This is a genomic window from Pseudomonas sp. P4_C1 (assembly GCF_056402155.1).
On the sequence record NZ_JBFUHY010000006.1, the window covers coordinates 115,344 to 170,682 of the forward strand.

Genomic DNA, 55,339 nt, shown 5'->3' on the forward strand with positions numbered 1-55,339 from the left:
CTATCCTGGAGCACTCCCTGCGTGACTTCCGCCTGTCGGGTATCGACCTGCCGGAAGCCGAGCAGAAGCGTTACGCCGAAGTGCAGAGCAAGCTGTCCGAGCTGGGCAGCCGTTTCTCCAACCAGCTGCTCGACGCCACTCAGGCGTGGACCAAACACATCACCGATGAAGCCGCCCTCACCGGCCTGACGGATTCCGCCAAGGCACAAATGGCCGCCGCGGCCCAGGCGAAGGATCTGGATGGCTGGCTGATCACGCTGGAATTCCCGAGCTATTATGCGGTGATGACCTACGCCCAGGACCGCGCACTGCGTGAAGAAGTTTATGCGGCTTACTGCACCCGTGCGTCGGACCAGGGACCGAATGCCGGTCAGAACGACAACGGCCCGGTCATGGAAGAAATCCTCGACCTGCGTCAGGAACTGGCCAAGCTGTTGGGTTTCAGCAGTTTCTCCGAGCTGAGCCTGGCGACCAAAATGGCTGAATCCAGCGATCAGGTGCTGAGTTTCCTGCGTGATCTGGCCAAGCGCAGCAAGCCGTTCGCCTCCCAGGATCTGGAGCAGCTCAAGGCTTACGCCGCCGAACAAGGCTGCCCGGATCTGCAGAGTTGGGACAGCGGTTTCTACGGTGAAAAACTCCGTGAACAGCGTTACAGCGTGGCCCAGGAAGCCCTGCGCGCCTACTTCCCGATCGACAAGGTGTTGAGTGGTCTGTTTGCCATTGTTCAGCGACTGTACGGCATCGAAATCGCCGAGCTCAAAGGCTTCGACACCTGGCACCCGGATGTCCGCCTGTTCGAGATCAAGGAAAACGGCCAGCATGTCGGCCGCTTCTTCTTCGACCTGTATGCTCGTGCCAACAAGCGTGGCGGGGCCTGGATGGATGGCGCCCGGGACCGTCGTCGTACCGCTGGCGGCGTGCTGCAAAGCCCGGTGGCGAACCTGGTGTGCAACTTCACCCCGGCCGACAGCGGCAAGCCTGCGCTGCTGACCCACGATGAAGTCACCACCCTGTTCCATGAATTCGGTCACGGCCTGCATCACTTGCTGACCCGCGTCGAGCATGCTGGGGTGTCCGGCATCAATGGCGTGGCCTGGGATGCCGTCGAACTACCAAGTCAGTTCATGGAAAACTGGTGCTGGGAGCCGGAAGGCCTGGCGCTGATTTCCGGTCATTATGAAACCGGCGAACCGCTGCCTCAGGACCTGCTCGGGAAAATGCTCGCGGCGAAAAACTTCCAGTCCGGCCTGATGATGGTCCGCCAACTGGAGTTCTCTCTGTTCGACTTCGAATTGCACGCGACCCACGGCGACGGCCGCAGCGTGCTGCAAGTGCTCGAAGGCGTGCGTGACGAGGTCTCGGTGATGCGCCCGCCGGCCTACAACCGCTTCCCCAACAGCTTTGCGCATATCTTCGCCGGTGGTTATGCCGCGGGTTATTACAGCTACAAATGGGCTGAAGTGCTGTCGGCCGATGCGTTCTCGAAGTTTGAAGAAGAAGGCGTGCTCAACGCCGACACCGGTCGCGCCTTCCGTGAAGCGATCCTGGCACGCGGCGGTTCCCAGGAGCCTATGGTGCTGTTCGTCGACTTCCGTGGCCGTGAGCCATCGATTGACGCACTCTTGCGCCATAGCGGCCTGAGTGAGGACGCAGCAGCATGAGCGAGGGACCTGTGATTACGAAAAAACGCTTTATCGCCGGGGCGGTCTGCCCGGCATGCAGCGAGCCGGACAAGTTGATGATGTGGAACGAAGACCAGGTCCCGCACCGTGAGTGCGTGGCCTGCGGTTACTCCGACACACTCAATGAGCAAGGGCTGTCGGTGCCCAAGGAGCTGGGTACGCGGGTTAATACCAGCGCACTCAAACCAGCCGACACCAAGGTTCAGGCGGTTCAGTTCTTCCCGAACCCGAAACTGAAGAAAAAGCCGGACGAACAACACTGAGTGAAAAAAAGCCCCCGTTGCGCAATGCCGCGGGGGCTTTTTTTATTCGATATGAGCGGACTTGAACCAGCTCTTCATCGAGCACGCGGCGAACGGGCTGGTGCTGCAATCGCCATTGGCCAGCGCCGTGCGCAGTTTGTCCACGTCGGCCTGCATCATGTAGCGAATACCGTCCTTGAAATGGGTGCTGTCGCCAAAGCCACCCTGGGTCATTTCGTTCAGTGCCTCTTCCTTGCTCCAGCCCTGGATGACAACCCGGTACATGGCCGCCATCAGGCCGGTACGGTCGGAACCGTGTTTGCAGTGCATCAGCACCGGGCCTTTGGCTTCGGCCGACTTGATGGCGCGCAAGGCCTTGAGCACATCGGCGTCATCCACGTGGTTGGTGCGATAAGGCAGCTGTACTTGCGTGATGCCTGGCGTTGACAACCAACTGGAGTCCGCTTCAGGCAGGAAGTTGATCACCGTGCCCACCTTCAGCTTCTCCAGCAGCGGCACCGCGCCCTTGTCCGGCAAGGCGCTGCGAAAGAGCGTCGGCGACATCTGGAAGAGGTTGTATTGCTTCTCGACCGGTTGGGCCCAGTCCGCCGGACGCTGCGTCGCGCTGTCGTCAGCAAGTGCCAGTGTCAGGTTAGCGAGTGCAACCAACGACAGGCATATTGCAGATAAAATTCGTGATAGAGGCATGCTTGAGCGACCGTTCAGAAAGGGACGGGAAGATGCTGACAAGGGTCTGCCATGCACGGTCAAAGGTCTGTGAGCTGTTCGTCAAAGAATCGTGAAGCAGATAGCTTGGTGGTTGTTTTCACTAAACATGATGGATTCGTAAAATATCGATGAACTAATACTTGCAGTAAAAGTACTCCGGTCGAATGTTAAGTTCGACCAGGGCTGATTAGCTGTGTCTGAATTTTCTATAAGTACTGATCAAGGCCTGGCAATACTGACATAGGCTTTAGCCAGGGCCAGAAGTTTAGCCTTATCATCGGCGTCAATATCACCGTCACCATCGATATCATTGTTGATATTACCGAGGCTGAACGATTGGCCACCGTCATGGGACGATGCAATGAGGATGGTAGAGTCCAGTAAAGCTGTGGTCCCCACGTTATTTTCGGCGTCCCAATCTTCCTCTTTCAATGCGAACTGCATTGAGACAAGCACTTCGTTTGGGTCGACTGTTGTTGGGCCAAGCTTTTGCAGAAAAATACCGCGACGATTGAAAAATGACATCATTAAATCCTTTTTAAAAAATATCCATGTTTATGTTTGTTGCGCAAAAGACAATAGCGATATTTCTTATGAGATGACCAGCCACAATATGTATCTCTTAGTTGCCGTTCAACAACTTTGCGATATATGAGCGCTGAGAAAATGCCGAACGGCACTGGTCGGCTGATCGTTGTCGATATACTGTATGTGCATACAGCAGTCAGGATTCTCCCCCATGCACACGCCATTGCCCCCACGTGGCCGCGGCACCGCGACCAATCCGCACAACCGCTTCGCCCCGAACCGTTCGGTGGCTGAAGACGATGGTTGGTACCAGGAAGTGCCGATCACCCAAGGCACAGAGGTGCAGATCGAAAAGGCGAAAACCATCATTACCCGCAACACGTCGCCGGACTTGCCCTTCGATCGCTCGATCAATCCCTATCGCGGCTGCGAGCACGGTTGCATTTATTGCTATGCGCGCCCCAGTCACGCCTATTGGGACATGTCGCCGGGGCTGGATTTCGAGACAAAGCTGATCGCCAAGACCAACGCCGTGGATGTGCTGGAGGAGCAGTTGTCCAAACGTGGCTATCAATGTGCACCAATCAACCTCGGTTCCAACACCGACCCGTATCAACCGATCGAGCGTGAATACAAGATCACCCGGCAAACCCTCGAAGTGTTGCTGCGCTATCGGCATCCGGTGACCATCGTCACCAAGGGATCGCTGATTCTTCGCGACCTGGACCTGTTGACCGAGCTTGCCGGCCAAAGACTGGTTGCGGTAATGATCAGCCTGACCACCCTGGACGACGAACTCAAACGCATCCTCGAACCGCGCGCCGCGGCGCCCAAGGCCCGGTTGCGGGCGATCAGGGTCATGCGCGATGCAGGCATCCCGGTGGGCGTGCTGTGTTCACCGATGATTCCGATGATCAACGACAGCGAACTCGAAAGTCTGCTCGCCGAGGCCCACGGTGCCGGGGCACAGAGCGCCGCCTACATGATGCTGCGCTTACCGCTGGAAGTGGCGCCCCTGTTCGAGGAATGGCTGGCGGCCCACTACCCTCAACGGGCAGCGCATGTCCTGAGCCTGATTCGCCAGAGCCGTGGTGGCGAACTGTATGACAGCCGCTTTGGTGCGCGGATGCGCGGTGAAGGCCCGTTTGCGGACCTGCTGGCGCAGCGCTTTGCCAAAGCGATCAAACGGCTGGGACTCAATCACCGGGAGGGGTTCAATCTGGACTGCGAAGCCTTTTGTCCGCCGGGTCGCCAAATGTCGTTGATTTGAGGACAATTGGCCTATGGTTGAGTACTGAAGAGCACGCTTACGTATTAGTCTGGTCACGTTTTATGTGACCTGGAACACGCGTCCTAGAGCGTTTTATTCAGTTTCAATTAAGATTCGGCCGCTACCTTGTTCATCGAGTGACCGATGGGTCGAGATGATTGGCCTGGATGTTTTTTAACCAGCCACTGGCTTCACACCGGACCACACGGGATGACTCCCTGAGCCCGTCAATGAGGATGAATCATGAGTGACAAGGATAAACAGCCGTTGGCTGCGTCGGCCTCGCCCGAACCCGAGGCGGAAACCGCCGATGCAGCGTTGCAGCATATTGTTGACGGCTTTTTGCATTTTCATCATGAGATCTTTCCGCAACAGGAAGAGCTCTTCAAAAAACTTGCCACGGCCCAGCGGCCACGAGCGATGTTCATCGCCTGCGCCGATTCGCGCATCGTGCCCGAGTTGATTACCCAAAGCTCCCCCGGCGACCTGTTCGTAACCCGCAATGTCGGCAACGTTGTACCGCCTTACGGGCAAATGAACGGCGGTGTTTCCACGGCGATCGAGTACGCCGTACTGGCTCTGGGGGTGCATCACATCATTATTTGCGGGCATTCCGACTGCGGCGCCATGCGCGCGGTGCTCAACCCGGACAGCCTGGAAAAAATGCCCACGGTCAAAGCCTGGCTGCGGCACGCCGAAGTGGCAAAAACCATGGTGCAGGAGAACTGCAACTGCTCTAGCGAAAGCGAAAGCATGCACATCCTCACCGAAGAGAATGTGATCGCCCAGTTGCAGCATCTGCGCACCCATCCGTCGGTGGCTTCGCGCATGGCCAACGGTCAGTTATTTATTCACGGCTGGGTCTACAACATCGAAACCAGCGAAATCAAAGCCTACGACGCCGATCAAGGTTGTTTCCTGCCGCTAAATGGCAGCCTGCCGATTCCTGTGGCGACGCCAAAAGCGCGCTTCTAAATCTTCCTAAATCGATGTGTGGTTTAGCCGAGGCTGCCATTCAGGCAGCCTGGCTTTGCCATGCCTGAAGAAAACTTCGGGAGACTCACCATGCGTGCTGCTCAATTAAAAGCTGTTCTGCCACGGGAGCTGCTGGCTTCGGTGGTTGTGTTTCTGGTTGCCCTGCCCCTGTGCATGGGCATCGCGATTGCCTCGGGGCTGCCGCCGGCCAAAGGTCTGATTACTGGCATCATCGGTGGTCTGGTGGTCGGTTGGTTAGCCGGTTCGCCGCTGCAAGTCAGCGGCCCGGCGGCGGGCCTGGCCGTTCTGGTATTCGAACTGGTCCGCCAGCACGGTATCGCCATGCTCGGGCCGATTCTGTTGCTGGCGGGTTTGCTGCAACTGTTGGCCGGTCGATTGAAGCTGGGCTGCTGGTTTCGGGTGACGGCGCCTGCAGTGGTGTACGGCATGCTGGCCGGGATTGGAGTGTTGATTATCCTGTCTCAGGTGCATGTGATGCTGGATGCCGTGCCCAAACCCTCGGGCCTGGATAACCTGGCAACCTTCCCGGCGGCGCTGGCTCAGGCGTTGCCCACGTTTGGCTGGCAAGCCGGGTTGCTCGGTTTGTCGACGATTGCCGTCATGTGGCTGTGGGACAAACTCCGTCCGCAATCCCTGCGCTTCATTCCCGGCGCGCTACTGGGCGTCGGTCTGGCCACGCTTGCCAGTCTGGTGCTGGCATTGCAGGTCAAACGGGTTGAGGTGCCGGCAAACCTGACGGAGGCCATCGACTGGCTGAAGCCGGTGGATCTGCTCAACCTGGCTGATCCGACCTTGCTGATTGCCGCGTTTGCCGTGGCCTTCATCGCCAGCGCCGAAACCTTGCTCTCGGCCGCGGCGGTTGATCGCATGCACAGTGGCCAGCGCTCGGACTTCGACCGGGAATTGTCGGCGCAAGGTATCGGCAACATGCTGTGTGGCCTGCTAGGGGCGTTGCCGATGACGGGCGTTATCGTGCGCAGTTCGGCGAATGTTCAGGCCGGAGCAACTACACGGTTTTCGACCATTTTCCACGGCCTGTGGCTGCTGGCGTTCGTGCTGTTGCTGTCCAGCGTGCTGCAAAGCATTCCGGTGGCAAGCCTGGCGGGCGTGCTGGTGTACACCGGTTTCAAACTGGTGGACCTCAAAGTCTTTCGTGGTTTGGGCCGGTATGGTCGGGCGCCGATGTTCACTTACGCGGCAACCGCGCTCGCCATCGTATTCACGGACCTGCTGACCGGCGTGTTGATCGGCTTCGGCCTGACGCTGGTGAAGCTCGCGCTTAAAGCCTCGCGCTTGAAAATCAGCCTGATCGACCTGCCTCAGGAAGGGCAAATGGAATTGCGCCTGACAGGCGCTGCGACCTTCCTCAAAGTGCCGGCGCTGACCCAGGTGCTGGGTAGTATTCCAGCAGGCGCGACGGTGCATGTGCCGCTCAATAATCTGAGCTACATCGATCACTCGTGTCTGGAGTTGCTGGAGGAATGGGGTCGGGCGAATGCGGCCAAGGGTTCGAAGCTGTTGATTGAATCGCGGGGGTTGAAGCGCAGGCTCGAGGGGCGGGTGCGGACGAATACCGGCATAGGCGCGGCTGGTTGAGGTTCCTGTGTGGGAGCGAGCTTGCTCGCTCCCACAAGGGGATTGTGTTTAGCGATGGATCAAGCTGCCGGCTGATCCAGCTCCAGGCCCACGCCCAAACGGCGCGACATGCACGGCCAGCGCTTCCACGCGGCACCGGTGTCCGGGCTGCTGAGCTTGTCGCGGTAGGCTTCCACCGACTCTAGCGCAAAGCTCTCTTCGGTCAGCATTTGATCGAACGCGTGATGTACGACTTCGTCCAGTTGGTTGGCAAACTCCTCACCGATCAATTGGTGAGCAATCAGGTTGGCGACAGTCATGTCCAAGGGGATCAGTGGCTGGCCGAAATGCTTGATGTACAGGTCGTTGACCTCTTCGACAAACCGGTGCGCCAGGTAGGCTTCATCCAGCAGGCTGTCAAGCCCGACATGGCCGGCCATGATGGCTGGCGGCTGGAGGAAGTACTGCTCGGCGATATTCAGCACCGGTTTGATCTGTGACTCAATGCCCGCTTCCCTGGCGACTTCATTGGCTGCATCCAGCAGATCGGGCACTTCTTCGATGTAGGCGGCGACAAATCGCGTCAGTACGCCGTTGGTATCGGTCTCCGGCAATTGGATCGCCGGGTGTAGATGAGGCAGTTTGCTTTCCAGCTGACGCGTCAGCAGGCCGGTGTCGGCTTCATGTTGTTGGGCTTTTTGGATCTGCTCGCGCAATGCGGCGGTGTTCATGAAAACTCCAGGAAACAAGGCAATGAAATAGGGAAGACATAACTTAGCTGGCTTATGAAAAATGCTAAGACGCATTTGTCATAATTATTTCATCCTTGATGCATCTGCGTTATATCGATTTGCCACCATTCGTCTGCATCCTTCTCCAATCGTGCCCTTGAATGCAAGTCCCCGTTGTTTCAGATCATTTACGTCATCGCGTTGCGAGGTCGGAGTCGCTGTCTATACTCGCCATTGAATGGAGTTAGCTGATAACGCCCGACTGCATGTGCAGCAAGGCCCGGCGAATCAAGTTCGTAGTCTGATGCAGCCGCTCCCTTGCCGCAGGTGAAAGCCGGCGGGATAACAAGAACGATAAGGGGAACCCGCAATGATGCGACATCCACATGTCTGGATGGGCCTCCTGTTGTGGTCGATTTTCAGTCAGGCGCAAGCGGCCTGGACTGTGAATATGGCGCCTGGAGCGACTGAAATCAGTCACGCAGTATTCGACCTGCACATGACCATTTTCTGGATCTGTGTGGTGATCGGCATCATCGTTTTTGGTGCCATGTTCTGGTCGATGATTCTTCATCGCCGCTCGACCGGGCAGGTGGCCGCCAAATTTCATGAAAGCACCACCGTCGAAATCCTCTGGACCATCGTGCCCTTCCTGATCCTGGTGGCCATGGCGGTTCCCGCTACCGCAACCCTGATCAAGATGTACGACGCCAGCGAGCCGGAGATCGATATACAGATCACCGGCTACCAGTGGAAGTGGCATTACAAATACCTGGGCCAGGACGTCGAGTTCTTCAGCAACCTGACCACCCCCCAGGATCAAATCCACAACAAGGAAGCCAAGAGCGAGCACTACCTGCTCGAAGTCGACAAGCCATTGGTGCTGCCGGTCGGCACCAAGGTGCGCTTCCTGGTGACCTCCGCCGACGTGATCCACTCCTGGTGGGTGCCGGCTTTCGCCGTCAAGCGCGATGCGATTCCCGGGTTCGTCAATGAGGCCTGGACCCGCATCGACAAGCCCGGCATCTACCGTGGCCAGTGCGCCGAGTTGTGCGGCAAGGATCACGGTTTCATGCCGACAGTGGTCGAGGTCAAGGAAAAGGCCGATTACGAAAAATGGCTGGCCGATCGCAAGGTCGAGGCCGCGCAGCTCAAGGAGCTGACCAGCAAGGAATGGACCCTCGACGAGCTCAAGGAGCGCGGCGACAAGGTCTATCACACCACTTGCGTGGCCTGTCACCAGGCCGAAGGCCAGGGCCTGCCGCCGATGTTCCCGGCGCTCAAGGGCTCGAAAATCGCCACCGGACCGAAAGAAGCTCACCTGAGCATTGTCTTCCACGGCAAGCCCGGCACCGCAATGGCGGCGTTCGGCAAGCAACTATCGGAAGTCGATATCGCGGCGGTCGTGACCTATGAACGTAATGCCTGGGGCAACAACAAAGGCGACATGGTCACGCCTAAAGAAGTACTGGAGCTGAAACAGGCGGAAAGCAAATGACCCGGTCTATTGCGCACGTACGGAACCGGTCGGGGCTATGCACCCCGGCCTGCCCAGCCCATCTGTTTGCAGGAGACAGGACATGACTGCTGTAATCGATGAACATGTTCATACCGCCACCGACCACGCCCACGGCCCCGCCAAAGGCTTGATGCGCTGGGTGCTGACCACCAACCACAAGGACATTGGCACGCTGTACCTGTGGTTTGCATTCTCCATGTTCCTGCTTGGCGGCTCGTTCGCCATGGTGATCCGTGCCGAGCTGTTCCAGCCGGGGCTGCAAATCGTCCAGCCGGAGTTCTTCAACCAGATGACCACCATGCACGGTCTGGTGATGGTCTTCGGTGCAGTGATGCCGGCTTTCGTCGGCCTCGCCAACTGGATGATCCCGCTGATGATCGGCGCGCCGGACATGGCCCTGCCGCGGATGAACAACTTCAGCTTCTGGCTGTTGCCGGCGGCGTTCCTGCTGCTGGTATCGACCCTGTTCACCGCCGGCGGCGGGCCGAACTTCGGCTGGACCTTCTATGCACCGCTGTCGACGACCTACGCGCCGGAAAGCGTGACCTTCTTCATCTTCGCCATTCACTTGATGGGGATCAGTTCGATCATGGGGGCGATCAACGTGATCGCGACCATCCTCAACCTGCGCGCCCCCGGCATGACGTTGATGAAAATGCCGCTGTTCGTCTGGACCTGGCTGATCACCGCGTTCCTGTTGATTGCGGTGATGCCGGTACTGGCGGGCTGTGTGACCATGATGCTGATGGACATCCATTTCGGCACCAGCTTCTTCAGCGCCGCCGGTGGCGGTGACCCGGTGCTGTTCCAGCATGTGTTCTGGTTCTTCGGTCACCCCGAGGTGTACATCATGATCCTGCCGGCCTTCGGTGCCGTCAGCTCGATCATTCCGGCCTTTTCGCGCAAGCCGCTGTTCGGCTACACCTCGATGGTCTACGCCACGGCGAGTATCGCGTTCCTGTCGTTCATCGTCTGGGCGCACCACATGTTCGTGGTCGGCATTCCGCTGGTGGGCGAGCTGTTCTTCATGTACGCCACACTGCTGATTGCGGTGCCAACGGGCGTGAAGGTGTTCAACTGGGCCAGCACCATGTGGCAAGGCTCATTGACCTTCGAGACACCGATGCTGTTTGCCGTGGCGTTCGTCATCCTGTTCTCCATCGGCGGGTTCTCCGGGTTGATGCTGGCCATCGCCCCGGCGGACTTCCAGTATCAGGACACCTACTTCGTGGTTGCGCACTTCCACTACGTACTGGTGCCAGGGGCGATCTTCGGGATCTTCGCCTCAGCCTACTACTGGCTGCCGAAATGGACTGGCCACATGTACGACGAAACCCTCGGCAAGCTGCATTTCTGGCTGTCGTTCATCGGCATGAACATGGCCTTCTTCCCGATGCACTTCGTGGGGCTGGCGGGGATGCCGCGACGGATTCCGGACTACAACCTGCAATTCGCCGACTTCAACATGGTGTCGTCGATCGGTGCATTCATGTTCGGCGCTACGCAGATCTTCTTCCTGTTCATCGTGATCAAGACCATTCGCGGCGGCCCCCCAGCACCGGCCAAACCGTGGGACGGGGCTGAAGGTCTGGAGTGGAGCATCCCGTCACCGGCGCCGTATCACACCTTCACCACGCCGCCGGAAGTGAAATGAACGCGCGCCCTTCTGTGGGAGCGAGCTTGCTCGCGATAGGGCCAACCCGGTGTGTCAGACACACCGCTATCGCGAGCAAGCTCGCTCCCACAGGGTTTGGTGTGGAGGTCGAAAGTCATGGCTGACTCAATTTCGTTGAAGAAACTGGTCACGCGTTTGCTGACCGTGGTGGTGGCAATGTTTGTGTTCGGGTTTGCACTGGTGCCGATCTACGACGTGATGTGCAAGGCCTTCGGCATTAATGGCAAAACCGCCGGGCAGTACGAGGGCGAGCAGACGGTCGACACCTCGCGGCAGGTACGCGTGCAGTTTCTGTCGACCAACACTGCCGATATGCCCTGGGACTTCTATCCCAAGGGCGAGGAACTGGTGGCCCATCCGGGGGCGGTGAACGAGATGATCTTCATCGCTCACAACCCCACCGATAAGCCGATGAGCGCCCAGGCGGTGCCGAGCATTGCGCCGAGCACCGCGGCGGCGTACTTCCACAAGACCGAATGTTTCTGCTTTACCCAGCAGGTGCTGCAGCCCGGTCAACGGATCGAGATGCCGGTACGTTTCATCGTTGACCGTGACATGCCCAAGGATGTGAAGCACCTGACGCTGTCTTACACGCTGTTCGATATCACCGCCCGACATCCACCAGTAGCAGTAAACACTGGCGGCTGAGCGTGCCCGATAAGGAGAACAATAAATGGCAACTCATGAACATTATTACGTTCCCGCCCAGAGCAAATGGCCGATCATCGCCACGCTCGGCATGGTCACTACCGTGTACGGCCTGGCCACCTGGTTCAATGATCTGAAAGCGGCGCGCCCGGAGTCCCACGGGCCACTGATCTTTTTCGTCGGCGGGTTGCTGCTGGCCTACATGCTGTTCGGCTGGTTCGGTACGGTCATCAAGGAAAGTCGCGGTGGTTTGTACAGCGCGCAAATGGATCGTTCGTTCCGCTGGGGCATGAGCTGGTTCATTTTCTCGGAGGTGATGTTCTTCATCGCCTTTTTTGGCGCGCTGTTTTATGTCCGCCATATCTCTGGGCCGGCGCTCGGCGGTGAAGGCGCCAAAGGCATCGCGCACATGCTGTGGCCGAACTTCCAATTCGCCTGGCCGCTGCTGAGCAACCCCGACTCCAAACTGTTTCCGCCGCCCAAGGAAGTCATCAGCCCCTGGGGCCTGCCGCTGCTCAACACCGTGTTACTGGTGAGCTCCAGCGTAACCGTGACCATCGCCCACCACTCCTTGAAAAAGGGCCATCGCGGCGCACTGAAACTCTGGCTGTTGCTCACCGTATTGCTCGGCTGCGGGTTCCTCACCTTCCAGGCCGAAGAGTACATGCACGCCTATCACGAACTGGGTCTGACCCTGGGCTCGGGCATCTACGGCGCGACATTCTTCATGCTCACCGGGTTCCACGGCGCCCACGTGACCATCGGCACCATCATCCTGTTCGTGATGCTGATGCGGATCATGCGCGGGCACTTCGACAGCGAGCATCAGTTCGGCTTCGAAGCGGCGAGCTGGTACTGGCACTTCGTGGATGTGGTGTGGATCGGGCTGTTTGTTTTCGTCTATGTGCTCTAAGCCTTTTACCAAGGCACGTGAGAGACCAGTTGGCCGCTGAAAAAGCCCCAGGCGATCAGACCGAGGGTAAGGGCGGCCAGCGTCACTCGCACACTTAAGGCAATGACGAGGCGGCTTGAGCGGCTGTCGTCCTTGACCAGAAAAAACAGGCCGCTGAACAGGCTGACAACCGTGGCAATCAGCATCAGGACGATGGCTGCTTTGAGCATGGTGAGACTCCGGGGGGAGAAGCGATGCATATGAGTATAGCTATCGCGATGACCAATTTTCTGGCGACGCCATGAAGCGCTTTCGGCCAGGTGTCGTGCCAACGCTGGTGGTGGCGTTGTTGCTGCCGCTACTGGTGTCTTTGGGGTTCTGGCAATTGAGCCGGGGCGCGGAGAAAAGCGCGCTGCTGCAAACCTACGCCGAGCGCCGTGTCGCCGAGCCGATGGCCAGCACCGAACTGCAATACATCACTGACCCGGCCTTCCGCCGGGTTCGCCTGCATGGCCAGTTCGATGCCGAACACAGCCTGCTGCTGGACAACAGTCAACGCAACGGCAGGGTTGGTGTCGAGCTGTTGCAACCGTTTCACGATCAGGCCACCGGGCTTTGGCTGCTGGTCAATCGCGGCTGGCTGCCGTGGCCGGAGCGCCGCACACCACCCCAATTCAAGACACCCACCGAAGCGGTCAGCCTCGACGCGTGGGTCTACATCTCCCCCGGTGCGACGTTCCAATTGCACGCAGATCCCACAACGTTGACATGGCCGAAGCTGATTACGGCCGTTGAGCCAACCAGGCTCTGGACTGCGCTGAACCGCGAAGGCTTTGCCTTTGAGCTACGCGCCGAAACCGGCCCCGCCACTTATCAGGCCGATTGGCCGGTGGTGGTCATGGGGCCGGAAAAACACATTGCTTATGCCGTGCAGTGGTTCGCCATGACGATCGCCCTGTTCGGCCTTTATCTCTATCTCGGCTGGCACAACGCAAAGGAGAAGCACCATGGGAGCGGCCATGAATCCACCCAGCATGTCTGAGGCGAAACCGTCGGTGAACCGGCGCAAGGGCCGCTTGCAACTGCTGCTGATCCTGCTCGGGGTGATCGGTCCGATGATCCTCGCCACCGGCATGTACAAGCTGAATTTCTGGGTGCCCGAGGGCCGCAGTTATCACGGCGAACTGATCGGTAACGGCCAGACCCGTGCCGACATCGGCGTGCAGGCTCAGGAGGATCGCTGGCAGATACTGGTAACGGCGCCCAAGGATTGTGCGGTGGACTGCCAGCAACTGGTGTATCTGGCGCGGCAGATCCAGATCGGCCTCGGCCGCGATGCGTCCCGCGCCAGCCATGCATTGGCTGCCGCGCAGACGCTGAACAGCGATTACGAGACTAAACTTCAACGCGAGTACCCGCAGTTGCAACGCTATTCACTGGACTTGCCTGCCTACACTAAAGGCGCTCAAAGCAATGACGCGCCGCACCTGTGGATCATCGACCCTCACGGCAACCTGGTGCTGCGCTATGACCCGTCGGTGAAGGGTAAGGACCTGCTCAACGACCTGCGTCACCTGCTGAAACTGTCGAATATCGGATAAGGGCATCGTCATGGCCAAACCTGGATTTCGCCTCGCGTTGTTTGCCACCTTACTGGCACTGATTGTGGTGTTGCTCGGCGCCTACACCCGCCTGACCCACGCCGGCCTCGGCTGCCCGGACTGGCCCGGCTGCTACGGCTTCATCAGCGTGCCGAAAAGCGAAGCCCAGCTGGCCCATGCCGAATTGCATTTCCCGGACACTCCAGTCGAGGCCCACAAGGGTTGGAACGAGATGATCCACCGCTACTTCGCGGGCACGCTGGGGCTGTTGATCGCGGTGTTGGCCGGTCGTGCGTGGGTGCATCGCCGCCATCCGGGGCAACCGGTGAAGCTGCCGTTGTTTCTGTTGGCGGTGGTTCTTGGCCAAGCCGCGTTCGGCATGTGGACAGTAACGCTCAGGCTCTGGCCGCAGGTGGTTACCGGGCATTTGCTTGGCGGTTTCGCGACCTTGAGCCTGTTGTTTCTGCTGACCTTGCGCCTGTCCGGCGTACTGCCGGCGCTGACCGTGCCGCGACGCTTGCAGCACTGGGCGACGGCCGGACTGCTGCTGGTGATCGGGCAAATCGCCCTCGGTGGCTGGGTCAGTTCCAATTACGCCGCCGTGGCCTGTATCGACTTTCCTACTTGCCACGGCCAATGGCTGCCGCCTGCCGACTTCGCCAATGGCTTTCACCTGACCCAACACATCGGTCCGAACTATCTCGGCGGGCAACTGGACAGCGATGCCCGTACGGCCATTCACCTGACCCATCGCATCGGTGCGTTGCTGGTCACCCTGGTATTGCTCGGTCTGGCCTGGCAACTGAAGGCGGTTGGCATGACGCGCCTGGCAGGCCTGGTGCTGATCGTCCTTGGCGCACAAATCACCCTGGGTATCAGCAACGTGCTGTTCCATCTGCCGCTGCCGGTGGCCGTCGCGCATAACGCGGGAGGGGCGGCGCTGTTGCTGACCATGGTGCTGGTCAATTACCACGCCCGCACCAGTCTGGTCCGGGTCAAGCAAGCGCGCTGGCACTTCAGCCCGCGTAAACACTCAGCCGGGCCCATAACAATAAAAGGAGAGATGCCATGGCGATTCTGATCGGCGAACGTCCCAGTCAGGCGATCTGGCGTGACTACCTGGAACTGACCAAACCCAAAGTCGTGGTGCTGATGCTCATCACTTCACTGGTGGGGATGTTCCTCGCGACCCGTGCCGGCGTGCCGTGGACGGTGCTGATTTTCGGCAACCTGGGCATCGCTTTGTGTGCCGGTGGCGCGGCGGCGGTCAATCATGTGGTGGACCGGCGCATCGACGCGGTCATGGCGCGCACCCACAAACGGCCGCTCGCCGAAGGCCGGGTGTCACCGACAGCCGCGCTGACGTTCGCGCTGGTATTGGCGGCCCTCGGGCAAGCCATGTTGCTGACGTTTACCAACCCGCTGACCGCGTGGCTGACCCTCGCCTCGTTGCTCGGCTACGCGGTGATCTACACCGGATTTCTCAAGCGCGCGACCCCGCAGAACATTGTCATCGGTGGTCTGGCCGGTGCTGCGCCGCCGTTGCTCGGCTGGACTGCCGCCACCGGTCACGTCAGCGCCGAACCGCTGCTGCTGGTGCTGATCATCTTCGCCTGGACCCCGCCGCACTTCTGGGCGCTGGCGATCCATCGCAAGGAGGAATACGCCAAGGCCGACATCCCGATGCTGCCGGTCACCCATGGCGAGCACTACACCAAGATTCATATCCTGCTGTATACCTTCGCGTTGCTCGCTGTCAGTCTGATGCCTTACGTGATCCACATGAGCGGTGTGCTGTACCTGGCGTGTGCGCTCGGGCTGGGTGCGCGATTTCTGCAATGGGCCGTGGTGCTGTACCGTGGCACTCGGCCGCACGCGGCGATCAACACGTTCAAGTACTCTATTTACTACTTGTTCCTGCTGTTTATCGCCCTGCTCGTAGACCACTACTTACTGTTGAACCTATGACTCGAACCCAGAAAACCGTCTTCATTCTCGTTGCCCTGGTCGCACTGATCCTGGGCCTGACCGTCAACAAKGTGCTGTCCGGGAAGAATCAGGGCGATCCGACAGCGCTGATCGACGCCGGAATCATCTTGCTGCCGCAGAGCCGTAATCTGCCGGACGTGACGATGACCAATCAGGACGGCCAGCCGGTCGCGATCAATGAATTGAAAGGCAAGTGGAGCCTGCTGTTCTTCGGCTACACCTTCTGCCCGGACATCTGCCCGACCACCCTCGCCCAGCTGCGACAGATCAAGAGCGAGTTGCCGCCAGAAGCGGTGGATAAACTGCAAATCGTGCTGGTCAGCATCGACCCCAATCGCGATACGCCCAAGCAGCTCAAGCAGTACCTGGGTTACTTTGACCCGCAGTTCATCGGCCTGACCCCGGCGTCGACCGAAGAGCTGCAAACGATCGCCAACTCGGTAAGCATTCCATACATTCCGGCGGACACCAGCAAGCCGAACTACACCGTCGACCACAGCGGCAACCTCGCGGTGATCGGGCCGGACGGCACCCAACGCGGCTTCATTCGGGCGCCGTTGAACAATGCGAAGTTGGTGGCGCAGTTGCCGGTGATGCTCAAGCGTCAATAACGGCACCACTAAACCTGTGGGAGCGAGCTTGCTCGCGATGGCGGACTGACATTCAACATCTATGTTGGATGTGACGGCCCCATCGCGAGCAAGCTCGCTCCCACAGGGAGACGATGTTTCAGGCACAAAAAAGGGCGCATTCAATGCGCCCTTTTTTCGACACAGCCATGGATCAGAACGCCGGCACCACCGCGCCTTTGTACTTCTCGAGAATGAAGGCCTTCACTTCCGGGCTGTGCAGGGCAGCCACCAGTTTCTTCATCGCTTCGCTGTCCTTGTCATCCGGACGAGCCACGAGGATGTTCACGTACGGCGAGTCGCTGCCTTCGATGAACAGCGCGTCCCTGGACGGATCGAGCTTGGCTTCCAGCGCGTAGTTGGTGTTGATCAGCGCCAGGTCGACCTGGGTCAGCACACGCGGGATGGTCGCGGCTTCCAGCTCACGGATTTTCAGGTCCTTGGTGTTCTCGGTGATGTCCTTCACGGTTGACAGGATGTTGTTCGAATCCTTCAACTTGATCAGACCGGCCTTGGCCATCAGCAACAGTGCCCGGCCGCCGTTGGTGGCGTCGTTCGGGATGACCACGGTGGCACCGCCAGGCAGTTCGGCAATGGTCTTGTACTTGCTGGAGTAAGCGCCCAGGGGCTCCAGGTGCACGCCGGCCACGGAAACCAGGTGGGTGCCCTTGGCCTTGTTGAACTCATCCAGGTATGGCTGGTGCTGGAAGAAGTTGGCGTCCAGGCGCTTTTCCGCGACCTGCACGTTCGGCTGGATGTAGTCGGTGAATACCTTGACCTTCAGGTCCACGCCTTCTTTGGCCAGGGCTGGCTTCACGAATTCGAGGATCTCGGCGTGCGGAACCGGAGTGGCTGCGACAGTCAGGGTTTCAGCGTGGGCAGAGAACGCGGCAACGGCCGCGAAGGCCACGAGTAGTTTTTTCATTCAGCTAACTCCTTGTGCGGCGCCGGTTTCCGGCGCCTGCCAGCGAATGGCCGGCTCATGTCTTATTTACGGGAGAAATGCACAACCAGTTTGTCGCCGACGGTTTGCAGTACCTGGACCAATACCAGCAGCAATACCACCGTCACGACCATCACATCGGTCTGGAAACGCTGGTAACCGAAGCGGATCGCCAGGTCGCCCAGACCACCGGCGCCCACGACACCGGCCATCGCCGTGTAGGACACCAGCGTAATGGCCGTCACCGTAATCGCCGCGAAGATGCCCGGACGAGCCTCAGGCAACAACGCGTTGGTGATGATCTGCCGCGTGGTCGCGCCCATGGCCTGGGTCGCTTCGATGATGCCGCGATCCACTTCACGCAAGGCGGTTTCCACCAGGCGGGCGAAGAACGGCGTGGCACCCACCACCAGCGGCGGGATTGCACCCGCGACACCGAGGGACGTGCCGGTGATCAACACTGTGAACGGAATCATCACGATCAACAGGATGATGAACGGCAGCGAACGCAGAACGTTCACCACCAGGGACAACATCGCGTAGATGCCCTTGGCTTCCAGCAACTGGCGCGGGCTGCACAGGAACAGCAGCACACCCAACGGCAAGCCGAGCAGCACGGTGAACAACAGCGAACCGCCGAGCATCAGCAGGGTGTCGCAGGTGGCCAGCCAGATTTCGAACCAGTCGATATTGGCAAAGAAACTTGTCAGGGCTTCCATTAGCGCAGCACCTCCATGTGAACGTCGGCCGCGGTGAAGCAGGCGAAGGCCGCTTCCATGTCACCGCCGGTCACGGCCAGGGTCAGTTGCCCGTATGGGACTTCTTTGATGCGATCGATACGACCGGCCAGGATGCTGTAGTCCACACCGGTTTCCCGGGCGACGGTGCCCAACAATGGCGCGTAGGTCGCTTCGCCCTGGAAGGTCAGACGCACGATGCGACCCGGCACGTGAGCGAAGTCATCACGCTGTTCGCTTTCGTCGATCTGCTCGTCTTCCTGCACGAAACGCTTGGTGGTCGGGTGCTTCGGATGCAGGAACACCTCGGCCACCGAGCCTTGCTCGACGATCACGCCAGCGTCCATGACTGCCACCTGGTCGCAGACCCGGCGGATCACGTCCATCTCGTGGGTGATCAACACGATGGTCAGTTTCAGCTCGCGATTGATCTCGGCCAGCAATTGCAACACCGATGCGGTGGTTTGCGGGTCAAGGGCGCTGGTGGCTTCATCGCACAGCAGGATTTTTGGCTTGGTCGCCAGGGCGCGGGCAATGCCGACACGCTGCTTTTGTCCGCCGGACAATTGCGCCGGGTACTTTTTCGCGTGGTCGGACAAACCGACCCGCGCCAGCAACTCGGCCACGCGCGAGTCGATCTCGCTACGCGACAGTTCGCCGGCCAGGGTCAGTGGCAGCGCGACGTTGTCGGCGACAGTCTTGGAGGCCAGCAGGTTGAAGTGCTGGAAAATCATTCCGACCTGCTGACGGAAGCGGCGCAGGCCATTGGCGTCGAGCGCGGTGACTTCTTCACCGTCGACGGTGATCTTGCCGCCGCTGGCGTTTTCCAGGCGATTGATCAGACGCAGCAGGGTACTTTTTCCTGCTCCGGAATGACCGATCAAGCCGAAAACCTGCCCGTTCTCAATCGTCAGACTGGTCGGATGCAGAGCGGGGATTTCCTTACCGGCGACGCGGTAGGTTTTATGGACGTTTTGAAACTCGATCACGTAGCGAACCTTGTGGGGCGCGTTAGAAAAGGATCAGCGGTAAGCCGGGCGCGCATTTTAGCCTGTCCGTATAGAGGTTCTTAGCATTTATTTCGCATTTGTCCTGTCATTTGGCAATAACGCGATCAAAGGTCTGAAAAAAGGAATGGCTAAAGAAGCTCGCCCACGGCCGAAGGCAATTTCGAGCTGAGATTGTTTTTTCCAGAAAGGACGCCATCGCGAGCAGGCTCGCGATGCTTTTATGGTTTACGCGGGCTAAGAACCATCTGCGCCGGAACACTGCGCAAAATCTGCCGCTCAAGCTTCAGGTCAAACTCAGGATCGAGCTTGTTCACCCGTTTGGTCAGCAAATTAGCTAGCCAAGGGTAATCATTGGTGCGCGGTGCCTGAATGCTCACGTCACACTGAAAGTTCACCACATCGGCAGCGATGGCATCGAGTTGGCGACGCAGTTTGCCCATATCGTTGATATTCAGCTCGACCGTGGTGCTTTCAGCCGTTAGATCGACAACCTTGGCTTTTGGCTTGGCTTCGGCAGCCTTGAGGGCAGCCTCGGCTTTTTCCAGCTCGGCCTTGCGCGCCTGGGCAATCGAGCCGTTGACTCCACCGGTCAGTGCCGGAGCCTTGGGCATCAATGCGCGGGCACGACTAAGGGCGGTAGCGGCAGCATCCACGTCACCCTTTTGCAGCACGATCTGGCTGCGGCGCAGGTAGGCTTCGGCCAGTTGCCGCTGGTATTGCTCAAGGGAAGCATCGTTGGGCGATTCGGCCTGCAAGGCTGCCAATTGGTCTTCGGCGGTGGCCAGTTCATCGCTGGCGATGTTTTGTTCCAGCTGTACGATGGCCGTGGCCCGCGCGTCGGCGGCCTCGGTGGCCGCCGGTGGCGTGCTTTGGCAGGCGCCCAGCAGCAAAGAAAATGCGACAAGGAGCAGATAACGGGAGGCGAACGACTTCATTCCTGCGACTCTCTATTTGCGCAAAAAACGAGCAAGTCTACACCCCTCGACGGGGCAGAACAAAACTCAGCAGAAATAGCGCGGCGGCCGTCACCACAATCGACGGGCCGGCCGGGGTATCCTTGAACCAGGACAGCGCCAGCCCGCCACACACGGCGAGTATGCCCAGCAGGCTCGCGCCCAGTGCCATCTGCTCCGGCGAACGGGCGTGACGTTGTGCCGCAGCAGCCGGGATGATCAGCAACGAAGTGATCAGCAATACGCCGACGATTTTCATCGCCACGGCAATCACTACGGCGATCAACAGCATCAGGGCCAGGCGCAATCCAGCCACCGGCAGACCTTCGACCCTGGCCAGTTCTTCATGCACCGTGATTGCCAGCAATGGGCGCCACAATGCAACCAGCAAGAGCAGTACTGCAGCACTACCGCCAAGAATCCAGGCCAGGTCGGTCGGACTGATCGCCAGCAGGTCGCCGAACAAATAGGCCATCAGGTCGATTCGCACTTCGTGCATGAAGCTTAGTACCACCAGACCCAGAGAAAGTGTGCTGGGTGCGAGAATTCCCAAAAGTGTGTCGGACGCCAGCGGCTGGCGTTGTTGCAAGGTCACCAGCAACACTGCCAACAGCAAGCAGCCAACGGTGACGGCAACGGTCGGGCTGACATCCAGCAGGAAGCCCAGGGCCACACCGAGCAATGCCGCGTGGGACAGGGTGTCGCCAAAATAGGCCATGCGCCGCCAAACCACGAAAGACCCCAGCGGGCCTGCAACGACGGCCAGGGCCAGGCCTGCAAGCAGGGCGTAGAGCAGAAAATCAGCCATGCTTGCAGCTATCTCCGTGAATATGGGGTTGGCCCGACGCGGGCGCCTTGACCACCGAGCCATGCAAGTCGTGGGCGTGGTCGTGATGGTGGTGATAAATCGCCAGGCTTTGTGCGTTTTTTCCGAACAGCTCGACGAAAGCCGGATCGCCGCTGACCTGCTCGGGATGGCCGGAACAGCAGACGTGACGATTGAGGCAAACCACCTGGTCCGTGGTGCTCATCACCAGATGCAAATCGTGGGAGACCATCAGCACGCCGCAACCGTGACGGTCGCGCAAGCGGGTGATCAGGCTGTACAACTCAGCCTGGCCGGCCACATCGACACCCTGCACCGGTTCGTCGAGCACCAGCAGTTGCGGCTCGCGCAACAAGGCCCGGGCCAGCAACACGCGCTGCATTTCGCCACCGGAAACGCTTTGCACCGGGCTGTCGATTACTTGCTCGGCACCGACTTCCTTGAGTGCCGCCAAGGCCATCGCACGGTCCACGCCCGGCACCAGGCGCAAGAAACGCAGGACCGACAGCGGGAGGGTCGGATCGACGTGAAGTTTTTGCGGCATGTAACCAACCCGCAGTTTCGGCTTGCGCCAGACGCTGCCGCTGTCCGGTTTCAACAGGCCGAGCACGGCACGCACGAGTGTGGTTTTGCCGGCGCCGTTGGGGCCGATCAGGGTAACGATCTGCCCCGGTTCGACGCTCAGCTCGATGTTGTCCAGCACCGGTTGCCCGGCGAACGTGACGGCAACCTGCTCAAGACGGATCAGCGCGTTGCTCATCAAGCCCCCTGGCAACCCGAGCAGAGACCGACCACTTCGACGGTCTGGCCTTCGACGATAAACCCGACATCCTTGGCGCTGGCGATGATCGCGTCGCTGATGGATTTTTGTTCGAGCTCGATGGCGGCGTGGCACCCACGGCAGATCAGGAACTGACCCTGGTGAGCATGTTCCGGGTGATTGCAGCCGATGAAGGCGTTGAGCGAGGAGATCCGATGGACCAAGCCGTTTTCCAGCAGGAAATCCAGCGCGCGGTACACCGTCGGTGGCGCGGCGCGGCGACCGTCCTGCTCGCTGAGGACCGCGAGAATGTCGTAGGCACCCAGGGGCTTGTGGCTTTGCCACACCAGTTCCAGCACCCGCCGGCGCAATGCGGTCAGGCGCAGGCCTTGACGTGCGCACAGGGCATCGGCCTCGGACAAAGCGCTGTGAACGCAATGTGAGTGGTCGTGGGGGCGGCTGGCAATCGGTGTTTTTAGCATGAGCGGCGACGAGTTTTGTGAGAGACGTTATTATGTTACCCGTTCTCGCCTCTTCGAGTGGTCATCGTGTCCCGACTTTTTTCTATCTTTGTCGCATTTGTCGCAAGTTTTCTGCTGATCGGTTCGGCGCAGGCCGAGGTCAAGGTCCTTACCAGCATCAAGCCTCTGCAATTGATCGCCGCGGCGGTGCAGGACGGTGTGGCGATTCCCGAGGTTTTGCTGCCACCTGGAGCATCGCCGCATAACTATGCGTTGCGCCCTTCTGACGTACGCAAGGTGCAATCGGTGGACCTGCTGTACTGGATCGGCCCGGACATGGAAGGTTTCCTGCCTCGCGTGCTCAATGGTCGTACGCTGCCCAGCGTCGCCGTGCAGGAGTTGCCGGGCATGAAACTGCGCCGCTTCGCCGAAGATAGCCACTCCCACGCCGAAGAAGCCGACGAACACGACCACGATCACCGCCCGGGCAGCCTGGATGCGCACCTGTGGCTGTCGCCGGTCAACGCCCGGGTCATCGCCACGAAAATGGCGGCCGACCTGAGTGCCGCCGATCCTGACAATGCCGCGCGCTATCAGAGCAACCTGAAGGCCTTCGACGAGCGCCTCGATGCACTGGATGCGCGCCTGAAGAAACGCCTGGCCGATGTTCAGGGCAGACCCTACTTCGTGTTCCACGAAGCCTTCGACTACTTCGAAGACGCTTACGGCCTCAAGCACGTGGGAGTGTTCAGCGTCGGGGCCGAAGTGCAACCCGGTGCCCAGCATGTCGCGGCGATGCGCGCGCGTTTGCAGGAAGTCGGCAAGACCTGCGTGTTCAGCGAACCGCCGTTGCGCCCGCGTCTGGCGGAAACTTTGGTGACGGGTTTGCCAGTGAAACTGGCTGAGCTGGATGCGCTGGGCGGGTACACGCCGGCGACTGCCCAGGGCTATGAGCAGGTGCTGGAGAAGTTGGGGAATGATCTGGCGGGGTGTCTGGAGTCGTTGTAACCGACACCGGACCCTGTGGGAGCGTGCTTGCTCCGGGCGGCGTTCCGACGATAGTGGCGGGTCAGTCAACTTGATGTTGAATGTAATGCCGCCTTCGCGAGCAAGCTCGCTCCCACAGGTCAAAGCCTTTAAAGGGCGAAAGGCAATGGCGTATTGACCGTCTGCCGCTGCGCCAGGCGCAGTTGGAACTCCATCGGATCGTGAATCAACACATCCTGCCCGGCGAACGACTCCGCGGCGATCAAGCGTGACAACCAGAACCGTACGCAAGCCACCCGCAGCATGGTCGGCCACAACTCGGCTTCGGCAGCGGTGAACGGTCGCAGGGCTGCATAAGCGCCCAGCAAGGCCCGCGCTCGCGGTCCATCGATCACGCCATCGTCGTCCGAGCACCAGTCGTTCAAGGCAATCGCCACGTCGTAGAGCATCGGCCCGGAGCAGGCGTTGTAGAAATCGATCAGCCCGGTCAGGTGCGTGCCTTCGAACATCGCGTTGTCGCGGAACAGGTCGGCGTGAATGTTCGCCCGCGGCAGTGCCAGGATTTTTTCCTTCTGCCGGGTGATTTCTTCCAGCGCCCGTTGCAGCAGGTCTTTCTGCTCGGCACCGAGGTGCGAGAGGAACTGCGTGCCCTCTTCCAGCATCCAGTCCAGGCCGCGATCGGTTTTACGCTTGATCATATTGGCCTGGGTCGCCAGGTGCAGATGACCGAGCAACTCACCGACCTGCGCGCAATGTTGCGCGTTGGCATGCTTGATGTGCTTGCCGGCCAGACGCGGTTGCAGCAACGCAGGTTTGCCCGCCAGTTCGCGCAAGGCCACGCCGTCGGTGGTGCGCAAGGCGTAAGGCACCGGCAGGTCGGCGCCGTGCAGCACGTCGAGCAGTTCGATGAAGAACGGCATTTCCTGAACCGGACCGCGCTCGACCAGGGTCAGGACAAATTCGCCCTGCTCCAGGCTGATAAAGAAATTGGTGTTTTCGCTACCGGCGGCAATCCCCTGGAAATCAAGCAGGCGGCCGAGGCCATAAGGGGCGAGAAAAGTTTCCAGCTCGGGCCGAGCCAGGGGGGTGAACACAGACATGTTTAAGCTGCCAGTACGGGCGCCGCTGTTGAGCCAGCGCCGATTAAAGTTAGGGACGACTTACCACTTAAAAATTTCCCACGCCGGAATCAGCATATCCGGGTAGTCGGAGCGGATGAAGTTTCCTTCCGAGCCATCCGCGCGCACCAGGAAATACGGCTTGCCGCCTTTTGGCGTGACTTTGATCGCATACAGGAAGCCGTTTTGGCGATATTCCTGAATGAGCTTGTCCCCTTCCGTACGAATGGTGACATCCGGTTCCGGCGATGGCGCATCGTCCGCCGCCATGACGGCCAATGGTGCGATTGCAAACAATCCAGCCAGCAACAGGCGATTTAGTGTGCGCATGATAACCTTGTCCCTTTGTCGTCAACGGTCCCGCTATTCTAGCGCCGGACCCGCCGAAAAGGTTGATCCTGCTCATGAGCCAAGCCCCCCTCGTCCTGGTGGACGGTTCTTCTTACCTGTACCGCGCCTTTCACGCGCTGCCGCCGCTGACCACGTCCAAAGGCCTGCCGACCGGCGCGGTCAAGGGCGTCTTGAACATGCTCAAGAGCCTGCGCAAGCAGTATCCGGACAGTCCGTTCGCCGTGGTGTTCGACGCCAAGGGTGGGACTTTTCGCGATGACATGTACGCAGAATACAAGGCTAACCGTCCGAGCATGCCTGACGACATGCGCGTGCAGATCGAGCCGCTGCACCAGAGCGTGATCGCCCTGGGCTTCCCGCTGCTGTGCGTCGAAGGCGTCGAGGCCGATGACGTGATCGGCACCCTGGCCCGCAGTAGCGCGGCGGCGGATCGTCCGGTGATCATCTCCACCGGTGACAAGGACATGGCGCAACTGGTCGACGGTCACATTACCTTGGTCAATACCATGACCGGTAGCAGCATGGATGTGGAGGGCGTGAAGGAGAAATTCGGCGTCGCTCCCGAGCAGATCATCGATTATCTGGCGCTCATGGGCGATTCGTCCGACAACATTCCGGGTGTTCCGGGTATCGGTCCCAAGACCGCGTCCGGCCTGCTGGTGGGTGTGAACGGCGGCCTGACCGAACTCTATGCGCAACTCGACATCGTGCCGACCCTGCCGATTCGTGGCGCCAAGACCCTGCCGGCCAAGCTTGAAGAGCACAAGGAGATGGCTTTCCTTTCCTATCAGCTGGCGACCATCAAGATCGACGTGCCGCTGGACGTTGGGCTCGACGACTTGCAAATGGGTCCTGAAGATCCGGCCAAACTCTACGAGCTGTACACCCTGCTGGAATTCAAGAGCTGGCTGAACGACCTTGATCGCGACGCCAAACGCCTGGAACTGAGCGCTGCCGCCGAGCCTGCACCGGCCGCCGATCTGTTCAGCGAGCCAGAGCCCGAAGCACCAGCCGCTGCTGCTGAAGCTGCCTATGAAACCATCCTCGATCAGGCGCGTTTCGATGCCTGGCTGGAAAAACTGAACAACGCCAAGCTGTTTGCCTTCGACACCGAAACCACCGGCATCGATGCGCAGCAGGCACGACTGGTGGGCCTGTCATTCGCGGTTCAGGCCAACGAAGCGGCCTACATCCCGTTGACCCATTCCTACATCGGCGTGCCGCAACAGCTGGACCGCGACACTGTTCTGCGTGCGCTCAAGCCGATTCTGGAGGACCCGAACAAACTCAAGGTCGGCCAGCACGCCAAGTTCGACATGAACATCCTGGCCAACTGCGCCATCGGCGGCGATCAGGACAACGGCATTACCGTACGCGGCATCGCCTTCGACACCATGCTCGAGTCCTACGTGCTCAACTCCACGGCCACGCGCCATGACATGGACAGCCTGGCGCAGAAGTACCTGGACCACACCACGGTGAGTTTCCAGGACATCGCCGGCAAAGGCGTGAAACAACTGACGTTCGATCAGATCGCCCTGGAGCAGGCCGGGCCTTACGCCGCCGAAGATGCGGATATCACCTTGCGTCTGCACCAGACTCTCTTCGAAAAACTTTCGGCCATTCCAAGTCTGGCCAGCGTGCTGACCGACATCGAAATGCCGCTGGTGCCGGTGCTGGCGCGCATCGAGCGCCAGGGCGCTTTCGTCGACGCCGCCCTGCTGGGTGTGCAAAGCATCGAACTGGGCGACAAGATGGTGGCGCTGGAACGTGAAGCCTTCGAGATTGCCGGCGAAGAGTTCAACCTCGGTTCGCCCAAGCAACTGGGCGTGATCCTTTACGAAAAGCTTGGCTTGCCGGTATTGAAGAAAACCGCCAAGGGCCAGCCATCCACCGCCGAAGAAGTGCTGGCCAAACTGGCTGAAGACGACTATCGATTGCCCAAAGTGCTCATGGAATACCGCTCCATGAGCAAGCTGAAAAGCACTTACACAGACCGCCTGCCGGAGCAGATCAACCCGCGTACCGGGCGGATCCATACCTCGTACCACCAGGCGGTGGCGTCCACCGGGCGGCTGTCCTCCAGCGATCCGAACCTGCAGAACATTCCGGTGCGCACCGCCGAAGGGCGTCGCATTCGCCAGGCCTTCGTGGCCCCGACCGGTTACAAGCTGCTGGCAGCGGACTACTCGCAGATCGAGTTGCGGATCATGGCGCACCTGTCCCGGGATGAAGGGCTGATGAACGCCTTCCGCCACAATCTGGACGTGCACAGCGCGACCGCCGCCGAAGTRTTCAAGGTCGAACTGGCCGACGTGACCTCCGACCAGCGTCGCAGCGCCAAGGCGATCAACTTCGGCCTGATCTACGGCATGGGGGCGCAGAAGCTCGGCAAGGACATCGGCGTCGACACCAAGACCGCCAAGGCCTACATCGATACCTACTTCACCCGCTATCCCGGCGTTCGCCAGTACATGGACCGCACGCGTGCCCAGGCTGCCGAGCAAGGTTATGTCGAGACGTTCTTCGGCCGTCGCCTGTACCTGCCGGACATCAACTCCAACAAGCCGCAAGAGCGCGCCGCCGCGGAACGTACGGCGATCAACGCACCGATGCAAGGCACCGCTGCGGACATCATCAAGAAAGCCATGGTTGCAGTTGATAACTGGCTGACCGCGTCTGGCCTCGACGCCAAAGTCATTTTGCAGGTGCACGATGAACTGGTGCTTGAGGTGCGTGAAGACCTGGTCGACCAGGTTCGCGATGAAATTCGCGTACACATGAGCGAGGCGGCGAAACTGGATGTCCCGTTGCTGGTCGAAGTGGGTGTCGGAAATAACTGGGATGAGGCTCACTGAGCCTTCTTGTAGGAGCGAGCTTGCTCCGGGCGGCGTTCCGACGATGGAGCGTCAGATACATCGATTTCGACTGAAATTCCATCGCGAGCAAGCTCGCTCCTACAGGAAATTGTCGTGTTCTGTTGCGGCATGGTGCCGCGGCAGAAGGGCGCAAATCGCTTAGTCCGGAAGGCGCTTGGAGTTATTTCAAAGCTATTTGAAAAAAATCTGAACTAATCTTGCGACCACCACTCAGAGTTACTGAATGGCTGGTGAAGCCCTTCGATGCTCCTATGTTGTGTTAAGTGTTGGCAGATATCTGGACCCCGCCCTAGCGGTCTAGAGCTTGAACCCCGGAACTTCTCCCTCCCCATATGAAGTCCGGGGTTTTTTTTGCCTGCAGAAAACTGCCTGGGGCGCCCCAGGCAGCCTTCGCTGCTTACTGGGCTTCTACCTCGGCACCCTTGTCCGCCAGCTCCATCCAGCCAGCGAGTACGGTGTAGGCGTCTTCCAGGCCCATGCGTTTCGGGGCCGAAAACAGCTGGATCGTCACGAGATCACCCCAGCCCTTGCGAATTTCCGCCTGAACCTTGAGCAGCGTGTTCTTGGCCGCGCCATAGGTCAGCTTGTCCGCTTTGGTCAGCAGAATGTGCATCGGCATGCCGGCAGCCACGGCCCAGTCGAGCATCAGCAGGTCGAAATCGGTCATCGGATGGCGGATGTCCATCATCAGGATCAGACCTTTCAAACTCTCGCGACCACCCAGGTACGCCTCCAGGTGACGCTGCCAGTGTTGCTTGAGCGGGATCGGTACTTTTGCATAACCGTAGCCCGGCAGGTCGACCAGACGGCGTTCATCGTCTAGCTTGAAGAAATTCAACAGTTGCGTGCGCCCCGGGGTTTTCGAGGTGCGCGCCAGGCTGGCATGGGTCAGGGTGTTCAAGGCACTCGACTTGCCGGCGTTGGAACGCCCGGCGAAGGCGACTTCGAAGCCCTCGTCATCCGGACATTGGTCGACTTTGGCTGCGCTGAGCATGAAGGTGGACTGTTGGCACAGACCGAGGATGGGATTCTTGAGTTGCATGGGATTTCCGATGTGGGCGGCGCCAGGAATGGGTGCGGCAAGCAGTGTCGCTTCCGTTTCAGTGACGCCAGTATATAATGCCGCAGATTTTGTGTGCGCTTTGTCCCAGCGTAGGATGAAGTTCACGAGAGCGACAGACCTTGATTGCGCACTAGAACGCAGCACGCTCTCAACCCTGAAAAGGTCGTTTTATGACGAAATGGCTGCTAGCTGCCGGTGTCTTGATGCCGCTTTACAGCGCTCAGGCTACACAGGAACCGCAAGCTGTGTACAACCGTGTTTGTGGTGCCTGTCATTCCGGCCAACTCCCCATGGCGCCGAAAAAAGGCGATCAGGAAGCCTGGACGCCGAGGTTGGCGAAAGGTATGGAGACGCTGGTGCAACACGTGACCCAGGGTTTCAAGGCGATGCCGCCGCGTGGTTTGTGCATGGACTGCAGTGCCGAGGATTACCAAGCCATCATCCTTTGGATGAGCGAGTAAGCCCGGTCCATAACTCTTAACCCTTAGCCGTAGTTGGATTAGCTGATGAAGAAATTRATCGTGAGTCTGCTGTTGACCGTGGGCATCTCCGGCATGGCCCATGCTGCAGGTGAGGCAGTACAACCGGGTGATGCAAAAGCCGGCCAGGCCAAAGCTGCCGTATGTGGCGCCTGCCACGGCCCGGATGGCAACAGCATGGCGCCAAACTTTCCAAAACTGGCGGGTCAGGGTGAACGCTACCTGACCAAGCAATTGCACGACATCAAGTCGGGCAAGCGCACCGTTCTGGAAATGACCGGTCTGCTGACCAACCTGAGCGATCAGGACCTGGCGGACATCGCCGCCTACTTCGCCAGCCAGAAAGGCAGCGTCGGTGCCGCCGATCCGAAAGTCGTCGCTCGCGGTGAAGCCTTGTTCCGTGGCGGTGATATGGGCAAGGGTATGCCAGCCTGCACCGGTTGCCATTCGCCAAATGGCGCGGGCAACGCCCCCGCCGGTTTCCCGCACCTGGGAGGCCAGCACGCTCAGTACATCGCCAAGCAACTGACCGATTTCCGCAAGGAAGAAGGCGGCCGCAACAACGACGGCGACACCAAACCCATGCAGACCATTGCCAAAAAGCTGAGCGACGAAGACATCGCCGCGGTGTCCAGCTACATTCAGGGCCTGCACTAAGGCCGGCGGATCGGGCGTTGAACAGGGTGCTTATCGCCTGCAACGTTAACGCTCGATTAATCCGTCACAGCAAGTATAAAAAGGGTGGCCTTGGCCGCCCTTTTTTGTGGCCGCTGCCGTTACACTACAGAACTCAAGCCCGCCAGGACCTGTCTGATAACAGGTCGCGCGAGGCGAAAAAATTTGTCCAGGAGTGAAGCATGCGTAATCTGATCATCAGCGCCGTTTTTGCCGCTGCCAGCCTGTTCGGCATGACTGCCCAGGCCGCTGACGCCCCCGCCGCACCTTATGTCGAACTGAGCAATCCGGTTCCGGTCGCTGTGCCTGGCAAGATCGAAGTGGTAGAGCTGTTCTGGTACGGCTGCCCGCATTGCTATGCCTTCGAGCCGGTGATCAATCCGTGGGCGGAGAAGTTGCCTTCGGACGTGAACTTCGTTCGCATCCCTGCGATGTTCGGTGGCCCGTGGGACGCCCACGGTCAGATGTTCCTGACCCTTGAAGCCATGGGTGTCGAGCACAACGTTCACGCCGCGGTGTTCAACGCGATTCAGAAAGAACACAAGAAACTGACCGACAAGGATGACATGGCCGACTTCCTCGCTACCCAAGGCGTGGACAAGGACAAGTTCCTCGCGACCTTCGACTCTTTCGCTATCAAAGGTCAGATCGTCAAGGCGCGTGAACTGGCCAAGAAGTATGAAATCAGTGGTGTTCCAACCATGATCGTCAACGGCAAGTACCGGTTTGACGTGGGTTCTGCCGGCGGTGCCGAACAGGCCCTGCAACTGGCCGACAAACTGATCGACAAAGAGCGGGCGGCTAACAAGGCTGCCGCCAACTAAGGGCAGTCACTGCCATGCGCCGATGGGGTACTGAACGCGTCGTTGGCCGGCATGATCCGCGGGTCAACGAGCATCATCTGGAGTCCACGGGCCTGCCCGTAGACAGTCGTCTGCGCTTGCTCAGCTTCAATATCCAGGTCGGTATCAGTACCGAGCGTTATCGGCATTACCTGACCCGGGGCTGGCAGCATCTGCTGCCACACACCGGGCGTGCCGACAATCTGCAGAAAATCGGCAATCTGCTGGGCGATTTCGATCTGGTCGCCTTGCAGGAAGCTGATGGCGGCAGCCTGCGGTCAGGCTACGTCAATCAAGTCGAACACCTGGCCCAGCTCGGCGCCTTCCCCTACTGGTATCAACAACTCAATCGCAACCTCGGTCGCCTGGCCCAGCACAGCAATGGCGTGCTCAGTCGATTGCGCCCGTGGGCCATTGAAGATCATCCGTTGCCGGGGCCAAAAGGTCGCGGAGCCATTCTGGTACGGTTCGGCGAAGGCCCGGAAGCGCTGGTGGTGGTCATGATGCACCTGGCCTTGGGCGCCAGGGCGCGCAGCCTGCAACTGGCCTACATCCGCGATCTGATTGGCGATTACAAACACCAGGTACTGATGGGCGACATGAATACCCATGCCAGTGACCTGCTGCAAAACTCCGCGTTGCGCGATCTCGGCCTGCTTGCGCCACAACTGGAAGCGACGTTTCCCAGCTGGCGCCCGCAGCGCTGCCTGGACCATATCCTGCTGAGCCCGAGCCTGACCCTGGAAAAGGTCGAGGTGCTGGCACAGCCCATTTCCGATCACCTGCCGGTCGCGGTAGAGATTCGTCTGCCGGGTTCGCTCACGGCCGATGCATTGCCCGCGTTGAGTCCTGCCCTTCGCGGATCCCATGAATGAGCGACGAAGCACAGCGCTGGAAAGAGAAATACCTCAAAAGCATCGAACAACAGGAAAAGCTCGAACGTCGCTGGGACGCGCGGCTCGACTTACTGCGTCGTGGGCTGGTGCGCAGCACCCTGGCGGCTGAAGGAACCGACCGCGCCGTTGACCAATGCATGAAGGAAATGCGTGAGGTCGTGCGTACCGACGACATGGACGCCGGCCTGGCCGCGCTGATTCCGCGCCTGGAAAAAGCCGTGCTCGACTCTGAACAGCGTCGGGAAACCCGAGTCAGCCAGACCAGTGCTGCCCTGACTGCGCTGGTCACTCAGCTGCAAACATTGCCGCTGCCACGGGATGTGAGCCGACCACTCAAGAGTTTCGCCAAGCAACTGGAGGCGCGGGTCAGTCAGGCACGTGAGATACCGTTGTTGCTCAGCGAGCTGAGTGGCTTGCAAGGCAGGGCCCTGAGTCAGCTGGAGACCCCGACGGAATCCGATCGGCCGGGCTTGCTGCAGCGGTTGTTCGGCGGTCGTGAAGCGGAGGAGACGGCGGCCTCAACGGCTATTTCTCCTGCGCTGGCTGCCCCTGTAGCCGAGAGCCCTGCGGCGATTATCGAGTCGGCCCCGGTCGTGATTGAGCCGGTAATCTGCGAGGTACCCGCTGTTGAGCGAGCTGAGGACGAGTCCGCGCCGACTGAGCCAGCCGTGGCTTTTGCACCCCCGGCTGCGGAGCCTCAACCAGCCAGAGCAGCCGCGACAGAAATCGAATCGGCCGAGCAACCGACCCCGGAAACCATCGCGACACCTCCTGAGCCGGAACCAAACCCCGACGAGCTTACCGCGCAAGCATCGACGGATAGTGTGCCCGTGCTTCCGGTTCCGACGGAGGACGTGGTCGCCACCGATCAGGCGCCATCCGAACACGACATTCTCTACGCACTCCCGGACTCCCCCGAGCCCTCCTACAGTTCGGTGGCCAGTCACATCGAAGACACGCTGCTAGGACTGCTCGAAGACCTGACACTGCCCGAACGTTATCGCCCGCAAGCCGAATCCATGCGCGATCGTCTGAAAAACGGTTTGAACTGGTACGAATTGCTGCCGATCCTCGACGACTTCGCCACGTTGATGCTGGCCATTACCGACAGCGGCCAACATGAGTTCGAAGCCTATCTGCAACGACTGAACGAGCGCCTCGAATCGTTCCAGAGCAACTTGCAGGCCGCCACCGCAGGACACGCCGACAACCGTTCGGCTGCGCGGCAGATGGACACGCAGATCCGCGAACAGGTCGATGGCTTGCAAAGCAGCATGCAGGAAGCCGCGGACCTGGAAGATCTCAAGCACGTCCTGGAAAACCATCTCGAAGGCTTGCTGGGCACCATGGACCAGCACCAGAAACAGCGCGATGAGCGCGAGCAAGAGGTCGCTACGCGCCTGCACAGCCTGGCCGAGCGGGTCGCCCATATGGAGCAGGAGGCCCAGGGTTACCGTGAGCACCTTGAAGAGCAGCGTCAGAAGGCATTGGTCGACCCGTTGACCGGTCTGCCCAACCGCGCGGCCTGGAGCGAGCGCCTGGATCATGAGGTCACACAATGGCGGCAACATGGCAACACGCTGCTGCTGGCCATGCTCGACCTCGATCATTTCAAGCGCATCAACGATAACTACGGGCACCTGGCCGGTGACAAAGTGCTGAAAATCATCGCCAGTGTGTTGCGCAAGCGTCTGCGCGGGACGGATTTCATTGCGCGGTTTGGCGGCGAAGAGTTTGTGCTGTTAATGCCATCCACGGTGCCGGCGGCGGGGCTGAAGTTGCTGGAAAGCTTGCGTGCCTCGATTGAGGCCTGTCCGTTCCACTTCAAGGGGGAACCGGTGACCATCACCGTGTCTATCGGAATGACGGCGTTCAGGCCGGGAGAACACGGCGATCAAGCGCTTAAAAGAGCCGATCAGGCGCTGTATCGCGCAAAAAATGCCGGCCGCAATCGGGTGGAACCGGGCTGACTATCATTTGTTCCATTTTGTTTAATTCGATGCGATTGCCGTCCGCTCGCAAGGCATTACGTTACACTGTTGCATTATTGTCTTGCGTGTACTGCCTTTCGCCATGAAATATTTTGCTCTGATCGTATCGCTGATCGTGCTTGCCGGCTGTGCCAGCGGTCCCCGTTTCGACACCAGCCACCCTTCGGCCAATTACGACAGCCGCGTGCAGTTTGTGGTGGTGCATTACACCAATGCCTCGCTGGAGCGTTCGTTGCAATTGCTGACCCACGGTGAAGTCAGCAGCCATTACCTGATTGGCGACGACAAGGGTGCCACCATCTACAAGCTGATGGATGAAAATGTGCGGGCCTGGCACGCCGGGGAAAGCGAGTGGGATGGCCGAACCTGGCTGAACTCCAGTTCCATCGGTATCGAAATCGTCAACCCGGGCTTCGAGGACACACCGACCGGACGCGTATGGCACCCCTACACCGAAGATCAGGTCCAGTCGTTGATCGTATTGCTCAAGGACATCAGCAAACGTCACGGTATAAGGCCTCGCAACATCATCGGTCATAGCGATATTGCGCCGTTGCGCAAGCTGGACCCGGGGCCGCTGTTCCCCTGGAAGCGCCTGGCCGCCGAAGGCCTGGGCATCTGGCCGAACGAACAGTCGGTGGCGCGCCAGCAAATGCAGTTCGCCGAACAGTTGCCGGGCATCAGCTGGTTTCAGGCTCAATTGGCCCGACTGGGTTATGCCTCGCCACAAACCGGCGAGCTCGATGTCGCGACACGGCATGTGATAGCGGCATTCCAGATGCATTTCCGTCCGGCGCGTTTCGATGGCACTCCGGATGCGCAAACTGCAGCGCTACTTTTGGTGTTGAATCAGACAAAATAATGACGCCGCCCGACGGTGCAGGCGTTTTCCCAATCAGCAGCTATAACTCATTGGTAATCCTTCGGATATTACACAATGCCTGCTGCTCGAGAGACCTTCCGTAGTTGGTTCCATCGCCCTTGGTTTCTGGGGCTGATGTCTGCTGTCTTGAGCGCAACGTTACTGATGGCCGGCAGCCTGTTCGTTGCCATTCATCAGGTCGAGCAAAACGAAAGCGAAGAAATGAATGCTCAAGGTGAGCGCTTCCTCGCCCGCCTGGAACAGCTCTTCGGGCAACTACGCGAAAGCCTTGACGACCTTGAAGCGCAGCCGTTGCGTGGCTGCGATGCGGAAATGATCGCGACCTTGCAACAGGTTACGTTCAATTATCGCTTCGTCTACGAAGCCGCCTACATGGACTCCTCGCGAATCTGCTCCAATCGCCCTCGCCAGGAAGGGCTGTCGCTGAGTCGATCGCCAGACATCAAAGGCCCGACTTACAGCTATTGGCTCAACACCACCACCGAACCCGATGAAAACCGCGCCGCGCTGATGCTCGGGCGCGGGAATTTCCGGGTCGCGACCTCTCGTGGACATTTGACCGATATGGTCGACCTGTCGCCGGGCAGCAGTCTGCTGGTGGTCCTTGACCATGGCGCGCGCGCGATTCCGGTGCTGGGCGCTACTCAGATCTGGCCGCCGGCCGAGGCTTGGCCACCGAGAAACCGTGATGCGCTGCAGATAACCCAGACACGCCTGATATACCGCATGCCCACCGACAATCCGGAATATCAATTGGTGTTGATCAGCCCGCGCAGCGGCATGCATATCCCGGCGGTCTGGTGGTGGCTGCTGCCGGCCAGCCTCACGCTGGGCATATGCGTTGGGTTCCTGGTGTTTCTGCTGGTGCGCCAGCGGCAGTCGCTGGACGCCGAACTGACCGGCGCGATTCGCCGTGGCGAGTTGCAGGTGCTGTATCAACCGATCTTCGACCTCGATAGCCGCAACTGTGTCGGGGCTGAAGCGCTGCTGCGCTGGCGCAGGCCGGACGGTACTCTGACCAGTCCCGACCTGTTCATTCCGATGGCGGAGAACACCGGGCAGATTCGCCAGATGACAGACTTCGTCCTGCAACGCCTGCTCGAGCAACTCGGCCAGTTGCTGCGTGCCAACCCGCAACTGTACATCTCGGTCAATCTCGCGGCGTGTGATGTGATGGTTCCGCGGATTGGTCAGGTGATGGCGCGGCTGCTGACCCTGCACCGTGTCGCTGCACGGCAAATTGCCTTTGAGGTCACCGAGCGCGGGCTGGTCGATGTGGTGGTGGCCCGGGAAAACCTGCAATCGTTACGGGATGTCGGGCACCAGGTGTTGATCGATGACTTCGGCACCGGCTATTGCAGTCTCGCCTATTTGCAAACCCTGCCGGTGGATTGCCTGAAAATCGACAAGGCGTTCATCGATGCGTTGGGCCATGACGCCGCCAGCAGTGGTGTGGCCCCGCACATCATTCACATGGCCCAGTCGCTGCACCTGAAGGTGATTGCCGAAGGCATCGAACATGAGGCCCAGGCCGAATTCCTCAGCAGTGAAGGCGTGAAGTTCGGCCAGGGTTGGCTGTTCGCCCGCGCGCTGAGCGCCGTGCAGTTCATTGAATTGATAACCCGGGGCCGACGCCTGGCCGGCGCTGGCCGACGTCTGGATGACGAGGCGTGAAGGTGAGCTAAACGGTCAGCGCCATGTAGAACTGAGTACCTTGCCCCGGCCGGGAGTAGACGCCCATGCGCCCGCCATGCAATTGCACGATTTCCTTGCACAAGGCCAGGCCGAGCCCGGCCCCGCCCTTTTTGCGTCCGACCTGTACGAACGGCTCGAAGATCCGCCCCTGTTGACCGTAGGCGATGCCTTCACCGTTGTCCTCGACACTGATGATGACCCGGTCGCCGTGGCGCCGGGCCTGCAGGCGTATTCGCCCGCCGGAGCCGGTGTGACGCAAGGCATTGTCGAGCAAGTTGTCGAGTACCCGGTCCAGTTGTGGCTGGTCGGCCTGTAATCGCGGCAAAGGTCCCTGCACATCCACCAGCAGATTGATTTCCTTCTCTTCGGCCGCTGTGGCAAAGCGTGACTGAGCCTGTTCCAGCAACGCCTCGATGGAACACGGCGCCAGGGTGAGTTTCTGCAAGCCGTTCTGGTAACGGGAGAAATTCAGCAGGTCATTGATCAACTGCATCAGCCGCTGCATCTCTTCATTCACGGTATCGAGCAGGTCGGCTTCCCGGGAATCCCGGGCAAAGTGAGCGCGCTCGCGGAACAATCCGAAAGCCATGTGCATGCCGGTGACCGGTGTGCGCAACTCATGGGAGGCGCGCAATACAAATTCGCTGCGTACCCGCTCGAAGGCACGCTGTTCCGTGACGTCATGCAGCACCATCACGGCACCGAGAATATGTCCCTGGGTATGGCTTACCGGGGTCAGGCTATAGGTCAGTAGTCGCGACTCGCCATCGACTTCGATGCTCAAGTCTTCCGGCGCCCGCTCCAGCGTGCCGCCGCGCAGCACCAGTTGTAGCTGCTCATCGAGTTCGGGGCGCTCCAGCGCCGTTCCCAACCCTAGACCCAGACGATCGGATTCCCAGCCCAGCTGACGCTGGGCCACAGGGTTAAGGTGTTCCAGATGGCCCTGACGGTCGATCATCAGCAGTCCGTCGTCAATGCTGTCGAGTACAGCCTGCAAACGCTGCTGACCGGCCAGCAGTTCATCGACGTTAGTGGCCTGATGCTCACGCAGCGCCTGGGCCATGATCCCGAAACGCCGGGTCAGCTGGTTCAGCTCCACCGCCGAAGAGATCGGCAGGGTGACATCGTAATTGCCCTGGCCGATATTGTCCGCCGCCTTGGCCAAAGCCTCGATGGGCTCCCCGAAGCGCCGGGCGATGGCCTGCGCGGTCACGAAGCCGACGATCAGCACCGCCAGCGCCACCAGGCCAAGCAACCCGGCAATCAGCTGCGCCTGCTCCCGGGCCTGGCGCTCGGTATCGTTGATGTTATCCAGTGCGCGCTTGTGCTCGGCGATCAGGCCATTGCGTAGCGCGTTGAGTTTTTCCGTCAGGTTGCTGTGGCTGCCGAGCACATTCGACGGGTCCGGGGACGTTTCATAAGCCTGGATAAAGCGCTCGTAGTCGGCCTTGGCTTTTCTGAAGCCGTACTCGCTTCCAGTCTGCGCTGGCTCCTGGGCGATGCCTTCCTCCAGCAGTTCGAAGTAATGCTGCTTCGAGGCGGCGAAAGCGGCGGAGTCAGGTTTCTCGCTGAGCATGATGATCAGTTGATCACCCAGGGTCTGACGCAGTTTGAGCCCCAGGTCCAGAGTGACGAAGTTTTTGCGGGTGGGCACTTCCTGGCTGCCGGCCATCTGCATCACGCTGACCAGCCCGAGCAAGAGCCCGAGCAACGCGATGGTCATCAGTGCGGAGATGCTCAGGAACAGCCGGGTCCGCAATTTCATCGCCAGTTTCATCCGCTGTTGCTCACAAGTTGTACTGTTTGCGTTTGCGGTACAGCGTCGAGGCGTCGATGCCCAGGGTTTTCGCCGCTTGGTCCAGCGTGTCGGCGGTGGCGAGGACCGCACCAATGTGGGCCTTTTCCAGTTCATCCAGGCTCAGAGCCGCGCCGATACGCGGTGCATTGTGGACCGGGGTTTCGGCCATGCCCAGATGACTGATCTCGACCCGCTCCTGCGGACAGATGATGCTCGCCCGCTCGATCACGTTGCGTAGCTCACGGATGTTGCCCGGCCAACGATAGCCCAGCAGTGCTTCCCGCGCCTCGTCGCTGAAGGCGCGCGCGGGACGGGCGTATTCCTTGACGAAGCGTGCGAGGAAACGATCGGCGAGGTTGAGAATATCTTCGCGGCGTTCGCGTAGCGGTGGCAGGTGCAAGGTAATGACATTCAGGCGATAGAGCAGGTCTTCTCGGAAACGACCGTCGCGGGCCATGTCCTCAAGGTTGAGGTTGGTGGCCGCGAGGATGCGCACATCGGCGCGACGGGTCACCGCATCACCGACGCGCTCATATTCCTTGTCCTGAATGAAACGCAGCAACTTTGGCTGCAATGTCAGGGGAAAGTCGCCGATCTCGTCGAGAAACAGCGTACCGCCATCAGCCTGGTTGACTCGGCCCAAGGTGCTTTCGCTGGCACCGGTGAAGGCGCCACGGCTGTGGCCGAAAAGTTCGCTTTCCATGAGTTCAGCGTTCAGCGACGGGCAGTTGATCGTGACGCAGGATTTCTTCGCGCGTTTGCTCCAGCCGTGAATGGCTTGGGACAGTTCGCCCTTGCCGGTACCGGATTCACCAAGAATCAGGATATTGGCATCGGTCGTGGCAACCTGGCGGGCGGTTTCGAGTACCACTTTCATGGCCGGGCTATGGGAGTCCAGCCCATCCTTGGGCTTGCGTACTTCACCTTCCAGGGCTTCCAGTCGCGCCGACAGTTGCCGCACTTCCAGTTGCTTGGCGGTTGCCAGCCGCAATTGATCGGGGCTGCACGGTTTGACCAGATAGTCAGCGGCACCGGCCTGAATCGCATCCACTGCGGTGTCGACCGCTGAGTGCGCGGTGACGATCACCACCCGCATCCAGGGCGCCTGAATACGCATCTGCGCCAGCACATCAAGGCCGTTGTCTTCACCCAGACGCAAATCGAGGAAGCACAGGTCGAAGACCTGTCGCTGCAACAGGGCTTCTGCCTGCGCTGCGCTGGTGGCGGTAGCCACGCTGTAGCCTTCGTCTTCGAGGCAATAACGGAAAGTACGCAGGATGGCGGACTCATCATCCACCAGTAGAATGCGGCCTTGATGCTCAGTGGCTGATTCCATTTTCCTACGCTCCTTAATGAATAATCTTTATTTGGTCTCGGAGAAATCGGGCAAGTTGCATGATTGATTCTGAGCCATTCCGATCATGGCAGGGTAGCTTTCATCCCATGTATCGCTTAGCCACCTGATTTCGCCGGTCTTTTAATGGATGCCCGGTTTCTTACAAAAACCAGCGTGTATTTCTGACATCCGCGCCCTCCTCTCAATTCAAAAAATTTACGCACTCCTTCAAACGAATCATGCAATACGCACGACCGCGCAAGTGGCATCGTGCAGGATGCGTGCGAAGTGATTTTTTTGATGATTGTAAGATATTGAAATTAAAGAAAATTAAATTGAGTCAAAGCTGGCATGCGGGCTGCAATTGTCTGGTTAACCAGGGCATTCAAAAACAGACGCCCGCTATCGAATACCGACCCGAGTGGCAGGAGATCCAGGATGAACCGCCAACGCGCCGCCTACCTGCACTTCTCGCCTGTGCATATCGAGCAAGGACTGCTTGCTGTTCTGGCGCTGTTGATCACCCTGATCGGCGGCCAGCAGTTTCTGCGCTGGGAGCAGAGTCAGCAGCCGGAAGCGCCACGCCTGTCGATTCCGCATCCGACCCAAACCCATTTCAGTGCTGTCAGCAGTCTTCAGGCCGACACCACCCCGATGCGCATGATGGATGTCGACCAGACCGGGCCTGTGGGTGAGATACGTCATCAGGAGCATTGGGTGTTCTAGGCAAAACTTCTGCGTACACGATGCGCCGGGAAACGCAGCACCTCTAAACACAAGCGTAAGGAGAATTACCATGTTGAGCTGGGCAATCACATTCCTGATCATCGCCATAGTCGCTGCCGTACTGGGTTTCGGTGGTATCGCGGGCGCTGCCACAGGTATCGCCAAGATTCTGTTTGTCGTGTTCCTGGTGATGTTCGTTGCTTCCTTCTTCTTTGGCCGTCGCGGTCGAAGCTGACATGAACGGTTTGTTCAAGGCACTGGCAGCCGCCCTGTCGATGGAGCAAACGAAGAAAGATCCGAACGGGTATTGAAGTACGCACATGAGGGAGGCCACAGCGCCTATTTCCACCTGCGTCACCTGAGGAAGGCTGGCGCATGACCAAGGGGCCGGGATGTTCTGCCTGTTTCAGGGGCGGAGTGACCTACGGGTACAGCGAGTGCCTGCGCAAGGGCCGGGTCAGGAAAAGCTGCTGCGCAAGTTCGCCGGACCGCCATGGTTCGACGGGCTTGCGAAGGGCTTGATCAAGCAACACATTGAAATAGAGCGCTCGTCTCGGTTTCCTCACCGTTCTCGCGTCCTTGTCCTGGTAACGTCGGAAAATACTTTTCCCGGTGTTTCACCAGCGACCGTATATCGAGAAAAATCACTTTTTTTTGGCCGCGATTTTTCGCTTCGTCCTGCGGGATTCTGCTGAAAAATCAATTCTCGGCCACTGCTCAAAAAACACTCAATCTGCTCTATGATGACCGGTTCACGGCACTTATACCTGCCGAAATGTCGTATTCGAACCGGTTGGGACGCGCGGTTTACTAAAAAAACTTCATGCCGATTCGGCATAGGGTAGGCGTTTACGGCATTAGACGGCGCTCCCTTGCATCGGAATAGTTGCGCCTTTTTCGCCTGCCGGAGAGCCATAAACACGCGTTCCGGGGCACCTTATACGGGGGTAGATGCACTAGACTTTTTCGCCATAAGCGTTCCAGTTCGTGCATCTCCCTGAGTCAAACAACAATTAAGGGTAAAGATATGAAGAAGGCAAAGCTTAGCCTCGCCTGGCAGATCCTCATCGGTTTGGTATTGGGGATTGCAATCGGTGCGCTGCTCAACCATTTCAGTGCCGAAAAAGCCTGGTGGATCAGCAACGTCCTGCAACCGGCAGGCGATATCTTTATCCGTCTGATCAAGATGATCGTGATCCCGATCGTCATCTCCTCCCTGATTGTCGGCATTGCCGGCGTCGGTGATGCCAAGAAGCTGGGGCGTATCGGCTTCAAGACCATCATTTACTTCGAGATCGTCACCACCATCGCCATCGTGGTCGGTCTGCTGCTGGCCAACCTGTTCCATCCGGGTGCCGGCATCGACATGAGCACCCTGGGCACTGTGGACATTTCCAAGTACCAGGCCACGGCGGCCGAGGTTCAGCATGAACACGCGTTCGTCCAAACCATCCTCAACCTGATCCCGTCGAACATCTTCGCGGCCATGGTTCGCGGCGAAATGCTGCCGATCATCTTCTTCTCCGTATTGTTCGGTCTCGGCTTGTCGAGCCTGCAGGCGGACCTGCGCGAGCCGCTGGTGAAGATGTTCCAGGGCGTATCGGAAAGCATGTTCAAGGTCACTCACATGATCATGAACTACGCCCCGATCGGCGTGTTCGCACTGATCGCGGTGACTGTGGCCAACTTCGGCTTCGCGTCGCTGATACCGTTGGCCAAACTGGTGATCCTGGTTTACGTCGCCATCGCCTTCTTCGCTTTCGTGATCCTGGGCCTGATCGCTCGCCTGTTCGGCTTCTCGGTGATCAAGCTGATGCGCATCTTCAAGGATGAGCTGGTACTGGCCTACTCCACCGCCAGCTCCGAAACCGTGTTGCCGCGCGTGATCGAGAAGATGGAAGCCTACGGCGCGCCGAAAGCCATTTGCAGCTTCGTGGTGCCGACCGGTTACTCGTTCAACCTCGACGGTTCGACCCTGTACCAAAGCATCGCGGCGATCTTCATTGCCCAGCTGTATGGCATCGACCTGTCGATCAGTCAGCAGCTGCTGCTGGTACTGACGTTGATGGTCACCTCCAAAGGCATCGCCGGCGTACCGGGCGTGTCCTTCGTGGTACTGCTGGCTACCCTCGGCAGCGTCGGTATTCCACTGGAAGGCCTGGCGTTCATCGCCGGTGTCGACCGCGTCATGGACATGGCCCGTACCGCACTGAACGTGATCGGCAACGCCCTGGCTGTTCTGGTTATCGCTCGCTGGGAAGGCATGTACGACGACGCCAAGGGCCAGCGCTACTGGAACTCCCTGCCGCACTGGCGCAGCAAGGAAAAACTGCCGGCGGGTGAAACTTTCAAGGGCTGATCAAACCCTGTGTAGATTGGCTTTTTGTGGGAGTGAGCTTGCTCCGGGCGGCGTTCCGACGATAGCGGTGTATCAATCGACATCAATGCTGGCTGTGAGTCCCTCATCGCGAGCAAGCTCGCTCCCACAGTGATCTACGACGGCTGTCCCAACAAACCCCGGAGAAATCCGGGGTTTGTCGTTTCTGGCCACCCCGCTATCATTCGCGGATCTTTTGGGGGATTTGACTGATGCTCAATGGCCTGTGGCTTGGCTTCTTCATCGTGGCAGCCGTATCGGCGCTGGCGCAGTGGCTGATCGGCGGTAATGCCGGGATTTTCGCGGCAATGGTGGAAAGCATTTTTGCCATGGCCAAGCTGTCGGTCGAAGTCATGGTGCTGCTGTTTGGCACCCTCACCCTCTGGCTGGGTTTTTTGCGCATTGCCGAGAAAGCCGGGATCGTCGAATGGCTGGCCAAGGCCCTGGGGCCACTGTTTTTGCGCCTGATGCCTGAAGTCCCGCCGGGTCATCCAGCCATCGGCCTGATCACCCTGAACTTCGCCGCCAACGGCCTGGGCCTGGACAACGCCGCCACGCCGATCGGTCTCAAGGCCATGAAAGCGCTGCAAGAACTCAATCCCAGCGCTACCGCCGCCAGCAACGCACAGATCCTGTTCCTGGTGCTCAACGCCTCTTCGCTGACCCTGCTGCCGGTGACCATCTTCATGTATCGCGCCCAGCAAGGCGCGCCCGACCCGACGCTGGTGTTCCTGCCGATCCTGTTGGCGACCAGTTGCTCGACCATTGTCGGCTTCCTGTCGGTGGCGTTCATGCAGCGCCTGCGCATCTGGGACCCCGTGGTGCTGGCTTACATGATCCCCGGTGCCCTCGCTCTTGGTGGGTTCATGGCGTTACTGGCGACCCTTTCGGCGACCGCGCTGGCCGGTCTGTCATCGATCCTCGGCAACCTGACGCTGTTTGGCCTGATCATGCTGTTTCTGCTGATCGGCGCGCTGCGTAAGGTGAAGGTCTACGAGGCCTTCATCGAGGGTGCCAAAGAGGGGTTCGACGTCGCCAAAAACCTGCTGCCCTATCTGGTGGCGATGCTCTGCGCGGTTGGCGTATTGCGAGCTTCCGGTGCGCTGGACTTCGGCCTGGACGGGATTCGCCATCTGGTCGCGTGGGCCGGGTGGGACACGCGATTCGTCGATGCGCTGCCGACGGCGATGGTCAAACCCTTCTCCGGTAGCGCTGCCCGGGCGATGCTGATCGAAACCATGAAGACCTCGGGCGTCGACAGCTTCCCGGCGCTGGTGGCGGCAACGGTCCAGGGCAGTACCGAGACGACGTTCTATGTCCTGGCGGTGTACTTCGGCGCCGTGGGCATCCAGCGCGCACGCCATGCAGTCGGTTGTGCATTGCTGGCGGAGCTGGCCGGGGTGCTGGGTGCAATCGGGGTTTGCTATTGGTTCTTTGGTTGATCGGCCCCGTCAGCCAATGCTTTCAGCGCCGCCTTGCGCTCGCCCGCGGGCAAGGCGCCGAGCTTCTCCACGGCGGCATAAAACCTGAGCCAATCGCCATTCACCTGATGGAACAGCACGGCAAATGCCGGTACCCATTGGTCGTATAAACCAAACGGCAAAAGTCGGGCATTGTTCATCGGGGCATAGATCCAGGCGTCGTAGCGTTTGTCTGCGGCCCACTGACTGTCACGCAATTGCCGGTATTCGCTGCGCAAGCGCTCGAACTCGGCAGCCTTGCGCTGGCGCATTTGTCCGGTTGGCAGCGGCAAGGTGTAGAGCTTTTCCAGTCGGGTGCGGGTCTTGAGCACCAACGCAGTGAACTGGTTGCGCTGACGCGCCTGCGCATTGTTATCCGGTGGCAGGAGGCGGTAGGCGCGCCATTGGCGAGTACCTTCCTGCTCGACGAAGGTGGCGAAGGATTCGTTGAACTCCGTGTCGTCCTTCACATAGAAGCGCTGATGGGCCAGCTCGTGAAAGATCAGCGTGGCCAGTCGCTCGTCCCCCCAGCCCATCATCGAACTGATGATCGGGTCGTTGAACCAGCCGAGTGTCGAATAGGCCTCGACGCCGCCAATCGACACGTCCATGCCCTGCAAACGTTGCAAAGCTGCTTCGCCGCGGGCTGCACTCTGGCTGTAGTAACCGCGGTAGGCCACGCAGCCGGCGATGGGGAAGCAGTGGTTTACAGGCTTGAGAGAAAATTCCGGCGTGGCGAAGACATTCCAGACCACGAAGGGGCGCCCAATGTCCGCGTACAAGCGGTAACTCTGGTTATCCGGCAGGTGCAATTGCTGGCTGGCGAACGTTCGGGCCTTTTGCGATTGCTCCAGGTGTGTGCGCAGTTTTTGATCGCGCGCCGGGTCGGCAATCACGCTGGAAACCGGCTCCCTGGCCCGCAGCAACTGCAGTTGGCCGCTGGCCAGTTGGTGGTAGTAGCTGACGCTGGCGCAACCGTTGAGCAACAAAAACATCACACCCGGAAACAAAACGCGAAAAACGCGATCAAGTAAGCCAAGGCTAGGAAGCGGCCTGAACACAATAATTCTTCCTTGGAGAGTCTTTCCGCAAGACTATCCTGCCTGACTGGAGCTCCGCTATGCGCATGTTGATACTGACAGGAGGCCTGCTGATGCTGGCCGGCTGTGCTTTTTTCGGACTACCCCGCCCTGATCCTGCGCAAGCCTGGATCGACCTGGACTCGAAGCAAAAAGATACGACTCTGCAGGCGCTGGAGGTTGATAACAAGGCCACCGACGACAAACGCTATTTCCAGGTCCGGCCCGGTAGCCATGAGCTGACGGTCCGCTACCAATTCTCGGTCCAGCCCACCAACATCGGCCCTGACGCCGAACCGTTGTGGCGCGATTGCCAGTTGAACGTGAAATTCAACGACTTCAACGCGGGCGAGCGTTATCGGCTAAAGGTGGGGAACATCGGTTTTCGGCCTTGGGCGAAGCTCTACGATGAACAGCGAAAAGTGGTTGGCCAAGGCACGCCTGCGGGCTGTCAACACACCTGATCGGCGTTATGCTGAATGTATAACCCCTTGGGACATTCATCATGTACAGGTTGATGCTGTTGCTGGCTGCCAGCATTGTCGCTGGCTGTCAGAGCCCGATGCCGACGGCTAATCCAAAGATGGCCTGGGTCGATTTTTCCACGCCCTTCCCTAACGATAAATTGCTGATGGCCGAGCGTCTGGATAAACAGCGCTTGGCCGACGGGCGTTTTTTTGAGGTTATGCCCGGCAGCCATGAACTGATCGTCCGCTTTGACTACGAAGTACCTGGTGGCGGGGGCTTGAACATGATGGGCGGCCCTTCTGAACGCATATGTTACTTGACCATCAACTTCGATCATTTCGAAGCCGGCCAACGTTATGTGCTTGAAGGCCGCTCGATTGCCTTCATCCCTGAAGCCAGGCTATACAACGCCAAGCGGGAGATCGTTGCAGAAGATCGGGAGTCTTACTGCTTGATGTGAGGTGTCAGCGGTCGTTCTTCTGGTAGATGATTTTCTTGGTGCCGTTTTCGCACGAGCCCACGACCATGTTCTGGTCGTGGACCTCGTCGTTGGTGACGATTTCAAGCGTGTAGGCGGTGACGCCACTGGCCTGGATCTTGGCTTCGATCTCGGCCTTGAGTTCTTCGCAGGGTTTCGGTGCCGCGAGGGCCGAAGTGGCCAGTGCGCAACAGATAACCGCCAGGGTAAAACGTTTCATGGTTGAAGCTCCTTTGACGCAGCACGCACAGTCATGGGTTTTCGCTGCTGTCGTTTATTCGACCACAGTTTTAGCGGGCAAATCTGTCGCGACGCAAAAAAGATCGCAGACTTGAGCACCATCTACCGAATGATCCCGGCAGGTTGCCAAGGCTGCGATCTTTTGTGTTCAACGAAAATCCAGCCAACCAGTGTGGCCTCCAGGCTGATCTTCGCATTCAGCACTTTGGAAACCGGGCAGCCCTGTCCGATCAATCTGCTTTTTTCGCGGGATTTTTTACCGGGCTATTGAAACTCGGGTATATGCCCACATTGCATGAACACGCTTTTGGATTCGGCAGGTTTGCGTTCGCAAGAACAAACCTGCGCCCTCAATTGGAGAAGCAGGTTTATGAAACGACTGTCCGATATCAAGTTCTCGACCCTCGACCTGGTGCCGGTGCGCGAGAACGGCAGCGCGGCCGAGTCGCTGCGCAATTCGCTGGACCTGGCGCAGCACGTCGAGAAACTCGGTTACAACCGCTTCTGGGTGGCTGAACACCACAACATGGACGGTATCGCCAGTTCCGCGACTTCGGTGCTGCTTGGTTACCTGGCCGGTGGCACGTCGACCATTCGTGTCGGTTCGGGTGGGGTGATGTTGCCCAACCACGCACCGTTGGTGATTGCCGAGCAGTTCGGCACCCTGGAAAGTCTATATCCGGGCCGCATTGACCTGGGCCTGGGGCGCGCGCCCGGTTCCGACCAGATGACCGCACGTGCGCTGCGCCGTGAACGCTCCGGCAGCGCCGACGATTTCCCGGAAGATGTGGCGGAGCTGGTGCGCTATCTCGGGCCGCGTACTCCGGACCAACGCATCATCGCCATGCCGGGCACCGGGAGCAATGTGCCAGTCTGGTTGTTGGGGTCGAGCCTGTTCAGTGCACAACTGGCCGGTGAGCGTGGTTTGCCCTACGCCTTCGCATCGCATTTCGCACCGCGCTACATGCATGAAGCGATTCGGGTCTATCGCAATCACTTCAAGCCGTCAGCCGTTTTGGACAAACCTTACGTGATGCTCGGCGTGCCTTTAGTGGCAGCCGATACCGACGAGCAGGCCGATTACCTGGCGACTTCGGTGTTCCAGCGGATTCTCGCCCTGATGCGTGGCCAAAGCCTGGTACAGCGTCCACCGGTGAAGACCATGGACGGCCTGTGGCTGCCCCATGAGAAAGAGGCCGTGCACGATTTCCTTGGCTTGGCCATGATCGGCAGCCCGCAGAAAATCCGCGCCAAACTCGAGGTCCTGATTGAACAGACCCAGGCCGACGAGCTGATTTTCACCTGTGACCTGTACGAACATTCGGATCGCGTGCATTCCTACGAGCTACTGGCGCAGCTCATGCGAGGCTGATACTCAAACGGCAGGCATAAAAAAGCCGGCGCCAGGGCGTCGGCTTATTCATTCAGGCGAGAGTCGGCCTACTTTTTATAGACGATCACTTTGGCGCCCGCTTCGCATTTGCCAACGACTTTCCCGCCGGCAGCGGCACTTTTATCGACAATCTCCAGCGAATATCCGGAAACGCCCTTGGCATCAAGTTTCGCTGCGATTTCGGCTTTCAGCTCATCGCATGGCTTGCCGCCCGCCAATGCGGTCCCTGCAAGGCTCAACAAGCCTACCGCCAACATAAACTTCTTCATCGGTGCATTCCCTGGTCAGATCATAGGGGTAACCAGCCGTCAGCCGGACGCACTCATGCAGTGCTTTACCATTCCCTATGGCATTCGGCCGGCGTGCAAGTTCAGAAGACTAGCCCAAAGTCAGCTGCTGGCAATCCGGAACCCGACTTTCAAGGTCACCTGAAAGTGCGCAGCCTTACCGTCCCTGATGTGCCCACGGGTCTCGGTCACTTCAAACCATTCCATGTACTTGATGCTTTTGCTGGCTTCGGTCAGGGCGTTGTTGATCGCATCTTCGATACTGCTGGTAGACGAGCCAACCAGCTCGACTTTCTTGTAGGTGTGATGGTCAGACATGGCGTTCTCCTCGGCGTGTGAATTACAGCCTAGCAGTGATTTTTCCTATTTTCTGTTGGTCGCTGTGAGGATGAAGTTCAGGTTTTCTGCACTTTCTCGAACCCCTGCAGTCCCAACCAACACATGCCACTCATCACCAATGCAGGAGAGTCACCATGGCCAACACCTCGTTACGCAAAGCCTCATTGCAAAGCATGGAAGCCGAGATCGAGAGTCTGCTCAAGTCTTTGGAAAGCTTGAAGGACGACGCCTCGGATGAGTCGCGTAAAACACTCAAGACCCTGAAAAGCAACGCCGAGAATGCCTTGAAGCACTCGCGCCATTTGCTGGCCGATGCCTATGAAGAGGTCAAGGTCAAAACCCGCGAAACCGGGATTGCCACCCGGGACTACGCCCAGGAACACCCCTGGACAACAGCCGGTGTCGCCGTGGGCGCATTAGGCCTGCTGGCCGCTTATCTGTTGTGCAAGCGTGATTAATCCGTTTGACGCAGTTCGTTCTTGAGCCACTGCGCCAGTTGCCGGGCGCGCCCGTCCGCGGCGCGCTTGGGGAGCCACAACGCCAGGTGTGCCGGGGTTTCACTGAAGCCCCATGGCGCAACCAGGCGGCCGGCCTTCAAGTCCTCCGTCACCAAGGGTTCGGGGGCAATCGCCACACCCAGACCCGCGACGGCGGCTTCCAGCAAGTAATACAAATGTTCAAATCCCTGACCGTACTTCAGCACCCTCGCGTCGAGTCCACGTGGTTGCGCCCAACTCGGCCAGGCTTGCGGGCGTGAGGTGGTGTGCAGCAAAGCCTCGCTCAGCAGTGCAGTGTCCGGCGCGTCCTTGAGCCGTTCATAGCCGGTGAACCRTGGGCTCATGACCGGGCCGATGCGTTCGCTGGCCAGCTCAAAAACCTGCATGTCCGCGGGCCAGGGGGGCTCGGCAAATACCAGCAAGGCGTCCAGCCCCGGCCTTCGCGGGTCGAGATCGCCTTCTCCGGCCGACAGGTGCAGGCGCAAGTCCGGCAGGTCGGCATTGAGTCTCCCCAGTCGCGGGATAAACCAGCGCGCCAGCAGGCTTCCCGAGCAACCGAGCACGAATGGAGCATCGGCCGTGCTTTGTGTGAGTTCGGCGCAAACGCTGCGCAGACGCTCGAAGGCCTCGCTGCTGGCATCACGCAGGCGCAACCCGGCATCTGTGAGTTTCAGGCCGCGTCCGTCCTTGATGAACAGGCTTACGCCGAGGTGTTCTTCAAGCACCTTGAGTTGCCGGCTGACGGCCCCATGGGTGACATGCAACTGTTCGGCCGCCTGACTTACGCTGTTCAAGCGGGCAGCGGCTTCGAAGGCGCGAAGCGCGTTCAGCGGAGGAAGGTCATGGCTCATTTGATCTGTGAGTTTTCCTGACAGGTGGCGGCGATCTTATCGGTTTTCAGGTCGGGGCGTCAGGGGTAGAGTGAAGCCCACTATCTCTTTATGCATCACTTCACGCATTCAACTGGAGCGCCAAATGACCCAGACTAATCTGCGCAACGGCCCTGATGCCAACGGCCTGTTTGGCGCGTTCGGCGGTCGCTACGTTGCCGAAACCCTGATGCCGTTGATCCTCGACCTGGCCCGTGAATATGAGTTGGCCAAGGAAGATCCTGCATTCAAGGAGGAACTGGCCTACTTCCAGCGCGACTACGTCGGACGCCCAAGCCCACTGTACTTCGCCGAGCGCCTGACCGAGTTCTGTGGCGGCGCGAAGATCTACCTCAAGCGCGAAGAGCTGAACCACACCGGCGCGCACAAGATCAACAACTGCATCGGCCAGATCCTGCTGGCGCGACGCATGGGCAAAAAACGAATCATCGCCGAGACCGGCGCCGGCATGCACGGTGTGGCCACTGCCACCGTCGCCGCGCGTTTCGGTCTGGATTGCGTGATCTACATGGGCACCACTGACATCGAACGTCAGCAGGCCAACGTGTTTCGCATGAAGCTGCTGGGTGCCGAAGTGATCCCGGTGGTGGCTGGCACCGGCACGCTGAAAGACGCGATGAACGAAGCCCTGCGTGACTGGGTGACCAACGTCGACAGCACCTTCTATCTGATCGGCACCGTGGCGGGTCCGCACCCTTACCCAGCAATGGTTCGCGACTTCCAGGCCGTGATCGGCAAGGAAACCCGTGAGCAACTGCAAGCCCAGGAAGGCCGTCTGCCAGATAGCCTGGTGGCGTGCATTGGCGGTGGTTCCAACGCCATGGGCCTGTTCCACCCGTTCCTCGACGACAAGAGTGTTGAAATCATTGGCGTTGAAGCCGCCGGTTACGGCATCGAGACCGGCAAGCATGCGGCCAGCCTGAACGGCGGTGTACCGGGTGTGTTGCACGGTAACCGCACCTTCCTGCTGCAGGACGACGATGGCCAGATCATCGACGCCCACTCGATCTCTGCCGGCCTCGACTACCCGGGTATCGGTCCGGAGCACGCATGGTTGCATGACATCGGCCGCGTTCAGTACACCTCGGTGACTGACGACGAAGCCCTCGCTGCATTCCACCAGTGCTGCCGCCTGGAAGGGATCATCCCTGCCCTGGAAAGCGCCCATGCCCTGGCTGAAGTGTTCAAGCGCGCACCGAGCCTGCCAAAGGATCACCTGATGGTGGTCAACCTGTCCGGCCGTGGCGACAAAGACATGCAGACCGTAATGCACCATATGGAACAATCAAAGCAGGAGAAACACTGATGAGCCGCCTGCAAACGCGTTTTGCCGAACTCAAGGAACAGAACCGCGCCGCCCTGGTGACCTTCGTGACCGCCGGCGACCCGGGCTATGACACGTCCCTGGCCATCCTCAAGGGCTTGCCGGCGGCTGGTGCCGACGTGATCGAACTGGGCATGCCCTTCACCGACCCGATGGCTGACGGCCCGGCCATCCAGCTCGCCAACATCCGTGCGTTGGGTGCCAAGCAGAATCTGGCGAAAACCCTGCAAATGGTTCGCGAGTTCCGCCAGGACAACAACGAAACGCCGCTGGTGCTGATGGGGTACTTCAACCCGATCCACATGTACGGCGTACCGCGCTTCATTGCCGAAGCCAAAGAGGCCGGCGTTGACGGCCTGATCGTGGTCGACCTGCCGCCGGAGCATAACGGCGAACTGTGCGACCCGGCGCAGGCCGCGGGCCTGGATTTTATCCGCCTGACCACGCCAACTACCGACGATGTGCGCCTGCCGACCGTTCTCAACGGCAGCTCCGGTTTCGTCTACTACGTCTCTGTGGCTGGCGTGACTGGTGCCGGGGCCGCCACGCTCGAACACGTCGAGGAAGCGGTCGCCCGTCTGCGCCGCCATACCGACCTGCCGATCAGCATCGGTTTCGGTATCCGTACCCCAGAGCAGGCGGCGTCCATCGCTCGCTTGGCTGACGGTGTGGTGGTGGGGTCGGCATTGATCGACCAGATCGCCAATGCGGCAACCGCAGAACAGGCCGTCGACGGTGTATTGAGCCTGTGCTCGGCGTTGGCGGACGGCGTGCGTAAAGCCCGCGTCAGCTAAGGGTAAAGTTCCTGATACAGAGGAATTAGAGCCTCGCGGCACCGACAAAACAGCAAAAAGGGCTTCAGGACTGTGTTCTGAAGCCCTTTTTGCTGTGTGTGGCTGAACGATGTAAACCTTGTGGGAGCAAGCTCGCTCCCACAAGGTTGCGCTATCAAGGCAATTCTATCCCGCCTGACGCCTTGTGCAGTTTGCGCAAGTGCTCGCCAATCTGTTTCACGTTGGCCTCATTGGCAGCCATTTCGGCGGCACGGCCCGGTTCAAGCAACGCTCTCACTTCCTTGTCCAGATCCCCGGACAGTGCCAGGAGCTGCTTCTGGCGCTGGCTGCTTTCCGATTCCAGATGCTCCCACTCGCTCGGTTGCGGCAAGCCATAACCGTTGGTACCCAGCAGCTCCGCCGGCCGGCTGAGGAAGCCACTGTTGGCGAGAATGTCCTTGAGCGTCTCGTTGGCCTTGTCCATGCCGCCATTCTTCAGTTCTCGGGCGCCCAGATAACGCTGTTTCACTTCATCCTGGGCCAACAGCAGTTGCCGACGAAAACTCGCTTGCTCCAGCAGAAGCAACGCCGCACTGGTGCGCAAATCAGCCTGCTCGAACCATTGCCGACGCTCCGCGGCTTTCAAGTCGAGCCAGTCTTCGACGGTTTCCTGTTTGATCGGCAGGTGCTTTTTCAGGACATCGAACATGGCTTGATAGCGATCGCGGAAGGAGTCGAAACGATAACCCAGACGCAGGGCTTCCCGTGGATCGTCCAGCACACTGGTGTCCGCCAGTCCCCGTCCCTTCAGCACTTCCAGCAAACCGTTGGGCATGATGTTGTCGAGTCCAACCAACTGCGGGTTGTTGGTCCCGCCGCGCAGCAATTTCAGTTCCTCCACTGCGCAGTTGTTTGACAGGAAGAAGTAGTTGCCGTCGTAGCTCCAGTGCATCTCGGCGGCACGTCCCACCACGTCTTCAATCTCTCTGCGCGACAGGTTCAGGGGCACGGAGGCCAGGCTGCGCAATTCGGTCTTGGTGTATTCGTCGATGACCTGGGACAGCGGCAGGATAAACAGCCGCGACGGGTATTTACCGACCAGGCCATCCCAGCTCGACAGCTGTACGTCGCCGACGAAGGCGCGGTACGACAGCACCAGATGCTGGTCCAGGTCCAGTCGGCAATCCGGTCCGCGTGGTCGGCCCGGCGCGCAGATCACCAGGCGCAACATGCTGTGGCCCCAGCGGCTGAACAGGTTCTGGTTGGCCTCGGCCAGCAGATAGTCAACGGCATACACCCGCTCCGGATCGACCTGGCCCAAAGGTGTCTTGGCGAAGTCGTTGCCGGCATTGAGGAAAGCGAAGGTTTTACTGCAGGTGTTTTTGGCGGCAGGCGCCCAACCGAAATGTTCCTTGTAGTAGCGGTACAGCGCGGGTCGGCGGCAGGCGTAGCCCGGGTCGAGGAGGAAATACTCCATGTTGACCGCGACGAATTCCTTCGGATTGCTGGTCTCGTAGATGTCCGGACTGCGGGCAATCTGGCGATTGTGCTGTTCGCGTTCACCGCGACGGCCTACGTATTGCTGCCAACCCGCGAGGTCGAGCAGGCGTGGATCATCACTGAGGGTAAAACGCCGATCCGACTGGCCCCGGCATTGGTCGGGAATGCCAACCAGCCCTGAGCTGTTGTTGCGCTGGGTGCAGCGTTGAATCAGCTTGCGCTCGGCATCCGGCCACAGGCGCGAGCGATCGTAGATGTGAGTCAGCTCGTGCAACACCGTGGCCAGCATTTCCCGGCGCACGGTGCCATGGGGGCGATGGGTTTTCTTCGTCGCGGCGCTGCCATCGGTGAGACCGGCCAGCAGGTTGCGGTTCAGATCGAGCTCGGACACCAGCGATGCCTGACCGTAGGCGTTGCGTGGCATGTCATCGGTCCAGCCGACGTCGATGCGTCGATCGAGTTGCTCGATAAAGCGTGGCGGCAGTGCCTGCATGGCTTCATCGAGCAAAGCTTGGCTGGCTTGCTGTTGCGCGGGAGTCAGACCTTCGGTCTTTAGCTGTAATTGAAGGCCTGCGTGGGCCGTGTTGCCTAGCAGCAACAGGGCCCCGGCCAGCAGCCAGGCGCCTGGACGCTTCACAGCGCGAGGATGGCTTCGGCGAGGTCCTGATCACTGGCGTCGCGAGCTTCAGGCACGCGGGTACGCAGCAGGTCGAAAGCGGACTCCAGGTGAGCGCCACGAATGTCGCCATTGCTGGCAACGAAACTGGCGGCGTCGTCCTGGGCTTCGCGCACGATTTTCGAATCGCGGATGGACGTGGTGGTGTCGGAGGTGAAATCGAGGGTGCGCTGGGTAGCACGGATCAGCATATTACTGGTGGCAACCAGAGTATGTGCCTGGGCCACATCGGCCAACAGCAGCAGGCCTAAGGTGGCAGCAATCAGCGGGTTACGCATGGAACGACTCCAGAAAAGCAGGGATAACTATTGGACGAGAATTGCTTGTGCCAGTTCAAGGTCGCTGGCATGAAGTTTTGCCTGGGTTCGGCGCAGATACCGCAGGGCCGACTCCAGTCGTGCGCCTCTCAGTTGGCCGTCACTGGCAATGAATGCCGCGGCGTCATCCTGGGCGGCGAGCAGCAGTTTATGGTCGAAGGGGGCGCTGGTCACCAAACTTGTGGCGTAACCGCTGGCGACGACGCCTTGGGTGGACAGGTTGAAAGCGTCATAAGCGTGGGTTGATCCGCAGTAACCAAGGGTAAGCAAGACTGGAGCGATCAAGAGACTTGAAGGAAAACGCATGAGACTCGACAGTTGGAAATGAGTCCCAAGGCTAGCGCAAGGCCCGATCTAGAGCCAGCGTCGAAACATTGGGGCGCGCCGGGCGTGCCCCATGTCTGTGCAGTCGTTTAGATCGTCAGGATCGCTTGCGCCAGTTGGGCGTCGGTTGCGTTCAGCTGTGGCGCCTGGCGGTGAATGTGATCGATGGCGCTTTCCAGTTTCACGCCGCGGATGGAGCCTTCACTGGCGACGAAGCTGGCGGCGTCGTCACGGGCGGCAAGCACGATCTTGTCATCCTTGAACGAAGACGAGACGACGTCGGTGGTCGCATCGGACGTGGCTTTGAGCGCATTGACTACAGCGTCCGTGGTCACGATGAAGCTGCTGGCTTGGGCACTGGCAGCCACGGCAAACAGGACCGCGGCGCTAAGCAGGCGAAGACGGGGCATTGGGGTAACTCCTTTGGGTAGACCAATTGAAATATGGCGCAGTGTCTGCAATGTCAGACGCCAGGCACTCGGCGTTCGCCACGTTCTGGTCTGATATTAGGCTTGTGCGTACCGGTTCGAACAGCCCCGACCATGCCAGCAGGAAGTCAGCGCCAGAACGGTTTATCCAATTCATTGCTGCGGTCGGCGTGGCTGATACCAAGATCTGATAGCTGACGATCATCGAGTTGAGCCAGTAAACGTCGTGTTCTCGCTCTTTCGAGACTGGCGAAGAGCCCTGTTAACAGATCGCTGACCCCGTTCAGGCGAGGTCTCGATTGAACCGATGGGGTGGAAACATCCTGTAAAAAATTCATGGTGCGGTCCCTGTCCTGATAGGTAGAGGGTTCCAT

59 protein-coding genes (1 of these 59 running past the window's edge) are annotated in these 55,339 nt (G+C 59.4%); 33 read left to right on the top strand and 26 right to left on the bottom strand.

Going from position 1 to position 55,339, the window contains the following annotated elements:
• Positions 1 to 1,661: the 3' portion of an oligopeptidase A gene (gene prlC / locus AC1DU9_RS06675; RefSeq protein WP_477809913.1), read on the top strand. Its footprint begins 391 nt before the window's first position; 1,661 of the gene's 2,052 nt are visible here — the last part of the coding sequence; its start codon lies beyond the left edge, outside the window; its stop codon occupies positions 1,659 to 1,661.
• Positions 1,658 to 1,945, top strand: coding sequence for a YheV family putative zinc ribbon protein (locus AC1DU9_RS06680; RefSeq protein ID WP_008018424.1), 288 nt, complete (start codon positions 1,658 to 1,660; stop codon positions 1,943 to 1,945). Before prlC ends, AC1DU9_RS06680 begins: the two co-directional genes overlap by 4 nt.
• Before the next feature lie 42 nt (positions 1,946 to 1,987).
• Here AC1DU9_RS06680 and AC1DU9_RS06685 read toward each other — a convergent pair whose 3' ends face one another.
• Entirely contained in the window at positions 1,988 to 2,632 is a 645-nt protein-coding gene (locus tag AC1DU9_RS06685; RefSeq protein WP_223459166.1) for a dual specificity protein phosphatase family protein, read from the bottom strand.
• Between the two features lie 240 nt (positions 2,633 to 2,872).
• Positions 2,873 to 3,178: a hypothetical protein gene (locus AC1DU9_RS06690; protein WP_477809914.1), complete on the bottom strand. Its 306-nt coding sequence runs from the start codon at positions 3,176 to 3,178 to the stop codon at positions 2,873 to 2,875.
• 214 nt (positions 3,179 to 3,392) lie between these two features.
• Between AC1DU9_RS06690 and AC1DU9_RS06695 the strand changes: the two genes are divergently transcribed.
• The 3 genes from AC1DU9_RS06695 (at position 3,393) to AC1DU9_RS06705 (ending at position 7,043) form a co-directional block, all read left to right on the top strand.
• Positions 3,393 to 4,451 (top strand): PA0069 family radical SAM protein, encoded by a 1,059-nt coding sequence (locus AC1DU9_RS06695; RefSeq protein ID WP_223459171.1) that lies wholly within the window; start codon positions 3,393 to 3,395, stop codon positions 4,449 to 4,451.
• A 243-nt stretch (positions 4,452 to 4,694) separates the two neighbouring features.
• Positions 4,695 to 5,426 (top strand): carbonic anhydrase, encoded by a 732-nt coding sequence (locus AC1DU9_RS06700; RefSeq protein ID WP_223459173.1) that lies wholly within the window; start codon positions 4,695 to 4,697, stop codon positions 5,424 to 5,426.
• 90 nt (positions 5,427 to 5,516) lie between these two features.
• Positions 5,517 to 7,043, top strand: a complete 1,527-nt coding sequence (locus tag AC1DU9_RS06705; RefSeq protein ID WP_223459175.1) for a SulP family inorganic anion transporter — start codon at positions 5,517 to 5,519, stop codon at positions 7,041 to 7,043.
• A 59-nt stretch (positions 7,044 to 7,102) separates the two neighbouring features.
• On the opposite strand, the gene AC1DU9_RS06710 is transcribed toward AC1DU9_RS06705, so the two are convergent.
• A complete protein-coding gene (locus tag AC1DU9_RS06710; protein ID WP_223459177.1) occupies positions 7,103 to 7,753 on the bottom strand; it encodes a hypothetical protein in 651 nt (216 codons plus the stop codon).
• A 370-nt stretch (positions 7,754 to 8,123) separates the two neighbouring features.
• Between AC1DU9_RS06710 and coxB the strand changes: the two genes are divergently transcribed.
• From coxB to AC1DU9_RS06730, 4 genes are all read left to right on the top strand, one after another.
• On the top strand, positions 8,124 to 9,251 hold the full coding sequence (gene coxB / locus AC1DU9_RS06715; RefSeq protein ID WP_477809915.1) for a cytochrome c oxidase subunit II: 1,128 nt from the start codon (positions 8,124 to 8,126) through the stop codon (positions 9,249 to 9,251).
• A gap of 82 nt (positions 9,252 to 9,333) precedes the next feature.
• Complete coding sequence (ctaD, locus tag AC1DU9_RS06720) at positions 9,334 to 10,926, top strand: cytochrome c oxidase subunit I (RefSeq protein ID WP_103397925.1); 1,593 nt, start codon at positions 9,334 to 9,336, stop codon at positions 10,924 to 10,926.
• A 117-nt stretch (positions 10,927 to 11,043) separates the two neighbouring features.
• Entirely contained in the window at positions 11,044 to 11,595 is a 552-nt protein-coding gene (locus AC1DU9_RS06725; protein ID WP_457266012.1) for a cytochrome c oxidase assembly protein, read from the top strand.
• 25 nt (positions 11,596 to 11,620) lie between these two features.
• Entirely contained in the window at positions 11,621 to 12,508 is an 888-nt protein-coding gene (locus AC1DU9_RS06730; RefSeq protein WP_477809916.1) for a cytochrome c oxidase subunit 3, read from the top strand.
• Between the two features lie 5 nt (positions 12,509 to 12,513).
• Here AC1DU9_RS06730 and AC1DU9_RS06735 read toward each other — a convergent pair whose 3' ends face one another.
• Entirely contained in the window at positions 12,514 to 12,717 is a 204-nt protein-coding gene (locus AC1DU9_RS06735) for a twin transmembrane helix small protein (RefSeq protein WP_223459187.1), read from the bottom strand.
• A 71-nt stretch (positions 12,718 to 12,788) separates the two neighbouring features.
• On the opposite strand from AC1DU9_RS06735, the gene AC1DU9_RS06740 reads away from it, so the two are divergent.
• The 5 genes from AC1DU9_RS06740 to AC1DU9_RS06760 are packed head-to-tail and all read left to right on the top strand — an operon-like array spanning position 12,789 to position 16,688.
• The gene (locus tag AC1DU9_RS06740; protein WP_477809917.1) at positions 12,789 to 13,529 is read left to right on the top strand and encodes an SURF1 family protein; all 741 of its coding nucleotides are present in this window, start codon (positions 12,789 to 12,791) and stop codon (positions 13,527 to 13,529) included.
• Positions 13,495 to 14,088 (top strand): hypothetical protein, encoded by a 594-nt coding sequence (locus AC1DU9_RS06745; protein WP_477809918.1) that lies wholly within the window; start codon positions 13,495 to 13,497, stop codon positions 14,086 to 14,088. The genes AC1DU9_RS06740 and AC1DU9_RS06745 overlap by 35 nt, the downstream gene beginning before the upstream one ends.
• A gap of 10 nt (positions 14,089 to 14,098) precedes the next feature.
• Entirely contained in the window at positions 14,099 to 15,169 is a 1,071-nt protein-coding gene (locus AC1DU9_RS06750; RefSeq protein ID WP_477809919.1) for a COX15/CtaA family protein, read from the top strand.
• A complete protein-coding gene (cyoE, locus tag AC1DU9_RS06755; RefSeq protein WP_223459195.1) occupies positions 15,157 to 16,056 on the top strand; it encodes a heme o synthase in 900 nt (299 codons plus the stop codon). The genes AC1DU9_RS06750 and cyoE overlap by 13 nt, the downstream gene beginning before the upstream one ends.
• Positions 16,053 to 16,688 (top strand): SCO family protein, encoded by a 636-nt coding sequence (locus AC1DU9_RS06760; RefSeq protein WP_477809920.1) that lies wholly within the window; start codon positions 16,053 to 16,055, stop codon positions 16,686 to 16,688. Before cyoE ends, AC1DU9_RS06760 begins: the two co-directional genes overlap by 4 nt.
• A gap of 172 nt (positions 16,689 to 16,860) precedes the next feature.
• Here the strand turns inward: AC1DU9_RS06760 and AC1DU9_RS06765 are convergent, their stop codons facing one another.
• The 7 genes from AC1DU9_RS06765 to zur all read right to left on the bottom strand — a co-directional run bounded on the left by AC1DU9_RS06765 (position 16,861) and on the right by zur (position 22,417).
• A complete protein-coding gene (locus tag AC1DU9_RS06765; RefSeq protein ID WP_477809921.1) occupies positions 16,861 to 17,631 on the bottom strand; it encodes a MetQ/NlpA family ABC transporter substrate-binding protein in 771 nt (256 codons plus the stop codon).
• A gap of 62 nt (positions 17,632 to 17,693) precedes the next feature.
• Entirely contained in the window at positions 17,694 to 18,368 is a 675-nt protein-coding gene (locus AC1DU9_RS06770) for a methionine ABC transporter permease (RefSeq protein WP_223459201.1), read from the bottom strand.
• On the bottom strand, positions 18,368 to 19,375 hold the full coding sequence (locus AC1DU9_RS06775; RefSeq protein ID WP_218431444.1) for a methionine ABC transporter ATP-binding protein: 1,008 nt from the start codon (positions 19,373 to 19,375) through the stop codon (positions 18,368 to 18,370). Before AC1DU9_RS06775 ends, AC1DU9_RS06770 begins: the two co-directional genes overlap by 1 nt.
• Before the next feature lie 239 nt (positions 19,376 to 19,614).
• Positions 19,615 to 20,331 carry a PA5502 family lipoprotein gene (locus tag AC1DU9_RS06780; RefSeq protein ID WP_477809922.1) on the bottom strand — a complete coding sequence of 239 codons (717 nt, stop codon included), beginning with the start codon at positions 20,329 to 20,331 and terminating at the stop codon, positions 19,615 to 19,617.
• A gap of 37 nt (positions 20,332 to 20,368) precedes the next feature.
• On the bottom strand, positions 20,369 to 21,157 hold the full coding sequence (znuB, locus tag AC1DU9_RS06785; protein ID WP_223459205.1) for a zinc ABC transporter permease subunit ZnuB: 789 nt from the start codon (positions 21,155 to 21,157) through the stop codon (positions 20,369 to 20,371).
• Positions 21,150 to 21,935, bottom strand: a complete 786-nt coding sequence (gene znuC / locus AC1DU9_RS06790; protein WP_223459207.1) for a zinc ABC transporter ATP-binding protein ZnuC — start codon at positions 21,933 to 21,935, stop codon at positions 21,150 to 21,152. The genes znuB and znuC overlap by 8 nt, the downstream gene beginning before the upstream one ends.
• Positions 21,935 to 22,417, bottom strand: a complete 483-nt coding sequence (zur, locus tag AC1DU9_RS06795; RefSeq protein ID WP_223459209.1) for a zinc uptake transcriptional repressor Zur — start codon at positions 22,415 to 22,417, stop codon at positions 21,935 to 21,937. Before zur ends, znuC begins: the two co-directional genes overlap by 1 nt.
• 66 nt (positions 22,418 to 22,483) lie before the next feature.
• Between zur and znuA the strand changes: the two genes are divergently transcribed.
• Complete coding sequence (znuA, locus tag AC1DU9_RS06800) at positions 22,484 to 23,404, top strand: zinc ABC transporter substrate-binding protein ZnuA (RefSeq protein WP_223459211.1); 921 nt, start codon at positions 22,484 to 22,486, stop codon at positions 23,402 to 23,404.
• A gap of 128 nt (positions 23,405 to 23,532) precedes the next feature.
• Here znuA and AC1DU9_RS06805 read toward each other — a convergent pair whose 3' ends face one another.
• On the bottom strand, positions 23,533 to 24,483 hold the full coding sequence (locus tag AC1DU9_RS06805; RefSeq protein WP_223459213.1) for a homoserine kinase: 951 nt from the start codon (positions 24,481 to 24,483) through the stop codon (positions 23,533 to 23,535).
• Positions 24,484 to 24,543: 60 nt separating this feature from the next.
• A complete protein-coding gene (locus tag AC1DU9_RS06810) occupies positions 24,544 to 24,831 on the bottom strand; it encodes a DUF2782 domain-containing protein (protein ID WP_223459216.1) in 288 nt (95 codons plus the stop codon).
• 74 nt (positions 24,832 to 24,905) lie between these two features.
• Here AC1DU9_RS06810 and polA point away from each other — a divergent pair, with 74 nt between their 5' ends.
• A complete protein-coding gene (polA, locus tag AC1DU9_RS06815) occupies positions 24,906 to 27,710 on the top strand; it encodes a DNA polymerase I (RefSeq protein WP_223459218.1) in 2,805 nt (934 codons plus the stop codon).
• 418 nt (positions 27,711 to 28,128) lie between these two features.
• On the opposite strand, the gene yihA is transcribed toward polA, so the two are convergent.
• Entirely contained in the window at positions 28,129 to 28,773 is a 645-nt protein-coding gene (gene yihA / locus AC1DU9_RS06820; RefSeq protein WP_008002192.1) for a ribosome biogenesis GTP-binding protein YihA/YsxC, read from the bottom strand.
• A gap of 191 nt (positions 28,774 to 28,964) precedes the next feature.
• Between yihA and AC1DU9_RS06825 the strand changes: the two genes are divergently transcribed.
• From AC1DU9_RS06825 to AC1DU9_RS06855, 7 genes are all read left to right on the top strand, one after another.
• Positions 28,965 to 29,255, top strand: a complete 291-nt coding sequence (locus AC1DU9_RS06825; RefSeq protein WP_457266015.1) for a c-type cytochrome — start codon at positions 28,965 to 28,967, stop codon at positions 29,253 to 29,255.
• Positions 29,256 to 29,300: 45 nt separating this feature from the next.
• On the top strand, positions 29,301 to 29,930 hold the full coding sequence (locus AC1DU9_RS06830; RefSeq protein WP_223459222.1) for a c-type cytochrome: 630 nt from the start codon (positions 29,301 to 29,303) through the stop codon (positions 29,928 to 29,930).
• A 200-nt stretch (positions 29,931 to 30,130) separates the two neighbouring features.
• A complete protein-coding gene (locus tag AC1DU9_RS06835) occupies positions 30,131 to 30,772 on the top strand; it encodes a thiol:disulfide interchange protein DsbA/DsbL (protein WP_223459224.1) in 642 nt (213 codons plus the stop codon).
• 14 nt (positions 30,773 to 30,786) lie between these two features.
• Positions 30,787 to 31,665: an endonuclease/exonuclease/phosphatase family protein gene (locus AC1DU9_RS06840; protein ID WP_218431436.1), complete on the top strand. Its 879-nt coding sequence runs from the start codon at positions 30,787 to 30,789 to the stop codon at positions 31,663 to 31,665.
• Positions 31,662 to 33,656 (top strand): GGDEF domain-containing protein, encoded by a 1,995-nt coding sequence (locus AC1DU9_RS06845; RefSeq protein WP_477809923.1) that lies wholly within the window; start codon positions 31,662 to 31,664, stop codon positions 33,654 to 33,656. The genes AC1DU9_RS06840 and AC1DU9_RS06845 overlap by 4 nt, the downstream gene beginning before the upstream one ends.
• Positions 33,657 to 33,759: 103 nt before the next feature.
• Entirely contained in the window at positions 33,760 to 34,539 is a 780-nt protein-coding gene (locus AC1DU9_RS06850) for an N-acetylmuramoyl-L-alanine amidase (protein WP_477809924.1), read from the top strand.
• A gap of 75 nt (positions 34,540 to 34,614) precedes the next feature.
• Positions 34,615 to 36,234, top strand: coding sequence for an EAL domain-containing protein (locus AC1DU9_RS06855; protein ID WP_477809925.1), 1,620 nt, complete (start codon positions 34,615 to 34,617; stop codon positions 36,232 to 36,234).
• A gap of 7 nt (positions 36,235 to 36,241) precedes the next feature.
• Here the strand turns inward: AC1DU9_RS06855 and AC1DU9_RS06860 are convergent, their stop codons facing one another.
• Both AC1DU9_RS06860 and algB read right to left on the bottom strand, forming a co-directional pair.
• Positions 36,242 to 38,032, bottom strand: a complete 1,791-nt coding sequence (locus AC1DU9_RS06860; protein WP_477809926.1) for an ATP-binding protein — start codon at positions 38,030 to 38,032, stop codon at positions 36,242 to 36,244.
• A 10-nt stretch (positions 38,033 to 38,042) separates the two neighbouring features.
• Entirely contained in the window at positions 38,043 to 39,389 is a 1,347-nt protein-coding gene (gene algB / locus AC1DU9_RS06865) for a sigma-54-dependent response regulator transcription factor AlgB (protein ID WP_223459234.1), read from the bottom strand.
• Positions 39,390 to 39,827: 438 nt separating this feature from the next.
• Between algB and AC1DU9_RS06870 the strand changes: the two genes are divergently transcribed.
• The 4 genes from AC1DU9_RS06870 (at position 39,828) to AC1DU9_RS06885 (ending at position 43,934) form a co-directional block, all read left to right on the top strand.
• A complete protein-coding gene (locus AC1DU9_RS06870; protein ID WP_223459236.1) occupies positions 39,828 to 40,115 on the top strand; it encodes a hypothetical protein in 288 nt (95 codons plus the stop codon).
• A 70-nt stretch (positions 40,116 to 40,185) separates the two neighbouring features.
• Positions 40,186 to 40,350, top strand: coding sequence for a DUF1328 domain-containing protein (locus AC1DU9_RS06875; protein ID WP_477809927.1), 165 nt, complete (start codon positions 40,186 to 40,188; stop codon positions 40,348 to 40,350).
• A gap of 792 nt (positions 40,351 to 41,142) precedes the next feature.
• Positions 41,143 to 42,474, top strand: a complete 1,332-nt coding sequence (gene gltP, locus AC1DU9_RS06880) for a glutamate/aspartate:proton symporter GltP (protein ID WP_223459242.1) — start codon at positions 41,143 to 41,145, stop codon at positions 42,472 to 42,474.
• Positions 42,475 to 42,704: 230 nt separating this feature from the next.
• Positions 42,705 to 43,934: a nucleoside recognition domain-containing protein gene (locus AC1DU9_RS06885; protein WP_223459244.1), complete on the top strand. Its 1,230-nt coding sequence runs from the start codon at positions 42,705 to 42,707 to the stop codon at positions 43,932 to 43,934.
• On the opposite strand, the gene AC1DU9_RS06890 is transcribed toward AC1DU9_RS06885, so the two are convergent.
• Complete coding sequence (locus tag AC1DU9_RS06890) at positions 43,916 to 45,013, bottom strand: aminopeptidase (RefSeq protein WP_223459246.1); 1,098 nt, start codon at positions 45,011 to 45,013, stop codon at positions 43,916 to 43,918. The two genes, AC1DU9_RS06885 and AC1DU9_RS06890, sit on opposite strands and share 19 nt — an antisense overlap.
• 59 nt (positions 45,014 to 45,072) lie before the next feature.
• Between AC1DU9_RS06890 and AC1DU9_RS06895 the strand changes: the two genes are divergently transcribed.
• Positions 45,073 to 45,495: a PA0061/PA0062 family lipoprotein gene (locus AC1DU9_RS06895; protein WP_223459248.1), complete on the top strand. Its 423-nt coding sequence runs from the start codon at positions 45,073 to 45,075 to the stop codon at positions 45,493 to 45,495.
• Between the two features lie 41 nt (positions 45,496 to 45,536).
• Entirely contained in the window at positions 45,537 to 45,959 is a 423-nt protein-coding gene (locus tag AC1DU9_RS06900) for a PA0061/PA0062 family lipoprotein (protein ID WP_223459250.1), read from the top strand.
• A gap of 4 nt (positions 45,960 to 45,963) precedes the next feature.
• Here AC1DU9_RS06900 and AC1DU9_RS06905 read toward each other — a convergent pair whose 3' ends face one another.
• Entirely contained in the window at positions 45,964 to 46,197 is a 234-nt protein-coding gene (locus AC1DU9_RS06905; protein ID WP_223459252.1) for a DUF1161 domain-containing protein, read from the bottom strand.
• A gap of 390 nt (positions 46,198 to 46,587) precedes the next feature.
• Between AC1DU9_RS06905 and AC1DU9_RS06910 the strand changes: the two genes are divergently transcribed.
• Entirely contained in the window at positions 46,588 to 47,589 is a 1,002-nt protein-coding gene (locus AC1DU9_RS06910) for an LLM class flavin-dependent oxidoreductase (protein ID WP_223459254.1), read from the top strand.
• A 68-nt stretch (positions 47,590 to 47,657) separates the two neighbouring features.
• Here AC1DU9_RS06910 and AC1DU9_RS06915 read toward each other — a convergent pair whose 3' ends face one another.
• Both AC1DU9_RS06915 and AC1DU9_RS06920 read right to left on the bottom strand, forming a co-directional pair.
• A complete protein-coding gene (locus AC1DU9_RS06915) occupies positions 47,658 to 47,879 on the bottom strand; it encodes a DUF1161 domain-containing protein (RefSeq protein WP_223459256.1) in 222 nt (73 codons plus the stop codon).
• A gap of 120 nt (positions 47,880 to 47,999) precedes the next feature.
• Positions 48,000 to 48,215: a dodecin gene (locus AC1DU9_RS06920; RefSeq protein WP_015092929.1), complete on the bottom strand. Its 216-nt coding sequence runs from the start codon at positions 48,213 to 48,215 to the stop codon at positions 48,000 to 48,002.
• A 155-nt stretch (positions 48,216 to 48,370) separates the two neighbouring features.
• Here AC1DU9_RS06920 and AC1DU9_RS06925 point away from each other — a divergent pair, with 155 nt between their 5' ends.
• Positions 48,371 to 48,694: an ElaB/YgaM/YqjD family protein gene (locus AC1DU9_RS06925; RefSeq protein ID WP_007969764.1), complete on the top strand. Its 324-nt coding sequence runs from the start codon at positions 48,371 to 48,373 to the stop codon at positions 48,692 to 48,694.
• On the opposite strand, the gene AC1DU9_RS06930 is transcribed toward AC1DU9_RS06925, so the two are convergent.
• Positions 48,691 to 49,584 carry a LysR family transcriptional regulator gene (locus tag AC1DU9_RS06930; protein ID WP_477809928.1) on the bottom strand — a complete coding sequence of 298 codons (894 nt, stop codon included), beginning with the start codon at positions 49,582 to 49,584 and terminating at the stop codon, positions 48,691 to 48,693. The two genes, AC1DU9_RS06925 and AC1DU9_RS06930, sit on opposite strands and share 4 nt — an antisense overlap.
• A gap of 124 nt (positions 49,585 to 49,708) precedes the next feature.
• Here AC1DU9_RS06930 and trpB point away from each other — a divergent pair, with 124 nt between their 5' ends.
• On the top strand, positions 49,709 to 50,929 hold the full coding sequence (trpB, locus tag AC1DU9_RS06935) for a tryptophan synthase subunit beta (protein WP_218431420.1): 1,221 nt from the start codon (positions 49,709 to 49,711) through the stop codon (positions 50,927 to 50,929).
• A complete protein-coding gene (trpA, locus tag AC1DU9_RS06940; RefSeq protein ID WP_104450435.1) occupies positions 50,929 to 51,741 on the top strand; it encodes a tryptophan synthase subunit alpha in 813 nt (270 codons plus the stop codon). Before trpB ends, trpA begins: the two co-directional genes overlap by 1 nt.
• 154 nt (positions 51,742 to 51,895) lie before the next feature.
• On the opposite strand, the gene AC1DU9_RS06945 is transcribed toward trpA, so the two are convergent.
• The 5 genes from AC1DU9_RS06945 to AC1DU9_RS06965 all read right to left on the bottom strand — a co-directional run bounded on the left by AC1DU9_RS06945 (position 51,896) and on the right by AC1DU9_RS06965 (position 55,303).
• Positions 51,896 to 53,857: a DUF7844 domain-containing protein gene (locus AC1DU9_RS06945; RefSeq protein ID WP_477809929.1), complete on the bottom strand. Its 1,962-nt coding sequence runs from the start codon at positions 53,855 to 53,857 to the stop codon at positions 51,896 to 51,898.
• The gene (locus AC1DU9_RS06950) at positions 53,854 to 54,174 is read right to left on the bottom strand and encodes a DUF2388 domain-containing protein (RefSeq protein WP_008002141.1); all 321 of its coding nucleotides are present in this window, start codon (positions 54,172 to 54,174) and stop codon (positions 53,854 to 53,856) included. Before AC1DU9_RS06950 ends, AC1DU9_RS06945 begins: the two co-directional genes overlap by 4 nt.
• Before the next feature lie 27 nt (positions 54,175 to 54,201).
• A complete protein-coding gene (locus tag AC1DU9_RS06955; RefSeq protein ID WP_477809930.1) occupies positions 54,202 to 54,519 on the bottom strand; it encodes a DUF2388 domain-containing protein in 318 nt (105 codons plus the stop codon).
• Positions 54,520 to 54,626: 107 nt separating this feature from the next.
• Positions 54,627 to 54,947 (bottom strand): DUF2388 domain-containing protein, encoded by a 321-nt coding sequence (locus tag AC1DU9_RS06960; RefSeq protein WP_477809931.1) that lies wholly within the window; start codon positions 54,945 to 54,947, stop codon positions 54,627 to 54,629.
• 146 nt (positions 54,948 to 55,093) lie between these two features.
• Positions 55,094 to 55,303 (bottom strand): DUF1127 domain-containing protein, encoded by a 210-nt coding sequence (locus AC1DU9_RS06965; RefSeq protein ID WP_477809934.1) that lies wholly within the window; start codon positions 55,301 to 55,303, stop codon positions 55,094 to 55,096.
• Between the last annotated feature and the right edge of the window lie 36 nt (positions 55,304 to 55,339).

Coding starts and splice junctions, on each gene's coding strand:
- AC1DU9_RS06680 (WP_008018424.1), top strand. CDS start 1,658: ATGAGCGAGGGACCTGTGATTACGAAAAAACGCTTTATCGCCGGGGCG.
- AC1DU9_RS06685 (WP_223459166.1), bottom strand. CDS start 2,632: ATGCCTCTATCACGAATTTTATCTGCAATATGCCTGTCGTTGGTTGCA.
- AC1DU9_RS06690 (WP_477809914.1), bottom strand. CDS start 3,178: ATGTCATTTTTCAATCGTCGCGGTATTTTTCTGCAAAAGCTTGGCCCA.
- AC1DU9_RS06695 (WP_223459171.1), top strand. CDS start 3,393: ATGCACACGCCATTGCCCCCACGTGGCCGCGGCACCGCGACCAATCCG.
- AC1DU9_RS06700 (WP_223459173.1), top strand. CDS start 4,695: ATGAGTGACAAGGATAAACAGCCGTTGGCTGCGTCGGCCTCGCCCGAA.
- AC1DU9_RS06705 (WP_223459175.1), top strand. CDS start 5,517: ATGCGTGCTGCTCAATTAAAAGCTGTTCTGCCACGGGAGCTGCTGGCT.
- AC1DU9_RS06710 (WP_223459177.1), bottom strand. CDS start 7,753: ATGAACACCGCCGCATTGCGCGAGCAGATCCAAAAAGCCCAACAACAT.
- coxB (WP_477809915.1), top strand. CDS start 8,124: ATGATGCGACATCCACATGTCTGGATGGGCCTCCTGTTGTGGTCGATT.
- ctaD (WP_103397925.1), top strand. CDS start 9,334: ATGACTGCTGTAATCGATGAACATGTTCATACCGCCACCGACCACGCC.
- AC1DU9_RS06725 (WP_457266012.1), top strand. CDS start 11,044: ATGGCTGACTCAATTTCGTTGAAGAAACTGGTCACGCGTTTGCTGACC.
- AC1DU9_RS06730 (WP_477809916.1), top strand. CDS start 11,621: ATGGCAACTCATGAACATTATTACGTTCCCGCCCAGAGCAAATGGCCG.
- AC1DU9_RS06735 (WP_223459187.1), bottom strand. CDS start 12,717: ATGCTCAAAGCAGCCATCGTCCTGATGCTGATTGCCACGGTTGTCAGC.
- AC1DU9_RS06740 (WP_477809917.1), top strand. CDS start 12,789: ATGAAGCGCTTTCGGCCAGGTGTCGTGCCAACGCTGGTGGTGGCGTTG.
- AC1DU9_RS06745 (WP_477809918.1), top strand. CDS start 13,495: ATGGGAGCGGCCATGAATCCACCCAGCATGTCTGAGGCGAAACCGTCG.
- AC1DU9_RS06750 (WP_477809919.1), top strand. CDS start 14,099: ATGGCCAAACCTGGATTTCGCCTCGCGTTGTTTGCCACCTTACTGGCA.
- cyoE (WP_223459195.1), top strand. CDS start 15,157: ATGGCGATTCTGATCGGCGAACGTCCCAGTCAGGCGATCTGGCGTGAC.
- AC1DU9_RS06765 (WP_477809921.1), bottom strand. CDS start 17,631: ATGAAAAAACTACTCGTGGCCTTCGCGGCCGTTGCCGCGTTCTCTGCC.
- AC1DU9_RS06770 (WP_223459201.1), bottom strand. CDS start 18,368: ATGGAAGCCCTGACAAGTTTCTTTGCCAATATCGACTGGTTCGAAATC.
- AC1DU9_RS06780 (WP_477809922.1), bottom strand. CDS start 20,331: ATGAAGTCGTTCGCCTCCCGTTATCTGCTCCTTGTCGCATTTTCTTTG.
- znuB (WP_223459205.1), bottom strand. CDS start 21,157: ATGGCTGATTTTCTGCTCTACGCCCTGCTTGCAGGCCTGGCCCTGGCC.
- znuC (WP_223459207.1), bottom strand. CDS start 21,935: ATGAGCAACGCGCTGATCCGTCTTGAGCAGGTTGCCGTCACGTTCGCC.
- zur (WP_223459209.1), bottom strand. CDS start 22,417: ATGCTAAAAACACCGATTGCCAGCCGCCCCCACGACCACTCACATTGC.
- AC1DU9_RS06805 (WP_223459213.1), bottom strand. CDS start 24,483: ATGTCTGTGTTCACCCCCCTGGCTCGGCCCGAGCTGGAAACTTTTCTC.
- AC1DU9_RS06810 (WP_223459216.1), bottom strand. CDS start 24,831: ATGCGCACACTAAATCGCCTGTTGCTGGCTGGATTGTTTGCAATCGCA.
- yihA (WP_008002192.1), bottom strand. CDS start 28,773: ATGCAACTCAAGAATCCCATCCTCGGTCTGTGCCAACAGTCCACCTTC.
- AC1DU9_RS06825 (WP_457266015.1), top strand. CDS start 28,965: ATGACGAAATGGCTGCTAGCTGCCGGTGTCTTGATGCCGCTTTACAGC.
- AC1DU9_RS06835 (WP_223459224.1), top strand. CDS start 30,131: ATGCGTAATCTGATCATCAGCGCCGTTTTTGCCGCTGCCAGCCTGTTC.
- AC1DU9_RS06840 (WP_218431436.1), top strand. CDS start 30,787: ATGCGCCGATGGGGTACTGAACGCGTCGTTGGCCGGCATGATCCGCGG.
- AC1DU9_RS06845 (WP_477809923.1), top strand. CDS start 31,662: ATGAGCGACGAAGCACAGCGCTGGAAAGAGAAATACCTCAAAAGCATC.
- AC1DU9_RS06850 (WP_477809924.1), top strand. CDS start 33,760: ATGAAATATTTTGCTCTGATCGTATCGCTGATCGTGCTTGCCGGCTGT.
- AC1DU9_RS06855 (WP_477809925.1), top strand. CDS start 34,615: ATGCCTGCTGCTCGAGAGACCTTCCGTAGTTGGTTCCATCGCCCTTGG.
- AC1DU9_RS06860 (WP_477809926.1), bottom strand. CDS start 38,032: ATGAAACTGGCGATGAAATTGCGGACCCGGCTGTTCCTGAGCATCTCC.
- algB (WP_223459234.1), bottom strand. CDS start 39,389: ATGGAATCAGCCACTGAGCATCAAGGCCGCATTCTACTGGTGGATGAT.
- AC1DU9_RS06870 (WP_223459236.1), top strand. CDS start 39,828: ATGAACCGCCAACGCGCCGCCTACCTGCACTTCTCGCCTGTGCATATC.
- AC1DU9_RS06875 (WP_477809927.1), top strand. CDS start 40,186: ATGTTGAGCTGGGCAATCACATTCCTGATCATCGCCATAGTCGCTGCC.
- gltP (WP_223459242.1), top strand. CDS start 41,143: ATGAAGAAGGCAAAGCTTAGCCTCGCCTGGCAGATCCTCATCGGTTTG.
- AC1DU9_RS06885 (WP_223459244.1), top strand. CDS start 42,705: ATGCTCAATGGCCTGTGGCTTGGCTTCTTCATCGTGGCAGCCGTATCG.
- AC1DU9_RS06895 (WP_223459248.1), top strand. CDS start 45,073: ATGCGCATGTTGATACTGACAGGAGGCCTGCTGATGCTGGCCGGCTGT.
- AC1DU9_RS06900 (WP_223459250.1), top strand. CDS start 45,537: ATGTACAGGTTGATGCTGTTGCTGGCTGCCAGCATTGTCGCTGGCTGT.
- AC1DU9_RS06905 (WP_223459252.1), bottom strand. CDS start 46,197: ATGAAACGTTTTACCCTGGCGGTTATCTGTTGCGCACTGGCCACTTCG.
- AC1DU9_RS06910 (WP_223459254.1), top strand. CDS start 46,588: ATGAAACGACTGTCCGATATCAAGTTCTCGACCCTCGACCTGGTGCCG.
- AC1DU9_RS06915 (WP_223459256.1), bottom strand. CDS start 47,879: ATGAAGAAGTTTATGTTGGCGGTAGGCTTGTTGAGCCTTGCAGGGACC.
- AC1DU9_RS06920 (WP_015092929.1), bottom strand. CDS start 48,215: ATGTCTGACCATCACACCTACAAGAAAGTCGAGCTGGTTGGCTCGTCT.
- AC1DU9_RS06925 (WP_007969764.1), top strand. CDS start 48,371: ATGGCCAACACCTCGTTACGCAAAGCCTCATTGCAAAGCATGGAAGCC.
- trpB (WP_218431420.1), top strand. CDS start 49,709: ATGACCCAGACTAATCTGCGCAACGGCCCTGATGCCAACGGCCTGTTT.
- trpA (WP_104450435.1), top strand. CDS start 50,929: ATGAGCCGCCTGCAAACGCGTTTTGCCGAACTCAAGGAACAGAACCGC.
- AC1DU9_RS06950 (WP_008002141.1), bottom strand. CDS start 54,174: ATGCGTAACCCGCTGATTGCTGCCACCTTAGGCCTGCTGCTGTTGGCC.
- AC1DU9_RS06955 (WP_477809930.1), bottom strand. CDS start 54,519: ATGCGTTTTCCTTCAAGTCTCTTGATCGCTCCAGTCTTGCTTACCCTT.
- AC1DU9_RS06960 (WP_477809931.1), bottom strand. CDS start 54,947: ATGCCCCGTCTTCGCCTGCTTAGCGCCGCGGTCCTGTTTGCCGTGGCT.
- AC1DU9_RS06965 (WP_477809934.1), bottom strand. CDS start 55,303: ATGAATTTTTTACAGGATGTTTCCACCCCATCGGTTCAATCGAGACCT.